This window comes from Abyssibius alkaniclasticus (assembly GCF_020447305.1).
Lineage (GTDB): Bacteria > Pseudomonadota > Alphaproteobacteria > Rhodobacterales > Rhodobacteraceae > Abyssibius > Abyssibius alkaniclasticus.
Genome location: NZ_CP095732.1, coordinates 1589070 through 1645978, shown reverse-complemented (window position 1 = coordinate 1645978; position 56909 = coordinate 1589070). Strand labels below are relative to the sequence as shown.

52 protein-coding genes, 2 tRNA genes and 1 pseudogene (2 of these 55 cut by a window edge) are annotated in these 56909 nt (G+C 60.3%); 20 read left to right on the top strand and 35 right to left on the bottom strand.

Features of this window, described 5'->3' with window-relative positions:
- Window positions 1–192: the 5' portion of a urate hydroxylase PuuD gene (locus LGT41_RS08215; protein WP_274126380.1), read on the bottom strand. The gene continues 1038 nt to the left of window position 1, outside the view; the window shows 192 of its 1230 coding nt (coding positions 1–192); the start codon lies at window positions 190–192; its stop codon lies beyond the left edge, outside the window.
- A 159-nt stretch (window positions 193–351) separates the two neighbouring features.
- Between LGT41_RS08215 and puuE the strand changes: the two genes are divergently transcribed.
- From puuE to tdh, 4 genes are all read left to right on the top strand, one after another.
- On the top strand, window positions 352–1767 hold the full coding sequence (gene puuE / locus LGT41_RS08210) for an allantoinase PuuE (protein ID WP_274126378.1): 1416 nt from the start codon (window positions 352–354) through the stop codon (window positions 1765–1767).
- Complete coding sequence (locus LGT41_RS08205; RefSeq protein ID WP_274126376.1) at window positions 1764–2579, top strand: bifunctional allantoicase/(S)-ureidoglycine aminohydrolase; 816 nt, start codon at window positions 1764–1766, stop codon at window positions 2577–2579. Before puuE ends, LGT41_RS08205 begins: the two co-directional genes overlap by 4 nt.
- Window positions 2580–2736: 157 nt before the next feature.
- Window positions 2737–3951, top strand: a complete 1215-nt coding sequence (locus tag LGT41_RS08200; protein WP_274129693.1) for a glycine C-acetyltransferase — start codon at window positions 2737–2739, stop codon at window positions 3949–3951.
- Window positions 3948–4991 carry an L-threonine 3-dehydrogenase gene (tdh, locus tag LGT41_RS08195; protein WP_274126374.1) on the top strand — a complete coding sequence of 348 codons (1044 nt, stop codon included), beginning with the start codon at window positions 3948–3950 and terminating at the stop codon, window positions 4989–4991. Before LGT41_RS08200 ends, tdh begins: the two co-directional genes overlap by 4 nt.
- A gap of 60 nt (window positions 4992–5051) precedes the next feature.
- Here the strand turns inward: tdh and LGT41_RS08190 are convergent, their stop codons facing one another.
- The 9 genes from LGT41_RS08190 to LGT41_RS08150 all read right to left on the bottom strand — a co-directional run bounded on the left by LGT41_RS08190 (window position 5052) and on the right by LGT41_RS08150 (window position 15271).
- Window positions 5052–5561 (bottom strand): helix-turn-helix transcriptional regulator, encoded by a 510-nt coding sequence (locus LGT41_RS08190; RefSeq protein WP_274126372.1) that lies wholly within the window; start codon window positions 5559–5561, stop codon window positions 5052–5054.
- A gap of 56 nt (window positions 5562–5617) precedes the next feature.
- Window positions 5618–6739 (bottom strand): Gfo/Idh/MocA family protein, encoded by a 1122-nt coding sequence (locus LGT41_RS08185; protein WP_274126370.1) that lies wholly within the window; start codon window positions 6737–6739, stop codon window positions 5618–5620.
- Window positions 6740–6749: 10 nt separating this feature from the next.
- On the bottom strand, window positions 6750–7505 hold the full coding sequence (locus tag LGT41_RS08180; protein ID WP_274126369.1) for a sugar phosphate isomerase/epimerase family protein: 756 nt from the start codon (window positions 7503–7505) through the stop codon (window positions 6750–6752).
- A gap of 22 nt (window positions 7506–7527) precedes the next feature.
- Window positions 7528–8214, bottom strand: a complete 687-nt coding sequence (locus LGT41_RS08175; protein ID WP_274126368.1) for a D-lyxose/D-mannose family sugar isomerase — start codon at window positions 8212–8214, stop codon at window positions 7528–7530.
- Complete coding sequence (locus LGT41_RS08170; RefSeq protein WP_274126367.1) at window positions 8204–10603, bottom strand: beta-mannosidase; 2400 nt, start codon at window positions 10601–10603, stop codon at window positions 8204–8206. Before LGT41_RS08170 ends, LGT41_RS08175 begins: the two co-directional genes overlap by 11 nt.
- 9 nt (window positions 10604–10612) lie before the next feature.
- Window positions 10613–11686 carry an ABC transporter ATP-binding protein gene (locus tag LGT41_RS08165; protein WP_274126366.1) on the bottom strand — a complete coding sequence of 358 codons (1074 nt, stop codon included), beginning with the start codon at window positions 11684–11686 and terminating at the stop codon, window positions 10613–10615.
- Window positions 11687–11690: 4 nt separating this feature from the next.
- Window positions 11691–12593 carry a carbohydrate ABC transporter permease gene (locus LGT41_RS08160; RefSeq protein ID WP_274126364.1) on the bottom strand — a complete coding sequence of 301 codons (903 nt, stop codon included), beginning with the start codon at window positions 12591–12593 and terminating at the stop codon, window positions 11691–11693.
- Window positions 12586–13416 (bottom strand): carbohydrate ABC transporter permease, encoded by an 831-nt coding sequence (locus LGT41_RS08155; RefSeq protein ID WP_274129692.1) that lies wholly within the window; start codon window positions 13414–13416, stop codon window positions 12586–12588. Before LGT41_RS08155 ends, LGT41_RS08160 begins: the two co-directional genes overlap by 8 nt.
- Window positions 13417–14044: 628 nt before the next feature.
- Window positions 14045–15271 (bottom strand): ABC transporter substrate-binding protein, encoded by a 1227-nt coding sequence (locus tag LGT41_RS08150; protein WP_274126363.1) that lies wholly within the window; start codon window positions 15269–15271, stop codon window positions 14045–14047.
- 305 nt (window positions 15272–15576) lie between these two features.
- On the opposite strand from LGT41_RS08150, the gene LGT41_RS08145 reads away from it, so the two are divergent.
- Window positions 15577–16620 (top strand): LacI family transcriptional regulator, encoded by a 1044-nt coding sequence (locus tag LGT41_RS08145; protein WP_274126362.1) that lies wholly within the window; start codon window positions 15577–15579, stop codon window positions 16618–16620.
- On the opposite strand, the gene LGT41_RS08140 is transcribed toward LGT41_RS08145, so the two are convergent.
- Window positions 16617–16973, bottom strand: a complete 357-nt coding sequence (locus LGT41_RS08140) for a hypothetical protein (protein ID WP_274126360.1) — start codon at window positions 16971–16973, stop codon at window positions 16617–16619. The genes LGT41_RS08145 and LGT41_RS08140 overlap by 4 nt on opposite strands.
- 103 nt (window positions 16974–17076) lie before the next feature.
- On the opposite strand from LGT41_RS08140, the gene LGT41_RS08135 reads away from it, so the two are divergent.
- Both LGT41_RS08135 and yghU read left to right on the top strand, forming a co-directional pair.
- Window positions 17077–17153 (top strand) — tRNA-Arg (locus LGT41_RS08135).
- Window positions 17154–17276: 123 nt separating this feature from the next.
- A complete protein-coding gene (yghU, locus tag LGT41_RS08130) occupies window positions 17277–18152 on the top strand; it encodes a glutathione-dependent disulfide-bond oxidoreductase (protein WP_274126359.1) in 876 nt (291 codons plus the stop codon).
- Window positions 18153–18191: 39 nt separating this feature from the next.
- Here the strand turns inward: yghU and LGT41_RS08125 are convergent, their stop codons facing one another.
- From LGT41_RS08125 to LGT41_RS08070, 12 genes are all read right to left on the bottom strand, one after another.
- Window positions 18192–18545: an arsenate reductase family protein gene (locus LGT41_RS08125; RefSeq protein WP_274126358.1), complete on the bottom strand. Its 354-nt coding sequence runs from the start codon at window positions 18543–18545 to the stop codon at window positions 18192–18194.
- Window positions 18542–19606: an ACR3 family arsenite efflux transporter gene (arsB, locus tag LGT41_RS08120; RefSeq protein ID WP_274129691.1), complete on the bottom strand. Its 1065-nt coding sequence runs from the start codon at window positions 19604–19606 to the stop codon at window positions 18542–18544. Before arsB ends, LGT41_RS08125 begins: the two co-directional genes overlap by 4 nt.
- Before the next feature lie 28 nt (window positions 19607–19634).
- Window positions 19635–19967, bottom strand: coding sequence for an ArsR/SmtB family transcription factor (locus LGT41_RS08115; protein ID WP_274126357.1), 333 nt, complete (start codon window positions 19965–19967; stop codon window positions 19635–19637).
- Between the two features lie 327 nt (window positions 19968–20294).
- Window positions 20295–21374 carry a DUF917 domain-containing protein gene (locus LGT41_RS08110; protein WP_274126356.1) on the bottom strand — a complete coding sequence of 360 codons (1080 nt, stop codon included), beginning with the start codon at window positions 21372–21374 and terminating at the stop codon, window positions 20295–20297.
- 12 nt (window positions 21375–21386) lie between these two features.
- A complete protein-coding gene (locus LGT41_RS08105; RefSeq protein ID WP_274126355.1) occupies window positions 21387–22493 on the bottom strand; it encodes a DUF917 domain-containing protein in 1107 nt (368 codons plus the stop codon).
- Window positions 22483–24030 carry a hydantoinase/oxoprolinase family protein gene (locus LGT41_RS08100; protein ID WP_274126353.1) on the bottom strand — a complete coding sequence of 516 codons (1548 nt, stop codon included), beginning with the start codon at window positions 24028–24030 and terminating at the stop codon, window positions 22483–22485. The genes LGT41_RS08105 and LGT41_RS08100 overlap by 11 nt, the downstream gene beginning before the upstream one ends.
- A complete protein-coding gene (locus LGT41_RS08095; RefSeq protein WP_274126351.1) occupies window positions 24027–24911 on the bottom strand; it encodes an ATP-binding cassette domain-containing protein in 885 nt (294 codons plus the stop codon). Before LGT41_RS08095 ends, LGT41_RS08100 begins: the two co-directional genes overlap by 4 nt.
- A complete protein-coding gene (locus tag LGT41_RS08090) occupies window positions 24908–25726 on the bottom strand; it encodes an ABC transporter ATP-binding protein (protein WP_274126348.1) in 819 nt (272 codons plus the stop codon). The genes LGT41_RS08095 and LGT41_RS08090 overlap by 4 nt, the downstream gene beginning before the upstream one ends.
- Entirely contained in the window at window positions 25723–26589 is an 867-nt protein-coding gene (locus LGT41_RS08085; protein ID WP_274126346.1) for an ABC transporter permease, read from the bottom strand. The genes LGT41_RS08090 and LGT41_RS08085 overlap by 4 nt, the downstream gene beginning before the upstream one ends.
- Window positions 26586–27590 carry an ABC transporter permease gene (locus tag LGT41_RS08080; protein WP_274126345.1) on the bottom strand — a complete coding sequence of 335 codons (1005 nt, stop codon included), beginning with the start codon at window positions 27588–27590 and terminating at the stop codon, window positions 26586–26588. Before LGT41_RS08080 ends, LGT41_RS08085 begins: the two co-directional genes overlap by 4 nt.
- Window positions 27591–27684: 94 nt before the next feature.
- Window positions 27685–29244 (bottom strand): ABC transporter substrate-binding protein, encoded by a 1560-nt coding sequence (locus LGT41_RS08075; protein WP_274126344.1) that lies wholly within the window; start codon window positions 29242–29244, stop codon window positions 27685–27687.
- Between the two features lie 133 nt (window positions 29245–29377).
- A complete protein-coding gene (locus LGT41_RS08070; protein ID WP_274126343.1) occupies window positions 29378–31768 on the bottom strand; it encodes a helix-turn-helix transcriptional regulator in 2391 nt (796 codons plus the stop codon).
- A 299-nt stretch (window positions 31769–32067) separates the two neighbouring features.
- Between LGT41_RS08070 and LGT41_RS08065 the strand changes: the two genes are divergently transcribed.
- A complete protein-coding gene (locus tag LGT41_RS08065) occupies window positions 32068–32331 on the top strand; it encodes a DNA adenine methylase (RefSeq protein ID WP_274126342.1) in 264 nt (87 codons plus the stop codon).
- A 44-nt stretch (window positions 32332–32375) separates the two neighbouring features.
- Window positions 32376–32538: pseudogene (locus tag LGT41_RS08060) on the top strand (transposase); the annotation flags it as partial.
- A gap of 80 nt (window positions 32539–32618) precedes the next feature.
- On the opposite strand, the gene LGT41_RS08055 reads toward LGT41_RS08060, so the two are convergent.
- A tRNA-Arg gene (locus tag LGT41_RS08055) sits at window positions 32619–32695 on the bottom strand.
- Window positions 32696–32847: 152 nt separating this feature from the next.
- Window positions 32848–33156 carry an NADH dehydrogenase ubiquinone Fe-S protein 4 gene (locus tag LGT41_RS08050; protein WP_274126341.1) on the bottom strand — a complete coding sequence of 103 codons (309 nt, stop codon included), beginning with the start codon at window positions 33154–33156 and terminating at the stop codon, window positions 32848–32850.
- 316 nt (window positions 33157–33472) lie between these two features.
- On the opposite strand from LGT41_RS08050, the gene uvrB reads away from it, so the two are divergent.
- Window positions 33473–35647 (top strand): excinuclease ABC subunit UvrB, encoded by a 2175-nt coding sequence (gene uvrB, locus LGT41_RS08045; RefSeq protein ID WP_274126340.1) that lies wholly within the window; start codon window positions 33473–33475, stop codon window positions 35645–35647.
- Between the two features lie 36 nt (window positions 35648–35683).
- Here uvrB and LGT41_RS08040 read toward each other — a convergent pair whose 3' ends face one another.
- On the bottom strand, window positions 35684–37978 hold the full coding sequence (locus tag LGT41_RS08040; protein ID WP_274126339.1) for a glycosyl hydrolase family 28-related protein: 2295 nt from the start codon (window positions 37976–37978) through the stop codon (window positions 35684–35686).
- A 289-nt stretch (window positions 37979–38267) separates the two neighbouring features.
- Here LGT41_RS08040 and LGT41_RS08035 point away from each other — a divergent pair, with 289 nt between their 5' ends.
- Both LGT41_RS08035 and LGT41_RS08030 read left to right on the top strand, forming a co-directional pair.
- Window positions 38268–38681 carry a YeeE/YedE family protein gene (locus tag LGT41_RS08035; protein WP_274126338.1) on the top strand — a complete coding sequence of 138 codons (414 nt, stop codon included), beginning with the start codon at window positions 38268–38270 and terminating at the stop codon, window positions 38679–38681.
- A gap of 10 nt (window positions 38682–38691) precedes the next feature.
- Window positions 38692–39120, top strand: coding sequence for a DUF6691 family protein (locus LGT41_RS08030; protein ID WP_274126337.1), 429 nt, complete (start codon window positions 38692–38694; stop codon window positions 39118–39120).
- 24 nt (window positions 39121–39144) lie between these two features.
- On the opposite strand, the gene LGT41_RS08025 is transcribed toward LGT41_RS08030, so the two are convergent.
- Window positions 39145–40731, bottom strand: coding sequence for a lysine--tRNA ligase (locus tag LGT41_RS08025; protein ID WP_274126336.1), 1587 nt, complete (start codon window positions 40729–40731; stop codon window positions 39145–39147).
- Between the two features lie 92 nt (window positions 40732–40823).
- Between LGT41_RS08025 and LGT41_RS08020 the strand changes: the two genes are divergently transcribed.
- Window positions 40824–41264 carry a tellurite resistance TerB family protein gene (locus tag LGT41_RS08020; protein WP_274126335.1) on the top strand — a complete coding sequence of 147 codons (441 nt, stop codon included), beginning with the start codon at window positions 40824–40826 and terminating at the stop codon, window positions 41262–41264.
- Window positions 41265–41268: 4 nt separating this feature from the next.
- Here LGT41_RS08020 and dacB read toward each other — a convergent pair whose 3' ends face one another.
- On the bottom strand, window positions 41269–42726 hold the full coding sequence (gene dacB, locus LGT41_RS08015) for a D-alanyl-D-alanine carboxypeptidase/D-alanyl-D-alanine endopeptidase (RefSeq protein WP_274129611.1): 1458 nt from the start codon (window positions 42724–42726) through the stop codon (window positions 41269–41271).
- A gap of 25 nt (window positions 42727–42751) precedes the next feature.
- Entirely contained in the window at window positions 42752–43351 is a 600-nt protein-coding gene (locus LGT41_RS08010) for a nicotinate-nucleotide adenylyltransferase (RefSeq protein WP_274129610.1), read from the bottom strand.
- 377 nt (window positions 43352–43728) lie between these two features.
- On the opposite strand from LGT41_RS08010, the gene LGT41_RS08005 reads away from it, so the two are divergent.
- The 4 genes from LGT41_RS08005 (at window position 43729) to LGT41_RS07990 (ending at window position 49992) form a co-directional block, all read left to right on the top strand.
- A complete protein-coding gene (locus LGT41_RS08005; RefSeq protein ID WP_274129609.1) occupies window positions 43729–44703 on the top strand; it encodes a carbon-nitrogen hydrolase family protein in 975 nt (324 codons plus the stop codon).
- A 69-nt stretch (window positions 44704–44772) separates the two neighbouring features.
- The gene (locus tag LGT41_RS08000) at window positions 44773–47526 is read left to right on the top strand and encodes an aminotransferase class I/II-fold pyridoxal phosphate-dependent enzyme (RefSeq protein ID WP_274129608.1); all 2754 of its coding nucleotides are present in this window, start codon (window positions 44773–44775) and stop codon (window positions 47524–47526) included.
- A gap of 3 nt (window positions 47527–47529) precedes the next feature.
- Window positions 47530–48987, top strand: coding sequence for a biotin carboxylase (locus tag LGT41_RS07995; protein ID WP_274129607.1), 1458 nt, complete (start codon window positions 47530–47532; stop codon window positions 48985–48987).
- Window positions 48988–48996: 9 nt separating this feature from the next.
- Window positions 48997–49992 (top strand): C45 family autoproteolytic acyltransferase/hydrolase, encoded by a 996-nt coding sequence (locus tag LGT41_RS07990; protein WP_274129606.1) that lies wholly within the window; start codon window positions 48997–48999, stop codon window positions 49990–49992.
- Here the strand turns inward: LGT41_RS07990 and LGT41_RS07985 are convergent.
- From LGT41_RS07985 to LGT41_RS07965, 5 genes are read right to left on the bottom strand one after another with little or no spacing between them, the layout of a single operon-like run.
- Window positions 49989–50387, bottom strand: coding sequence for a DUF2177 family protein (locus tag LGT41_RS07985; RefSeq protein WP_274129605.1), 399 nt, complete (start codon window positions 50385–50387; stop codon window positions 49989–49991). The genes LGT41_RS07990 and LGT41_RS07985 overlap by 4 nt on opposite strands.
- The gene (locus LGT41_RS07980; RefSeq protein WP_274129604.1) at window positions 50384–51154 is read right to left on the bottom strand and encodes an SDR family NAD(P)-dependent oxidoreductase; all 771 of its coding nucleotides are present in this window, start codon (window positions 51152–51154) and stop codon (window positions 50384–50386) included. The genes LGT41_RS07985 and LGT41_RS07980 overlap by 4 nt, the downstream gene beginning before the upstream one ends.
- The gene (locus LGT41_RS07975) at window positions 51147–52304 is read right to left on the bottom strand and encodes an SAM-dependent methyltransferase (RefSeq protein WP_274129603.1); all 1158 of its coding nucleotides are present in this window, start codon (window positions 52302–52304) and stop codon (window positions 51147–51149) included. The genes LGT41_RS07980 and LGT41_RS07975 overlap by 8 nt, the downstream gene beginning before the upstream one ends.
- Window positions 52304–53059, bottom strand: coding sequence for a DUF1365 domain-containing protein (locus tag LGT41_RS07970; RefSeq protein WP_274129602.1), 756 nt, complete (start codon window positions 53057–53059; stop codon window positions 52304–52306). Before LGT41_RS07970 ends, LGT41_RS07975 begins: the two co-directional genes overlap by 1 nt.
- Window positions 53056–54336, bottom strand: a complete 1281-nt coding sequence (locus LGT41_RS07965; RefSeq protein ID WP_274129601.1) for an NAD(P)/FAD-dependent oxidoreductase — start codon at window positions 54334–54336, stop codon at window positions 53056–53058. The genes LGT41_RS07970 and LGT41_RS07965 overlap by 4 nt, the downstream gene beginning before the upstream one ends.
- A gap of 157 nt (window positions 54337–54493) precedes the next feature.
- Between LGT41_RS07965 and LGT41_RS07960 the strand changes: the two genes are divergently transcribed.
- From LGT41_RS07960 to LGT41_RS07950, 3 genes are read left to right on the top strand one after another with little or no spacing between them, the layout of a single operon-like run.
- Entirely contained in the window at window positions 54494–55081 is a 588-nt protein-coding gene (locus LGT41_RS07960; RefSeq protein WP_420720206.1) for a sigma-70 family RNA polymerase sigma factor, read from the top strand.
- A 1-nt stretch (window position 55082) separates the two neighbouring features.
- Window positions 55083–55718, top strand: coding sequence for a ChrR family anti-sigma-E factor (locus tag LGT41_RS07955; protein ID WP_274129600.1), 636 nt, complete (start codon window positions 55083–55085; stop codon window positions 55716–55718).
- Between the two features lie 2 nt (window positions 55719–55720).
- Entirely contained in the window at window positions 55721–56227 is a 507-nt protein-coding gene (locus LGT41_RS07950) for a hypothetical protein (RefSeq protein WP_274129598.1), read from the top strand.
- A 27-nt stretch (window positions 56228–56254) separates the two neighbouring features.
- On the opposite strand, the gene LGT41_RS07945 is transcribed toward LGT41_RS07950, so the two are convergent.
- Window positions 56255–56909, bottom strand: the 3' end of a protein-coding gene (locus LGT41_RS07945; RefSeq protein ID WP_274129597.1) for a TRAP transporter large permease. It continues 656 nt past the right edge of the window; only the last 655 of its 1311 coding nucleotides appear in the window; the start codon falls outside the window, past its right edge — the gene reads right to left on this strand; the stop codon is at window positions 56255–56257.

Here is a 56909-nt window from a genome sequence, read left to right as displayed (position 1 = left end):
ATGGTAGAAGCCACCGCCATGCACCTGCCATTCCTCGCCATGCGCCCCTTCGGGCAAATCCGGCGCCTTGCGCAGCCCCAGATCGAGCGCGATGAAGTAAAACGAGCTGCCTATCCAGGCGATTGCGGTGATGACATGCAGCCAGCGGATGGCAAACGCCCCCCATTCCCACATGATCGCATAGTCATACATCGCGCTCTCCCTCGCTTGTTCGGCGCCACTTTGTCAGGCTTTCGTTTCAAACAAAATCAACGAATTCAACTTTTTCTTTCAATGCAATCTTGATAATCAATCCTCTTTCGTAATGCTATCACAAGGTGAAGGCCGATACTGGCCCAAAAGGAGACAGGCATGAACCGCTACCCCCGCGATATGCGCGGCCACGGGCCGAACCCGCCCAGGGCAAATTGGCCCAATGATGCAAGAATCGCCGTGCAGATTGTGCTGAATTATGAAGAGGGCGGCGAGAATTGCATCCTCCACGGCGATGCGGCGTCTGAGGCGTTCCTGTCGGATATTCCGGGGGCGGCGCAATGGGCGGGCCAGCGGCACTGGAACATGGAATCGATTTACGAATATGGCGCGCGCGCCGGGTTCTGGCGGCTGCACCGGCTGTTCACCGGGCGCGACATTCCCATTACCATTTACGGGGTGGCCACGGCCCTTGCCCGCAGCCCCGAACAGGTGGCGGCAATGAAGGCGGCGGATTGGGAAATTGCCAGCCACGGGCTGAAATGGGTTGAACACAAAGACATGCCCGAGGCCGAGGAGCGCGCCGCGATTGCCGAGGCCATTCGCCTGCATACCGAGGTTGTCGGCACCCCGCCGCGCGGCTGGTATACCGGGCGCTGTTCGGCCAATACCGTGCGGCTGGTGGCTGAGAGCGGCGCGATGGACTATATCTCGGACACTTATGACGATGATCTGCCCTATTGGGCGGAGATCGGCGCGCGCGATCAGCTCATCATCCCCTATACGCTGGAAGCCAATGACATGCGCTTTGCCACCGCGCCGGGCTATAGTACCGGCGAGCAGTTTTACCAGTATCTGCGCGATGCTTTCGATGTGCTTTATGCCGAAGGCGCGGCGGGCGCACCGAAAATGCTGTCCATCGGGCTGCATTGCCGCCTGATCGGGCGGCCAGGCAAGATTGCCGGGCTGATGCGGTTCTTGGACCATGCACAGGCGCATGAGGGCGTGTGGTTTGCGCGCCGCGCCGATATTGCCGCGCATTGGGCAAAGGCGCACCCGCCCGCCCGCCGCGAGCGCCCCAGCCAGATGGATGCGGCGCGTTTTGTGGCGAAATTCGGCAGTATTTTCGAGCATTCGCCCTGGGTGGCCGAACGCGCCCATGCGCTGGACCTTGGGCCGGCGCATGATTGCGCCGCCGGGGTGCATAACGCTCTGTGCCGCGCTTTTCGCAGCGCCAGCGATGCTGAACGGCTGGCTGTGCTGCAAGCCCATCCCGACCTTGCGGGCAAGCTGGCCGCCGCCAAGGCGCTGACGGCTGAATCAACCAATGAGCAGGCCAGCGCCGGGCTTGATGCGCTGACCGAGGCCGAGCGCAGCGCCTTCCAGTCGCTCAACGCCGCTTATATGGCCAAGCACGGCTTTCCCTTCATCATTGCCGTGCGCGATTATACCAAGCCGGAAATTCTGGCCGCATTTGAAGCCCGCATCGCCAATGACACAGACCAGGAGCTTGCCACCGCGTGCAGGCAGGTCGAGCGCATTGCCGAATTTCGCCTGAAGGATATTTTACCATGAGCGATTACTTTGCCCCGCCGGGCGGCCTGCCGCCGCAAACCGCGCTGATGACCGGGCGCGCGGTGTTTACCGACGCCTATGCCTTCATTCCGCGCGGGGTGTTTTCCGATATCGTCACCAGCTACCTGCCCGGCTGGGCGGGCACAAAGGCGTGGATCATCGCGCGCCCGATGTCGGGGTTTTCGGAGAGTTTCAGCCAGTATGTGATGGAGGTTGCACCGGGTGGCGGGTCGGACAGGCCAGAACCGGAGGCAGGCGTGCAGGGCGTGCTGTTCGTGACCAGGGGCGAGCTTGCGCTTACGCTTGAGGGTCAGGCGCATGTGCTTGCGGCGGGTGGTTACGCCTATATTCCGGCGGGTGCTACATGGGCCGCGCATAACCGCGGCGCCCTGCCCGCCAGCTTTCACTGGCTGCGCAAACGCTACGAGGCGGCGCCGGGGGTGGAAGCCCCGCCGGCTTTCGTAACCTCGGACAGTGCCATCGCCCCTTCCCCCATGCCCGACACAAACGGCGTTTGGGCCACAACGCGGTTTGTGGAACCCGACGATCTGCGCCACGATATGCATGTGAACATTGTCACCTTCCAGCCCGGCGGGGTCATTCCCTTCGAGGAAACCCATGTCATGGAACACGGGCTTTACGTGCTGGAGGGCAAGGCCGTTTACAAGCTCAACCAGGATTGGGTGGAGGTCGAGGCCGGCGATTTCATGTGGCTGCGCGCCTTCTGCCCGCAGGCCTGCTATGCCGCCGGCCCCGGCCCGTTCCGGTATTTGCTGTATAAAGACGTGAACCGCCACGCGCGTCTGGCTTAGCGCAACATCTGCGGGCGGCGCGGGCGCAACGGGGCAACCCGCGCAGCCTTGCCGCGCCGCCACCGATGGTTTTGCCGCAATTTACATGGCGCGGCTTGCGGCATAGGCTGGCGCAAACCCTGACAATGCAACAGGAGCGCCCCCCGTGCCCAACCCCGTGCCCAACCCCGCGCCCAGCCCATTCCTGAACCACATCACCCAAACCCTTGCGCAGATTGATGCCGACGGGCTGATGAAGAGCGAGCGGATGATCACCTCAGCGCAGGCCGGGCGGATTTCGGTAAACCATGAAGGCGTTACGCATGAGCGCGTGGTCAACCTTTGCGCCAATAACTACCTTGGCCTTGCCGACCATCCGGCGCTGATTGCCGCCGCCAAGGGCGCGATGGATGATCTGGGTTACGGCATGGCCTCGGTGCGCTTCATCTGCGGCACGCAGGATCTGCACCGCCAGTTGGAGGCGCGGCTCGCACGCTTCCTCGGCCATGACGATTCCATCCTGTTCGCCGCCTGTTTCGATGCCAATGGCGGGCTGTTCGAACCGCTGCTGGGGACCGAGGATGCGGTGATTTCCGACAGTCTCAACCATGCCTCGATCATCGACGGGATCCGGCTGTGCAAGGCCAGGCGCTACCGCTTTGCCAATTCCGATATGGCGGATTTGCGCACCCAGTTGGAGGCGGCCAGGGCCGACGGTGCGCGGTTCATCATGATCGCCACCGACGGGGTGTTCTCGATGGATGGCTACCTTGCCAGACTGCCCGAGATTCGCGCGCTGGCCGATGAATTCGGCGCGCTCTTGATGGTGGATGATTGCCATGCCACCGGCTTCATGGGCCCGCAGGGGCGCGGCACGCCCGCCCATTTCGGCGTTCAGGCCGATGTGATGACCGGCACCTTGGGCAAGGCGCTTGGCGGCGCGCTTGGCGGCTATATCGCCGGGCCACAACCCCTGATCGACCTTTTGCGCCAGCGCGCGCGGCCCTATCTGTTTTCCAACGCGCTGCCGCCCGCGATTGTCGCCGCCGGGCTAGCGGCGCTCGATCTGGTGGAAGCGGGCGACGATCTGCGCGCGCAACTGTTTGAAAACGCCGCCTATTGGCGCGCCGGGCTGGCCGATGCCGGCTTCGGTTTGCTGGACGGCGCGCATCCGATCATCCCCGTCATGCTGGGCGATGCGAAACTTGCGCAGGCAATGGCGGCCGATCTGTTCCAGCGCGGGGTCTATGTGGCGGGCTTCTTCTTTCCGGTTGTCCCAAAAGGTGCCGCGCGCATTCGCACGCAGATGAATGCCAAGCTCACGCGCGATGATCTGAACTTCGCGCTTGATGCGTTCAAAGCGGCGGGCAAAGCCACAGGAGTGCTGAAATGAGCAATGAAATGAAGGCGCTGGCCAAGACCAAACCCGAGGTCGGGCTATGGATGAAAACCGCGCCCGTGCCGGAAATCGGCCCCGATGATGTGCTGATCAAGATCAACAAGACCGGCATTTGCGGCACCGATATCCATATCTGGAACTGGGATGAATGGGCGGCGGGCACCGTGCCTGTGGGGCTGATCACGGGCCATGAATTTGCCGGTGAGATCGTCGAGCTTGGCCGCAATGTGACCGAGCTTTCGCTCGGCCAGCGCTGTTCCGGCGAGGGGCATCTGATTGGCAAGAAGTCGCGCCAAAGCCGGGCGGGCAAGTTCCATCTGGACCCGGCCACACGCGGCATCGGGGTGAACGAGCAGGGCGCATTCGCGCAATTTCTGCGCCTGCCCGCCTTCAACACCGTCCCCCTGCCCGATGAAATTGACGATGAGATCGGTGCTATCTTGGACCCGCTCGGCAATGCCGTGCATACGGCCCTCAGCTTTGATCTGATCGGCGAGGATGTGCTTGTGACCGGCGCCGGCCCCATCGGCATTATGGCCGCCGCCGTGGCGCGCCATGCCGGGGCGCGCAATGTGGTGATTACCGATATCAACCAGGCGCGGCTCGATCTGGCCGGCAAGGTGGCCGATGTGCTGCCGGTGAATGTGGCCACCGACGAGCTTGCCGCCGTCATCCCGCGCCTGAAAATGACGCAAGGCTTCGATGTGGGTTTGGAAATGTCGGGCAACCAGCGCGCGCTCGACCAGATGGTTGACACGATGACAATGGGCGGGCGCATTGCCATGCTCGGCATACCCCCCGGCAAATCGCCGGTGGATTGGAGCCGGATCGTTTTCAAGGCCATCACCATCAAGGGTGTTTACGGCCGCGAGATCTTTGAAACCTGGTATAAGATGATCGCCATGCTGCAAAACGGGCTGGATGTGCGCAAGGTCATCACGCACCGTTTTGCGGTGGACGACTTCCAGACCGGGTTTGAAACGATGCGCGAAGGCTCCAGCGGCAAGGTCGTGCTGGATTGGACCCAGGCCTGATAGCGGCGCGGGTGCCAGGTTGCCACAGGCGCAACCTTGCCGCGCCGCCACCGACATGGGTTATTGCGCGTCATTCACGAGTGACGCCGCAAACACCGCGCGGTTTTGCAGATTGAACCGTTCTCCGGTTGATCGGGCCGCAAGCATCCGGTCACATCGGAAGGTTCTGGGGCATTGGCGCAGATGGTCATAGGCCACAACATACCAGACCGGATCGTGCAGATAGAGGTAATGCGGCTCGATCTGCCGCTCGGATGTTGCGCCATCTTCGCGCCTATAACGTATCTGCAACACGTCCTGGGCAAGAAACGCCTGATGCAGCGCCTGCACAACCCGCCTTGGCGGTGCAACCGCGCCCGCCTGCACATGGGTTGACGAGGTCACGCCTATCACAATGCGCGATTTCAGCCGCTCCACCTTGCGCCACTTTTCCGGCGAGAAGGACGCGACCAACTGCCGCCGCACCGCGCCAAGCCCGGCCAGAAACAGCGGCGAGTTCATCTGCTCGGCCACAGCGATGCTGATCAGCAGGTCGACCGCCTCGCCATAGGCAAGGTTCAGGCGGCCCACGCCCCGGTGCCTGTCGAGCCGCAAGCCGCCACTGCAAACTAGGGGCGGCGCAACGCTTAGCGCAGAAGTGCCGCCGCTGCGTCTGCGTCAAGGGCTTCGGGGCGGGTGCAGCTTGTGGACAGCGTTACAAACTGCCCGGTTTCGCCCGATTTCAGGATTGACACCATCGCATCGACCCCGTGCAGCGCGCGCGCCATTGCACAGCGCGCATCGCGGCCCTCGTGGATGGCCATTGCCATATCGGCCAGCCCCGCCGTGCGGTAATTGGCGCGGCCCTGGTCCTGGTTGGGAATGCCGAATGGATGTGCCCAGGCGGTGACGGGGTTGATCTTGCCATCCTTGCCCGCCAGCTTGATGTCGCCGCCAAAGAAGTTCGGGTCGGGCACGAAGAGCGAGCCTTCGGTGCCGTAGATCTCGATATTGGAATGCTGATGGGCATGAACATCCCAGCTTGCCGAAAGCGTGATATTCGCCCCGCTTTCAAATTCCAGCAGCGCGTTGATCGTGGTGGGGGTTTTGACCGGAATCTTCTCGCCCGCGCGGGGCTGGCTGGTAATGGTCCGCTCGGCCTGTGCGGATGATGTGAGTGCGCCCACGCGCCTGATCGGGCCGATCAGATTTATCAGCGCGGCGATGTAATAGGGGCCAAGATCGAGGATCGGGCCGCCGCCGGGCAGGAAGAAAAAGTCGGGGTTCGGGTGCCACATTTCCATGCCGGGCGACATGACGTGGCAACTGCCCGAGGTGACGCGCCCGATGGCGCCATCATCGACCAATTGCCGCACCTGCTGATGCGCGCCGCCAAGGAAAGTATCGGGCGCACAACCCACCTGCACGCCCTTGGATTTCGCCAAGGCCTCAAGCTCCTTGCCTTCATCCACCGTTAGCACCAGTGGCTTTTCGGAATAGGCGTGTTTGCCCGCCGAAACGATGGATTTTGTTACCGCAAAATGCGCATCCGGAATGGTGAGGTTGACGATGATGTCGATATCATCCGCCGCCAACAGCCCTGCAACCGTTTCCGCCCGCAGGCCATATTCCTTGGCGCGGGCCGTGGCCGCATCCATGTTCAGATCGGCCACGGCGCGCATTTCGATCCCCTTGAACAGCGGGGCAAGCCGCAGATACGAGGTTGAAATATTGCCGCAGCCGATAATGCCTATGCCGAGATCGCTCATGATTTTTCCTTCAGAATGTCTGTGCTGCGCTCAGCGAGGCGGCGGCAAAGCGCGCATCATCGCTGGGATTGTCGTGTTCCATAACCCATAGGCTGGCCTTGGTCGCCTGCAACGCCTTGGCCAAGGCGGGCCAATCCATCACGCCGGTGCCGACATCGGCCCAGCCGTCTTCATCGGCCTTCTCGCCCGCCGGGGCGATGTCTTTGATATGGGCGGCGGTAATGCGGTCGGCGTATTTTGCAATCCACGCCAGCGGGTCGGCCCCGGCGCGCACCACCCAGGCCACGTCAAGCTCCAACGACAAGCTCGGGCCGCCGGCCAGAAGATGTTCGATGGGCATACTGCCATCGGGCAAGGCTTTGAATTCAAAGTCATGGTTATGCCAGCCAAAACCGATGCCGGCGGCACGAATGGGCGCGCCTGCCGCTTCCAGCCGCGCCCCAAAGGCGTGCCAGCCAGCGGCATCGGCCGGGCGTTCATCGGGCATGATATGCGGGCAGTAGACGGTTTTGATGCCAAGTTCCTTGGCGATGGCGGCAATGGCGGCGCCATCAGCCTCCAACTCCGCAAGGCCCATATGCGCGCTTGGCATGGAAAGCCCGTGGGCGCGCAACCCCTGGCCAAGCAAGGCGCGGGTGCTGTCATCGGCCAGAAGCGAGCCATAGGCCTCGACATTGGCATAGCCAAGGCTGCCCAGCATTTCGAGCGTCTGGGCCAGCGGGCCGAATTTGCGGGAGGAATAAAGCTGGTAGGATAGCTGTGCCATTGGTGGGCCTTTCATATCGGGTTCAAAGATAACTGTCATAATCGGCAACAAGCAGATGCACGGGGGCGGTATCCTCATCCACATCCGCAAAGCGGCCGATCTTGTCGCGGAAGATATTGTCGTTCAGATCGTCGTTCACATTGGAGACTTCGCCGATCAGCACATCGCCCCCCTCGCCCCAGAAGGCGTGCCAATGATGCGGCAGAAGGGTGACGCTTTCGCCGGGGGCAAGCGCCAGAATGCCACCGGGCGCGACGGTGCGCAGGCGACCATCGCACAGCACCCGCACCTCGGCTTCATCATCTATACTGCCATCCGCACTGGCGGCGAAAAGCTCGATGGCCAGCGTCGCCCCGCCACGGTTGATAATGTCTTCGGTCTTATCATTATGCCGGTGCATGGGCGAGATCTGGTTTTGCCGGCTGATCATGATCTTTTCGGCGTAAAGCACACCCCTGCCCGCCGCCACATTGCTGGCGGAACCGTTGCGCAGCGTGAACAGGAACAGGCCAAGATCGGGGAAATTGCCCTGCCCGTAATCGGTAATATCCCAGCCCATGCGCATATCGCGGATGCGCGCGGAATCGCTGGCGATGCGGGATTTCATCTCATCGGGTGACCAATAGGCGAAGGGCGGCAGCACGAAGCCGAAGCTGCGGATGAACCTGTCGCTTTCCAGCAATATGGTGTTGATTTCACTACGCTTCATGCGAACTGGCCCATAGGTTGCGGCTGGTTATCTGGCGCGCGGCGGTGGCGGCATCGCCATTTTCAGGGGTGAAGGTGATGGTGGCCGGATGGCCGGGGAAAAGCGCAAAGCCGTTCTGGCTGAAGCGGCCCGGTGCCGGGCATTCGAGCGTGACGAAAAGCGCGAGTGCGGCGGCGGTCAGGGTGATTTCGACCATGTCGCCCCTGGCCGTGAAGGCAAGGCCTAGCTGCGGGTTTTGCAGCGCGAGCCGTTTGAACGGGACGGGGCTGAAAATATCGCCGCCCGTCTGGCCATTTGCTTTCCAGGTAAAGGCGAGGATGGCGCCTGTGGGGATTTGCGCCAAGGGAATTTCCAGCATCACGCCGGTTTGGCCCGCCGCAATAACCGCAGATTGCTGGCCTTTGGGGCGGGTTGCACCGGCCATATCGGCGGTAAAACCCTGAACCTCCAGCGCCATATCGGCGGCGGTGTCGTTCACAGCGATCAGTTGAATGACCACGCCCTTTGGCACGGCATGAACAGCAACCGGGGCATAAAACAGCTTGGCAAAATAATGCAGCAGCTTCCACGCGCCGCCGTAGTTGAGGCTGGACCAGCTCACACAGGGCCAGACATCGTTGAGCTGCCAGAACAGCGTGCCCATGCAATGCGGCATCTGGCAGCGCCAGTATTCAACAGCGGTCTTGATGGCCAGCGCCTGCTGGAGTTGCGACAGATAAACGAAGTTTTCAAACCCCGCCGGGTAGCGGAAATAGCGCAGCATGGTTTCGGCAATGCGGGTATTGCCGCCTGCGTTTTTCTGATGGCTTTCCATCACGGGCGTGTTGACATTCATGTCATCGCCCAGCGCGAACTGGCGGATGACTTCAAGGCTGGGGAAGGCCTGAAAGCCGAACTCGGACGCAAAGCGCGGGCGGACGGTGCGGTAATGCTCGAAATCCTTGCCCTCGTGCCAGACCGACCAGAAATGCATATCGCCCGCGCCGTCATCATGCCAGCCATCGGAAAAGTCCATAACCCCTGCCGAGGGGCTGGAGGGCCACCAGGCCGCGCTTGGCAGGGTCTCGCGCAAAGCGGTTTCAATCGTGCGGTTCAGCCGGTCATAGGCGACGAGGTAGCGGTCGCGGTTTTTACGCGCCTCCTCATACCAGGTGAGCGCGCCGATCACCTCGTTATCGCCGCACCAGAGCGCCAGGCAGGCATGGTGGGAAATGCGGGCAACCACGTCGCGCACCTCGGCGTCGATCCCGGCCAGAAAGGCGGGGTCGGCGGGGTAAAGGTGGCAGGCGAACATGAAATCCTGCCAGACCATGAGGCCAAGCTCGTCGCACAGGTCGTAAAACCAGTCACGCTCATACCGGCCACCGCCCCAGACGCGGATCATGTTCATATTGGCATCGCGCGCCGATTGCAGCTGCGCGCGCACGGCGGCTGGCTCGATGCGGCTGGGCAGCGCATCGGCGGGAATCCAGTTGGCGCCCTTGGCAAAAATATCACGCCCGTTGATGTTGAACTTGAAGCCGGTGCCAGCAGCGTCGGCTTTTGTGATCAGGCGCAGATCGCGAAGGCCGATCCGGCGGCTGGCCGTGGTGTCACCGACCTGAATGTCAAGCGCGTGCAGCACCGCATTGCCGGCACCGGCAGGCCACCAGAGCGTGGGGTTTTCAATGGTGATTTGCAACTCGGCCCGGCCATTTTGCGCGCTCGCCTGCGCCGCCTGCCCGCAGATGCTGGCGCTACAGGCCACATTGCTGGCGGGCTGGTTGAGCAGCAGCGAAATTTCAAGCACAACGCGGCCCGCGCTATGGTGCTGCACGACAAGCACATCGCGCAGCGCCACCTGCTCAAGCGGCACAAGGCGGATGTCGCCGTAAACGCCGAAGGGCGCGAGCGCGATGCCCCAATCCCAGCCAAAATCGCAATGGACCTTGCGCAGCATATTGCCATGCGCAATGGGGTTATTGTCTTTGGAAAAGGGCACCGGCCAGGGCTGGGCGGCGGCCCGTTCCGCTGCCACCCGCGCGTTTGAAGCAAAGCGGATTTCGATATGGTTCTCGCCCGCAACAAGTGCTGCCGACACATCGGCCCGATAGCGGCGGTGCTGGTTATCGGCGGCCAGAACCTGCCGGCCGTTCAGCCAGATCTCGGCCACGCAATCCAGCTCGGAGATTTCCAGCGCGGATGCACTGCCATCATGGGTAAAGCTGCGCGACAGCACCCAATCGCTTTCACCCACCCAACGGCAGTCATACTCGTTCAGGCCTGCATAGGGGTCGGGCAGGTGGCCTGCATCCATCAGCGCCGAAATGGCATCGCCCGGCAGGCGCATGGGGGCCGCGACCGTGCCGCCCGCTTGCTGCAAGGCCCATTGTCCTGAAAGCTCCAGCATGTTTTTGCTCTACATCCGCTTCTCGGAAGCAATATCAAAGACCGAGGCGCGCGACGCGTCAAAGCTTAGATAAACCTCTGATCCGATTGCATAATTCTCTTCCGCACCGGCGCGCACCGAAACCGTTTGCCCCTCACAGGACAGCCAGATCAGGCTGTCGGAGCCCATCGGCTCGTCGATATCGACCGTGGCCCTGAGCCGGCCTTCGCCCGCCTCGGCGTGAATTTTGGTATGCTCGGGGCGCACGCCCAGAATGGCCTTGCCATCGCGCAGGCCCTCATTGGCGTTATAGCCAGCCAGCGAGACGGTTTGCGCGCCGAATTTGAAGCTTTCGCCCGAAAGCACGCCATTCAGCATGTTCATGGCGGGGCTGCCGATGAACCCGGCCACAAACAGGTTGGCGGGCTTGTTGAAAATGGTGTGCGGGCTGTCGAGCTGCTGGATGATGCCGCCGCGCATGACGGCAATGCGGTCGGCCAGGGTCAGCGCCTCGATCTGGTCATGGGTGACATAGACCATCGTGTTTTTCAGGCGGTTATGCAGGCGTTTCAGTTCCACCCGCAGCTCGGAACGCAGCTTGGCGTCGAGGTTTGACAGCGGCTCGTCGAACAGGAACACATCGACATCGCGCACAAGGGCGCGGCCAATGGCAACGCGCTGGCGCTGACCCCCGGACAGGGCGGCCGGTTTGCGGTTGAGCAAGGGTTCGATCTGCAGAATTTCCGCCGCGCGCGCCACGCGCTGATCAATCTCCGCCTTGGGCATTTTCTGGTTTTTAAGCCCGAAGCTGAGATTGCCGCGCACCGACATTTGCGGATAGAGCGCGTAAGACTGGAACACCATGCCGATGCCACGGTCCTTGGGTTCGGCCCATGTGACGTTCTGATCGTTGATCCAGATCTGCCCCGCCGTGGCATCGAGCAGCCCGGCAATGCAGTTCAGCAGGGTCGACTTGCCGCAACCCGACGGGCCAAGCAGCACCAGAAACTCGCCCTTGCCCACCGCAAGGTCCATCTTTTTCAGAACCTCGGTCGCCCCGAAGGACAGCGACAGTTCCTTGATATCAATGCTTACATCACTCATGCTTTTAGCCTTTCACCGCGCCAGCGGCGATGCCGCGCACGAACAGTTTTCCCGATACGAAATAGACAACCAATGGCACCAATCCTGTAAGGATCGTCGCGGCCATGTTGACGTTATATTCCTTCACCCCCTGCACCGAGTTCACGATGTTATTGAGCTGCACCGTCATGGGGTAGTTATCGGGTTTGGTATAGATCACGCCGAAGAGGAAGTCGTTCCAGATGCCTGTCACCTGAAGGATGATCGCCACCACGAAAATCGGCAGGCTCATCGGCATCATGATTTTGAAGAAAATGCCCCAGAACCCCGCCCCGTCGACACGCGCGGCCTTGAACAGCTCTTCGGGCAGCGAGGTGAAGTAGTTGCGGAACAGCAGCGTCAGGATGGGCATACCGAAGATGGAATGCACGATCACAAGGCCACCCAGCTTGGTGTAAAGCCCCATTTCGCGCAGCATGATCACCAGCGGATAGATCATCACCTGATAGGGGATGAAGGCGCCGAAAATCAGGATGGTGAAGAAGATGTTCGCCCCCTTGAAGCGCCAGTTGGCCAGCGCATAGCCATTGACCGAGGCAATGGCGATAGACAGCACCACCGAGGGCACCATGATCTGCACCGAGTTCCAGAAACCGCGGCTGAGCCCGTCGCAGTTCAGCCCGGTGCAAGCCTCCGACCAGGCCTTGACCCAGGGTTCGAAGGTGATCTCCACCGGGGGTGAGAAGATATTGCCAAGCCGGATTTCGGGCATACCCTTGAGCGATGTGACCACCATCACGTAAAGCGGCAGCAGGTAGTAGACCGCGATGAGGATGAGCGTGCCGTAAAGGATGATATTGCGGCGTGACAGGGCGCGGCGCGGCTTGGTGCCGCTTGGCCCCTCGAATGCTGTGCTTGCATCAACCATGAGTCTTCTTCCCCTTGAATTCGAGATAGGCCCACGGGATGATGACGATCAGCACCGAAAGCAGCATCATGGTCGAGCCCGCAAAACCCTGGGCGAGGTTCTGGCCGCCGAACATGTAGTCGTAAACGTATTTCGCCGGCACTTCCGAGGCGAGCCCCGGCCCGCCGGAGGTTTGCGCCACGACAAGGTCATAAACCTTGACGATGCCGGCAGCGATGATCACGAGTGTGGTTATGAAGACCGGGCGCATCATCGGGATGATGATGAAGATATAGGTTTTCCAGGCGGGGATACCGTCGACCCGTGCGGCTTTCCAGATCTCCTCGTCAATCCCGCGCAGGCCGGCCAGCATCAGGCACATGATCAGCCCGGTGCCCTGCCAGAGCCCGGCGATGAGAATGCCATAGATGACGATATCGGCGTCATAAAGCGGATCGAAGGTGAAGCTTTCAAACCCCAAACTGCGCACAATCGCCTGCACACCGAATTCGGGGGTCAGAATCCATTGCCAGACAAGGCCGGTCACAATGAAGCTGAGCGCGAAGGGAAACAGGAAGATCGAGCGGAAGGTGTTTTCAAAGCGGATTTTCTGGTCGAGCAGCACAGCCAGCATGAAGCCGATCACCAGCGAGAAAATCAGCGAACAGACGCCATAAATGACAAGGTTTTCGATTGAGATGAGCCAGCGTGAACTGCTCCACAGCCGTTCATACTGGTCAAAGCCGATCAGGTCGGATTTTGGCAGAAGCTTGGAATTGGTGAAGGAGTGATAGACCGTCCACAGCGTGGCACCAACAAACACGCCAAGGGCTGTCAGCATCATCGGCAAGGCGGCGACCTTGGCTGACAGGTTTCCCCCAAGCAGCCGTTCGGCCGGGCCGGGAATGCGGCTGCGATCATCAATCGAGCCGGTGACCAGCAGCAAAATCGCGCCCAAGAACAGCATGACCCCAAGCGGTGCGCTGAACGGGTAAAGCGTGTTCAGGATGGTGCGAAATGCCTTGTAATCATTCGACAGGCGGCCAAAGACGCCCATGCCGTATAGCCAGATCAAGGCGCAAACCACGCTGAATATCAGATAGCCGATAATCTGGCGTTTGCGTGAATTTCCCTTCAGCACAAGCTGCGGCTTCAACCCGCTCCAAGTGCGAAACACCGCATAGGCGGCCACGGCAAGCGCGACCCAGGGCAGGGCGTTGGCAATGAACCCCCCCGCATTTCCGACAACCGCCTCAAACGCCGCACCCAGACCAAGCCGAGTGGCCAGCACAAGAATAGCGGTTGCGGCGAGCGCGCGGACAAAAAGCTTTTGCGCAGTTCGCGTCATCTGTCATCCAGTCCTTTTGGCTGTGGAAATGGTGAAACTATGGCCGCAAGGCCAAGTAAATGCACAAACATTTCCCAAGAAACGCGGCCGCCAGCGCGGGGCTGGCGGCCGGTTTGGCGCCTGCCTAGTCGGCAGATGCGATGATGGCTGCATAGTCAGCCTGCACCTGATCAACCGTGATCGACAGGTCATTCCAGAAGGCTGTCATCAGGTCGTTGAGCTGGGTGTTGGTATCTTCCGAGAAGTTCTGGGCACCACCGGGCAGGATGTTGCCGGAAGCCAGAATTTCAAGGCCTTTCTGCATACAGGCGTTTGCAGCCGAAAGGTCGATATCGCCACGCACGGGCAGCGAGCCCTTTTTCAGGTTGAAGGCAACCTGCACATCCTTGGAGATCAGCAGGCTGGCCAGACGAAGCTGGGCGGCTGTGATTTCCGGATCGTCATTGACCGGGAAGTAGAAGGCGTCACCACCGGTATCGAGAACGTCGTTGAAGCCAAGACCCGGCAGACAGGTGTAATCTTCACCCGCAACCTGGCCGGCAACCTGGAATTCGCCCTGCGCCCAGTCGCCGTGGATCTGTGCGGCGGCGGTGCCGGTAATCACCATATTGGTGGCCTGGTTCCAGTCTTGCACATTCGAGCCAACGGCCAGACGGCGCGCATCGTCGAACGCTTCAAACACGCGGCGATATTCCGCGCCTGCCGCCACTTCGGCGTTCTTTTCGGTGTTCACGGCTGCCCATGTGTCATAGTCGAGCAGCGCAATGGCCAGCGCACCAAAGGCGAGCTGTGTCTGCCAGCTTTGCTGACCCATCGCCAAGGGCACGATGCCGGCTGCTTCCAGCGCGGGGCCGGCGGCTACAAATTCGTCCCAATTGGTGGGCACGGGCAGGCCAACCTTTTCAAATGCGGCATTGTTCAGCCACATCCACTGCGCCGAGTGGATGTTGACGGGCACGCAGTAAATGCGGCCATCAAGCGTGCAACTGTCCAGAAGCGAGGACGGGTTGACAAAATCGCGCCAGCCTTCGGCTTCGGCCAGATCGGTAATATCGAGCATCAGACCGGCTTCGATCAGCTCTTCGGCCTGGCGGCCGTGGTTCAACTGGGTGGCGCCCATCGGCTGGCCGCCCAGAATGCGCGAAATGATGATGGGGCGCGCTGTGCCGCCCGAGCCGGCAATCGCGCCGTCAACCCATGTATCGCCGCCAGCATTGAATGCTTTTGCGAATTCAGCCACCGCGGCAGCTTCGCCGCCCGATGTCCACCAATGGGTTACTTCCAGTTCTGTGGCCGTGGCGGGTAGCGCCAAGGTTGCCGCCAGTGCGACGGCGAGTGATGTCTTTTTCAATGTTTCTCTCCCTGCAACTGTATCGTTACAGATAAGAGGCTAAATCGTTTCCGTAAAATTTTCAAGCTGGCAATTTTGCTTTTTTTGCGCCCATACTGGCGGCAAGAGTATTGTATATACTGGCCAACTGAGCAGATGCAGCATAAGCAAATCCCTCACCAGATTTTCTATTGGTTTTCGCGAAAATCAGCGGAAACCACCCCGGCGCGGGTTCCCCTTCGGCTTGGGTTTGCGATAGGGCTGTTCGCAGTTGCACCACAAATTGCCGATGCGAATCGGCCCGTATTTTTGAGCGGAGTTGCTTGATGAGTCGCCCAGTTGATTCGCCCGCGCGCCGGTCGCAGCCGACGCTGAAAACCATCGCCCAGATGACCGGGCTGGCGGTAACCACGGTCAGCCGTGCATTGAATGACGCGCCCGACATTGGCCAGGCGACCAAGGAAAAGGTGCGCGGCGTGGCCAAATCCATCGGCTATCGGCCCAACCGCGCGGGCGTGCGCCTGCGCACGGGCAAGACCAATGTCATCGCGCTGGTCCTGTCGAGCCAGCAGGATGTGATCGGCCATGCCGCGCAGCTGGTCTATGCGATTTCCGACGAGTTGAAGGGCACGCCCTATCATCTGGTTGTCATGCCCTATGCGCCCGATACCGACCCGCTGATCCCTGTGCGCTATGTGATAGAAACCCATTCCGCCGACGGCATTATCTTCAACCAGACCATGCTGAATGACGAACGCGTGCGCCTGCTCACCCAGGAAAACTTCCCGTTTTCCTCGCATGGGCGCACCGAGATGGGGATTTCCCACAGCTATGTCGATTATGACAATGGCGCCTATGCCGACCTGATCGTGCGCGAGCTTGTGCGCCGTGGCCGCAAAAACCTTGTGCTTGTGCCGCCACCGCTGATCCAGTCCTATGCGCATCATATGGCCGAGGCCTTCAGGCAAACCTGCGCGGCGCTGGGAATAAAGGGCGCGATCCTGTCTGAGTTTTCGGCGGATCATGACATTGATGACATTCGCGCCGGCACCTTTGCCGCGCTGCAGGCCGACAGCAGTATTGACGGGATCATTTCGGCCACCACGGCGGCAACCATCGCATCGGTCGATGCCGCAGAATCGAGCGGGCGGCGGCTTGGGCATGATATTGATATCGGCTCCAAAGAGGTGAGCAACCTGTTGCGGGTCTTCCGCCGCCAGCTTGTGCTGGTGCGCGAAGACACAACCGAGGCCGGGCGGCATCTGGCGCGCGCGCTTTTGCAGCAGATCAACGAGCCGGACGCGCCGCTGGTGTGCAACCTGTCTGTGCCGACCGCGGCCGATATTCTGCCCGGCACGCCAAATGGTTAGCCGCCCGGCTCGTCCTTCAGGGCGGCGCGCAGGGCGGCACGCAACGGGCTTGCGGGGTTTTTCAGGGCTTTGAGCAGAATTTCAAGCACGCGCGCTTCAAGTGCTGCATCTGACTGTGCAACCTTTCTGCGCAGGGTCGCCCCGGAAGATGCGATGGTTTCGCCAAGCCCGTCATCTATGCGCGCCTCGGGCTGAAGCACCAGCATTTCATGCTGCATTCGCGCGGAATCGCGTGCATAGCGGGCACCGGTTTCAGCCGTCACCCGCTGGCGGATGGCCGACAGGATGCTATCGACCGAAAATTCGGCCGGGTCCGGCTTGGCTGGGGTATTTTCGTTATCTTCCGTCATCATGTATAACTGTATCCCAAGCCTTGCCGCTGCGAAAGAGATCGCAAGAGGCTGCGCGCATTCCCCGATTGCAACCGCGAAAGCAGTATCTTATAGAACCCTCAACGCACCCGTAGCTCAGCTGGATAGAGCGCCGCCCTCCGAAGGCGGAGGTCACAGGTTCGAATCCTGTCGGGTGCGCCAGCCAATCCGCTGCCGGCCTCTGGTTTTTTGGCGCAATGCTGCCTATCTAAAGCACAAAGCCGTTTGTCGCAGCCCGCATGTGGATGCGCCATAGGGCATTATTGTTTGAAGGACGCATATGCTATGACAACTGCAAAAACCTATTCCCCGCCGAAAACTTGGACATGGGATGCCGAAAACGGCGGCAACTGGTCCAAGATCAACCGCCCGATTGCCGGCGCAACCCACGAGGCGGAGCTGCCGCGCGGTAAGCACGCCTTGCAGCTCTATTCGCTCGCCACGCCAAACGGCCAGAAGATCACGATCATGCTTGAAGAGCTGCTGGCCAAAGGGATTGCGGCCGCAGAATACGATGCCTATCTGATCGATATCAACAAGGGTGATCAGTTTTCCTCGGGGTTTGTGGCTGTCAATCCGAACTCCAAAATTCCTGCGCTGTTTGATGCGGAAACCGGTAGCCGGGTGTTTGAATCGGGCGCAATCCTGCTGTATCTGGCCGAAAAATTCGGGGCGTTCCTGCCCAAAGATCCGGCGCATAGAACCGAGGTGATGAACTGGTTGTTCTGGCTCCAGGGCTCGGCCCCCTATCTGGGGGGCGGCTTTGGGCATTTCTATGCCTATGCGCCCGAAAAATTCGAATATCCGATCAACCGCTACACGATGGAAACCAAGCGCCAGATGGATGTGCTGGACCGTGAGCTTGCCAATAACCGCTATCTGGGCGGTGATGACTACACCATCGCCGATATGGCGACCTGGCCCTGGTATGGCAACCTGGTCACGGGCGATGCCTATAACGCCAGCGAATTCCTCGATGTTGAATCCTACAAGAACCTGCGCCGCTGGGCTCTGGAGATTCGCAAGCGCCCCGCCGTGGAGCGCGGCCGTATGGTCAACCGCACATGGGGCCCGCTTGAGGGGCAGTTGCACGAGCGCCACGATGCTTCGGATTTCAAGCTGCGCACCCAAGACAAGCTGGCGGCCGAGCCTGCCGAATAGGGGTTTGCCCCGGCGCGGCGCGTCGGGGCAGCCAGCGGCCTAATCGCCCAGCAGGGTTTGCACCAGCTCGGCCGGGCGACACAGGCGCACACCTTTGGGCGAACACACGATCGGGCGGTTGACCAGCACCGGATGCTGAACCATCGCATCCAGCAGGGCGGCATCGCTGACAGCCGGGTCAAGCAGGCCAAGGTCTTCGGCGGGGGAATGGGTTGTGCGCAGCGCGGCACGTGGCGTGATATCGGCCGCGGCGAACAGGCCCAGAAGCTGCGCACGAGTCCAGCCGCTTTCCAGATAATTGATGACAACCGGCTTTTCGCCCGCCGCCTCGATCATGCCCAGAACGCGGCGTGAGGTGCCGCACCCTTCATTGTGGTGGATGACGATGGTCATACGGTCTCTCCTTGGGCAAACCAGTGGCGGGTGCGGTTGGCAAATGCCACAAGCGACAGCATGACCGGCACTTCGACCAGCACCCCGACAACCGTGGCCAGCGCCGCGCCCGAACCAAGGCCAAACAGGCTGATCGCCACGGCAACCGCAAGTTCAAAGAAATTCGACGTGCCGATCAGCGCACAGGGCGCGGCCACGTCAAACGGAATCCGCCAGGCCCGCGCCGCAAAATAGGCCAGGAAAAATATGCCATAAGATTGTATCAGCAACGGCACCGCGATCATCGCAATCACCATTGGCTGCGCAACAATCACCCCACCCTGAAAGCCGAAGAGCAGAACCACCGTCACCAGCAGCCCGGCCACGGATAGCGGCTGGATGCGGGATTTGAACCGGTCCACCGCCGCCACGCCCCCTGCCCGCACAAGCCGCATTCGCGTCAGCAAGCCCGCAACCAGCGGCAGCAGCACGTAAAGCAATACCGAAAGCAGCAAGGTGTTCCACGGCACGATGATGTCGGTCATGCCCAACAGCAGGGCCACGATGGGGGCGAAGGCAAAGACCATGACGATATCATTCACGCTCACCTGCACCAGCGTATAGGTCGCATTGCCGCGCGTCAGGTTCGACCAGACAAACACCATTGCCGTGCAGGGCGCCGCCCCCAGCAGGATGACCCCGGCCAGATAGGCCTGTGCATTCTCAGGCGAGATCCAGGGTGCGAAAACATAGTCGAAAAACAGCACACCAAGGGCGGCCATCGTAAAGGGCTTGACCAGCCAGTTGATGACCAGCGTCAGCACAATCCCCTTCGGGCGCTGGCCGATCTGGCGCAGCGCACCAAAGTCGACCCCGACCATCATCGGGTAAACCATTGCCCAGATCAGCACGGCAACCGGCAGATTGACGGAGGCAATTTCAAGCGCCGCCAATGCGCCAAACGCGCCGGGAAGCAGGTTGCCCAGCACCAGCCCGGCCCCGATGGCCAGCGCCACCCAAAGCGAAAGCCAGCGTGCGAAAATCCCAAGCCCGGCGGGTGGGTGTGCGGTTGTATCGGCCATCATCTGTCCTGTGTTAAGGGGGGTAAATCTAGTCGGCGCAAGCCAGCGCATTGATGATGGGCTGGCATTGCGCGGGGCTGCCACCGCAGCAATCCTCCATCAGGAATTCGAGCAAGCCGCGCAGCCCGTCGAGATTGGCGAAATAGCGAATGCCGCGCCCCTGCCGCGCGCTGCGCACAAGCCCGGCCCGCGCCAGAACCGACAGGTTGGCCGACATGGTATTTTGCCGCACATCCAGCGCGGCCCCGATTTCACCCGCCAGCATTCCCGCCTTGCCCGCCTGCATCAACAGACGAAACACATCAAGCCGGGTCGACTGGCCAAGGGCGGCGAAAGCTGAAAGCGCGTCTAACTTATCCATAATTCATGATTTATGGATATTTATTTGCACAGTCAACCGATTTCAGACCTCAAGCACCGGATCGGCGCAATGCGGATGATGAATTCGAGTTCTGGCGCCCCCGGCCGGGTCCTGGCCCACACATTGTTGCAGCGGAACCGACGCGTCCACAAAGAGATATGTGAAGGCCGCGTAGTGATGATCGGCCCGGGCGCTTGCCCAGGCGCAAATCCCAAACTTTGATCAGGCTTCTTCACCTGTTGGCCAGCCTGCCACGCCAAGGCCAGCCGCAAGGCGCAGCCTTGAATATTCGCGGATTTTCTGCGCAATCGGCGCCTTTACGCCCGCCTAGCGCGCCAGCGGCACATAATCGTGGTCATATTTGAAATAACGCGGGCCGACCAGCCTGATACCTTCCGGGGTTGCCCAAAGCGGGTTGCAGGGCCAGGCCAATGCCATCAGGCGCTGTCCATATTTGAGCGAATCCGCAGTCACCGGAGCCCCGCTGTCAGCCTCGAGCAGGGTGATCAGGTCGGGCGTGGTCGCTAGCACCTGCCCATCTTTTTCGGCAATCAGAAATTCATTCTGAAAGTCGAGCGTCATGGTTTCATTCAGGTGGTTCTCGACACCCGCAATGATGGCGCGGCCACGGGCAAAGCCGCCAACCGTGCGGCGTTCGATATCGGTTATCCGCCCGTGAAACAGGTTCTGGGCGCCCAAAAGCCTTGCCAGCGCCGCCACAGGGTCGGCATGTGCGGCGCGCGCTTTGCGCAGGGTTTCACCACATTTGGCGCAAAGCGACAGGGTGCCACGCACTACGGCTTCTTTGGCGGTCTTGCCCGACATCGGGTAAAAGGCCAGCAAAGCCGATCCGCCCATTTCAATGGTTGCCGCGCGCGCCAGCCGCTCGGTCCAGTCATTTGAGACGGTTTCAAGCACAATGGAATTGCCCTTGTCATCGCACAGCACCATCGGGGTTGCCGATACGCCCGCAAGTGTGAAAGTGACCATCTGCAATTCCGGAAATGCCCGGCCCATGCCATCGCCATCAACCAGAGGCAAGCCGGTGGCGGCCGCCACGACAAAGGGTGTTGTCGAATTCACGCCACCCGCCTCGCCGCATAGAATGGCATCAATTTTGCGGCCCATGACCCTTTCAAGCGCATTGAACGCATTGATCAGTTCGTCACCCTGGGGCAGTTTCTCGGTCATGACGGTGGGCGCGCCCATCATGCAGACCGGCACGACAAGTGCGTCGTCATCCAATCCTTCAACATCTATAAGTGTAACCGGCCCATATTTGCGAATGGCCTGCTGGGCCATGAGCTTGCCAACATATGGATCGCCCCCGCCCCCCGTGCCCAGAACCGCGCCGCCAATGGCGATGTCTTCGAGATCGTCCACTTCAATCTTGCGAATAACTGTCATGTTTCTGTCCTTTCAGGCGCGCATGGGGCCAAGGGTAAGGGGGGTGAATTTCAGGTCCGGATAACCAAAAGCCTGCGGCCCCACGACCTTCATCGCCTCGGGGGTTTTCATCATGTCATGCACGGGAAGCCCGATCACCGCCAAACGCTGGCCATAGCGCAACACTTCGGTGGTGAGCGGCTCGCCGGTTTCCAGATCGAGATTGATGATCAGATCGGGCACCATGATCACGGGTTTGCCGTCGACCCAAAGCACAAGGTTTTCGTTCTGGATGGCGATGCGCCCATCAGAGCCGGCCCAGTCACCCGAACCTTCGATAAATGCCTCACCGCGGGCAAAACCGCCCTCGGTTCGGCGTTGGATGTCGGTTATCTTGCCGGTGAAAAACAGCGTGGCGCCGGTGGTTGCAATCACACGGTCCACAACATCCTGGCGCTTTGCGCGGGCATCCAGCACCGTGCGGCCGATCTGCAGCGCCTGTGTCATGGTGCGCGGCACGGCGGTGCGGCGCACGAAATCCATGCGCATTGGCGCAATGGCAAGCCCGGCCGCCGCGCCCATTGCAACAGAGGTGTCGCGTGCGAAACGCTCCAGCCAATACATGTCCTGGACATGCCGGAAAACAACGACATTGCCCTTGTCATCGGCAATTGCGGCCGGGGCGGCATCGGCACCATAGATGAAGAAGGTGGTCATCTGCACTTCGGGAAAGGCGCGGCCCATCCCGTCACCATCAAGCACGGGCAGGCCGGCCTGCATGGCGGTGAGCAGCGGTTCCATTGAATTTGCCCCGCCGATCTCTGCGCAGATCAAGGCCGACATGCGCTTACCCGAAGCCTCTTCAACGGCGCGCATGGCACGCAGACATTCTTCACCCTGCTCAAACTTTTCCACGCCCACAACGGGTGCGCCAATACCACCGACCTCGCCAATCCAGGCATCATCCGGCAGGGCGTCGAGCGGCAGAATGTCAACCGTCGCGCCCTTTCGCAGCAATTCACGGCATCGCAGCATTCCGATATAGGGGTTGCCGCCGCCGCCAGTGCCCAGCAACGCGGCCCCGATGGACATTGGCAAAAGATCGGATTCTTGCAGCGGGAAGCGAGCGTCATTCAACATGAAGCTCTCCCACGGCTTTAACGCGCACGCGCGTCGCATTTCCCGGCAGATAGGCCAGTGGCACATCTTCCACATCGACGATTTCGATTGTCCCTTCGCGCGCGCCTGCGGCAACCGCGGCAGCGGTCGCGCGCGCTTTGGCATCGGCAAGGGCTTCGCTGCGGCCAATTTCGGCAAGCGCATAAACCCGGTCAACCTCGCCCGAAACCTGGGCAATGGCGGCACCCACGGCATTGGCCACGGCAAAATGGTTCGGCATGATAAGGTCAAGCCCGGCAATTTTGCCTTCGACGATGATCGAGCCGCCACCGACGACGATTACCGGCAGCGGTTCGGCAGAAACCCGCGCCCGCTCGACACAATCTTCAAGCATGAAGGCGATGCGGTCGCGCGCAGCGCGGATCAAGGCCGCATCCAGATGCGCAACCCTGGATTTGTCACCCAGATCGGCCCCGCCATCGGCCACCACAATATCCGAAGCCGTTAGCGTGCTACCCCCGAAAATCAATGCCTCGGTCGCAATGCGATAGCCAACCGATTGCGGGCCGACGGTTACACCCTCGCCCGAGCCTTGCACAAGCGAGCCGCCACCAAGGCCGATGGAGAACACATCGGGCATTCGGAAATTGGTGCGCACGCCGCCCACCTCGATTGCCACCGCCGCTTGCCGTGGAAACCCTTTTTGCAAGCACCCCACATCGGCAGTTGTGCCGCCGATATCAACGACAATGGCGTCCTGCACACCCGAAAGGAAGGCCGCGCCGCGCATTGAATTGGTGGGGCCGGAGGCAAAGGTCAGCACCGGAAATTTCTCGGCAAAAGCTGCATCCATAAGCGTGCCGTCATTCTGGGTCAGATAGAAGCGGCCACGAAAGCCGACATCGGCCAGCGCGCCGCGAAACGCGGCGATAACGTCGCGCGACAGATCGCGCAAACAGGCATTCATGATTGCGGCATTCTCACGTTCAAGCAATCCCACGCGGCCAATTTCGGCCGAAAGCGTAATATGTGCATCGGGCAGCGCGCGGGCCAGAATTTCGCCGGCCTGCTTTTCGAACGCGTTGGAAACAGGCGAGAATACGGCCGAAACTGCGACCGATTTTATACCCTTGGCGCGGATATCATCGGCAATGCCCAGCAATTCGGCCTCATCCAGTTGCGAGATGATGCGGCCATCAAATTCATTGCCCCCATGCGCCAGATACCAGTGATGACCGATTTCATCGCGCAAATCTGTGGGCCAATCAACCATCGGCGGCAGGCTGGCAGTTGCGGGCAGACAGAGCCGCACACAGGCGGTTTGCGCAAGATCGCGGCGCTGCACAACGGCATTGGTAAAATGGGTGGTGCCGATCATGACAACATCGACCTTGTCGGCTGAAATATCCGCTTCGGCCAACACCTTTTTCAGCGCGTCCACAACGCCTGTCATAACGTCGCCGGATGTGGGCGCCTTAACGCCGGCAAGCACCTTGGTGCCGTCCATCACAACAGCATCCGTATTGGTGCCGCCTACATCAATGCCTATGCGGATCATTTGAGTGTTTCCTTTGGTTGTGTGCCTTCACGAAGCGCCAGCAGGGCTTCGGCGGTTGGGATTTCGCCGTTGATCAGCGGAATATGGGGGCGCAGCGCCTCTTCCTCGGCCGAGATAACAGGGACCGAGGCGATGAGGAGCCGCGTATAGTCGTGCTGGGGGTTCGCGAAAACGGGCCCGACCGGCCCGGTCTCCACGATCTCACCCAGATAGAGTATGCCCACCGTCTGGGCGAAATTCCGCATCAGCGACAGGTCGTGGCTGATGAACAGGAAGGTCAGGCCAAGTTCGGCGACCAGCCCTTCGAGCAAGTCGATCACCTTTGCCTGAACCGAAACATCAAGCGCCGAAGTCGGCTCATCCAGAACCAGCAAGCTGGGATTGACCGCCAGCGCGCGGGCAATCGCAACGCGCTGTTTCTGCCCGCCCGAAAGCTCGTGCGGGTAACGGTCGGCAAAATGCGCGGGCAGTTGCACCATTTCCAGCAACGCGCCAACGCGCGCCGCGCGATTGCCCGCGTAATGATGCGCAACCAGCGGAACGGCAATGGACTGCCCGACCGTCCGGCGCGGGTTCAACGAAGCGCCGGGGTTTTGAAACACCATCTGCACCTTCTGGCGATGCTCAAGGCTGGCAGCGCGTCCAAGAATGGAGGTGCCGTTGATCAGAATATCGCCCGAAGTGGGCCCGGTAAGCCCCATGATCATCCGCGCAATGGTCGATTTGCCAGAGCCGCTTTCGCCGGCCAGCCCGTAAATCTGCCCCTTTTCTATGACAAGCGACACTTTGTTGACGGCCCGCACCTCGGCCCCCTTGCGCCCGAATGCGCGCTTTGTGGCAAAGGTTTTGGTCAGGTTGCGAAGCTCAAGAACCGGGCTCATGCGTCTCTCCCTGTCAGGCGCGGAACAGCGGCGATGAGGTCTTGCGTATAGGGCTGTCGCGGTGCCGCGAAGATACCTGCCGTCGGGCCATGCTCGACGATTTCACCCTTGTTCATCACATAGGTATAGGCGCTGGTTTCACGCACAACGCCCAGGTTATGGGTGATCATCAGCAGGGCCAGCCCGTTTTCGGTGACCAGGTCTTTCAGCAGCTTGAGGATCTGGGCCTGGGTCGTGACATCGAGCGCCGTGCCCGGCTCATCTGCGATCAGCAGGCGCGGCTCTGACAATAGCGCCATTGCGATCAGCACGCGCTGGCGCATCCCCCCAGACAGCATGATGGGGAAAGATGCGGCCACGCGCTCGGGGTCGCGCATTCGCACCTGCGACAGCACCTCGTGAATCCGCGCAAGCCTTTGGCGGGCATTGCGCGTGCGCCCCAACCGCCGGTCGGCATATTTGAGAATGGTGCCAAGCTGGTCCTTGATGGTAAAAACCGGGTTGAGCGATGACATCGGATCCTGAAACACCATGCTCATCGCCGTGCCGCGCAAGCGAAGCCGGTCGCGCTCGGGCATGGTCAGCAGGTCGCGCCCGTCAAACAGGATGGTGCCACTGTCAATGCGCGCGGGCGGTATGGGCAGAATACCCATGATTGTTTTCATGGTAACCGATTTGCCGGACCCGCTTTCACCCACAAGTGCGATCTGCGCACCTTCGGGCACATCAAGGCTGACAGATTTGAGAACCTGCACAGTGCGGCCATAGGTCGTAAAGCTGACGCTGAGATCCTGAACCGACAGAAGGGCGCTCATCGCACATCCTCCACATCGAACAGGTCGCGCAGCCCATCGCCCAGCAGGTTGAAACCAAGTGCAACAAACAGGATTGCACAGCCCGGCAAGACGCTTTCCCACCAGTAATCCGGCAGGAAGGATGCGCCGGAGGCAACCATTGTGCCAAGGTCGGGCGTGGGCGGCTGGATGCCAAGCCCAAGGAAGCTGAGCGCCGCACCGATGAGAATGACAAAGCCTGCATCAAGCGAGGTTTTGACCGCGATGGCTGAAACGCAATTCGGCAGGATTTCACGAAACAGGATATGCGCCTTGGATGCGCCCAAAGTTTCGGCGGCCTCGACAAATTCCTGGCTGCGCAGCTGGCGGGTAAGCGAATAGATCAGCCGTGTGTGCCATGTCCACCATAACAGCGCGATGGCCAGCATCGAATTGGTCAGCGACGGTGTCAGCACAGCCGCAACGGCCAGCGCCATAACCAGTGGCGGAATGGCCAGCGCGATATCGGTGATGCGCATGATCACGATTTCGACCCAGCCGCCAAAATAGCCCGCGAGCAGCCCTAAAGTCACACCCACGGGAATGGCAATTCCCAGCACCACAACGGCCAGCATCAGCGACACACGCAGCCCGAAAATCACGCGGGTGAAAATATCGCGCCCCACATTGTCGGTGCCAAACCAGTTCAGAGCCGATGGCGGCTGATGGCGGTTACGAAAATCGACAAAGGCGCCGACATGTTCGGGATATGGGGTGATGAGCGGGGCAAAAATTGCCAGCGTCACCGACGTGATCACGATGATCATGCCGATCACGGCTGTAGGGTTGCGCGAAAACCGCCACCAGTTCTGCCATGCGTTTGAAAGCGCCTTTTGCTCGCTCATGTGCGGCTCCCCCGGATCCGGACGCGCGGGTCAACCACGCCGACAAGCACGTCAATCAACAGGTTTACCAGCACGAAGAAGGCACCCGACACCATGACAACGCCCATAATCGCGTTCAGATCTTTCTGGACAATCGCGCGGATGCCGTAGCTGGCCATGCCGGGCCACGAGAAGATAAGCTCGACCACAAAGGCATTGCCTATCAGCGAGGCGAATTCGAGTCCCGTAATTGTCAGTGGCGGCACGAAGGCGGGGCGCAGCATGTATTTGAACATGCGCAGCCGGGCTGGAACGCCGAAGGCGCGCGCGGCTTCGATATAGTCCTGCCGCGAGACATCAATCATCGAGGCACGGGTAATTCTGGCGATCTGCCCCATCGTTGCCATGCCCAGCGCAAGCGTCGGTAGCAGCAGGTGCCGTGCGCCTTCGCTGAACACATCGAAACGGCCTTGCAGCAGGCTATCAAGCAGGATCAGGCCGGTTATGTTTGCATCATAACTCATCGAGGCAGGCAGGCGGCCCGTTGTGGGCAGAATGTTGAACACATAACCGGCGAGGATTTGCAGCAATAGCGCCAGAAAGAAAGAAGGCACCACCGCCGAGCTTATGGCAAGCGCGCGGACAAGATTGTCGGGCCAGCGGTCCTTCCAGCGCGCGGCGGCCACACCAAGCGGTATGCCAAAGACAAAGGCGAACAGAATGGTAAAGATCACAAGCTCAAGCGTTGCGGGGAATGTTTTGCGGATATCGGCATTCACCGGCTGTTCCGTCAGAAGCGAACGCCCCAGGTCGCCCCGCGCAAGCCCCGACAGGAACTGGCCATATTGCTCGACCATCGGTTTGTTTAGGCCGAGGGATTCTTGCAAATCGGCAACCTGTTCGGCGCTAGCCGAGGGGCCAAGCGCCATGCGCGCCGGGTCGCCCGGCACCACCCGCGCGATCGCAAAGATCAGGACGGACAGGCCAAACAGCACCAATAGCGACCAGAGCAGCCGCCGCATAAGGAAGCCTAAGAATTCCATGACGGGCTTTCGGTTAAGTCAGGCTGCCCGACCCTGAGGCCGCTGTGGCGCACGGGTCGGGCGTTGGACGCGCTCAGCAGGTCCAGCTATAGCGGGCGAAGTCATAGTCGAATGACTGCATCGGCACAGGGTCAAAGCCTGTCAGGCACGTGTCAATCGCGTGCTGCACGGTTTGCGCCAGAAGAGGCACCGTGACCATCTGCTCGGCCAGATACCGCTGGATGTCTTTGTAAATCGCCGCCTGTTCGGCAACATCGCCGGTGGCGCGCGCCGCGTCAATCATCGCGTCAACCTCGGGGTCTTGTAGCCAATCCATGCTGGCCCAGGTTCCGGACGCGGCGGAATGGAACTGCGTGTAGAACATCGAATCCGGGCTGGGATAGGTCGGGCCATAAAAGATCTGGTTTGCATTCGGCGTTGAGTCCGGGCTGCCCGCAATTTCTGTAACCCGGTTCCAGGGTTCAGGCTGCTGGGTTATGACAAAGCCAAGCGATTCCAGATTTGCCTGCATCAACAGGCTGATTTCCTCTTCAAACAGCGTTCCGGCCACATAGCCAAGCGTGATGGGAATTGGCTGGCCGGCATAGGAAGATTGCGCGATTTCTGCGGCCGCACGTTCCAGGTTGTAGCTCGGGCCTTCGACATCATCGGCAAAAAAGGATTCAAACCCTGCCGGCAGAACCGTAGTCATGGCTTCGCCCGGGAAAATGACCTCGCGGATGGTTTCATAATCAACCGCATAGGCAATGGCGCGGCGGATGCGCACATCATCGGTTGGCGCCCGGCGATTGTTGAGCTTCAGGTAGAAGGCGGTCGTTGTTGGCCGACTTTCCAGCGTGAATCGCCCCATTTCCACAAGTGCCGCATAAGTCTCGGGAGATTGAAACTGTGAAGACATGGTCAATTCACCCGAGGCTGCCAGCGCGCGCACAGTCGCCTCGTCATTCGTTACAATCCAGCGGACTTCATCAATCGGGTTGTCGGGCATTTCGCCGTAATAATTCGGATCACGCCGCACGATCATGCGGCTGCCGCGATCCCAGCTTTGAAGCAGGTAGGCGCCAGAGCCGGCCACATTGGCGGCCAAATAGGTTTGTGCGTCATCATCGCCCGCATTCGCCGCGACAAGCTCTTCATTGACGATCATCAGTGCAGGCACGGTGGACATGAAGGGCGCAAAGGTTTTCGAGAGCGTGAATTTGACCGTCCGCGCATCGAGCGCAACCACATTGCCGCTTTCAATAACACCCGCAAACAGGTTTGCCGGACCTTGGTTGATGCGCAGCAGACGTTCGAATGAATAGACCACATCAGAGGCTTCAACCGGGCTTCCATCGCTGAATCTGGCATCGGCGCGCAACGTGAATGTCACTTCAGAAGCATCGTCCGACACGGCCCAGCTTTCGGCGAGCTGCGGCACGAGGTTGCCGCCGCTGTCAACGGTTGCAAGGCTGTCATACAGGTTCACAGCAGCCATATAGTCGGTGTAATCGCTGATCTTGGCCGGGTCTATCGTGCCAAAAATCTGAACCGTGTTCATGGTCACCACAGTTTGCGCCGTGGCAGCATTCGGCGCTGCAAGACCAAGCGCCAGCGCGGCGGCGGTCGTCGTCATCAATAAGCTTCTGGTCATTGAATTCCTCCTTTGGGTTGCGTGGGCGCCAAGCGTGCGGCCTCTATTATCCACCAAGGATCAGCAAAAGCCCCCGCTTCAGCAACGGGGCTAGTGGCTAGGTTTTTGAAAAATATGGCTAGGTTATTGCACGTTAACCGAGCAATCGACGCGCGCGGGCCGCTTCCACCGCGTCACGCCGAGTCGCGCAGCCCAGTTTCTGATAGAGATTGGAAAGATGGAATTTGACAGTCGCCTCGCTCACCCCCATCAGCCGCGCAATCGCCTTGTTGGTGCCACCTTCAGACAGCGCATGAAGTATCCGATGCTCCTGGCGCGTCAGCCCGCTTTCAATGGCGCGACGCGCGCGGCCGGGCCCGGTTTCTTTCACCTGCCGCAAGATGCGGCGCACGGCATCCGACCGGCCCAACACTTCGGATTGCCGCTTCAATCGGGTCATGTCTGCCAGAAAGATCCGCTCTTCGCTCAAAGACGCCACCGCGTTCTGGCTGGCGGCCTGTTCGGCAGTGCGGCGCAACTGCGACTCGGATTCCTGCGTGCGGCGCTGACGGCGCAGCACAAAGGCAAGCCAGATTTCCGCCGCCTGCCTTTGGCGCCCGGTCAGGTGCGCATTGTCGAGCAGCGCAGATATCTGGTCTGCCAGGCCGGCCCGTGTCGGGCTGGTCTGCGCAAGGTGCCTTAGCCAGACCAAGGCCATTGCCACATCATCCCTGTCGCTCAAATGCGCAAGTCCGTTGCCTGACCGTGTCACGAATTCAAGCGTTACATGCGTTTCCATCGCATTTGCACGGTCATGCGCCTCTTGCCAGCGGTTGCCGTTTTGCAACGCCACCACCTCGCGAATATCGATCAGCCCCCCGAATTGCGCCGCACGGTTTTGTGTCACGCGCCAACGGTCCAGAAAATTGCGCGCCGCCGCTGCCGAAAAATGTTCGCCAAGCGCCTGGCTGCCATAGGTAAGTGCCAGTTCCAGCAATGCGGGCCAGATTTCGCCATCGGCCAGCGCGTCCACATCGCCCGACAGAAACCGCAAAAGCGGCTCGGCAACGCCGGTTTCATAGGCGATGCACGCATTCAAAAGTTGCAAAAGCCGCGCATCGCCAGGGCTTTCAAACCGAATTTTCGCAAGCTGCGCGCCCGCCCGGTTGCTGTGCTGGCGCGCCCCCGCCGTATCACCCCGCATGAGCTGGATAATGCTGCGATGCAGATCAATGTAAAACGACAGTATCGGCACATCCACCCTGTCGTAGTGGATCGCTGCACGAATTGCGACATGTTCGGCCTCGGCAAACCGACGGCTACGAATATAGAGTTCCAGCATGGCGTTGTAGAACGAGCCGCGGCGCAAATCATCGCCCGCGGGCAGTTCGGCCAGCAATTTATAGCAATCTTCGATCAGACTTTCGTCGATATCTATATCTTCCCATGCCAACATGAGCATTCGGAAGAAACGCACCGACAGGCTGTATGTGTCGCGCGCAGCCATGACCTTTCGCGTATCCCGGGCGTTGGGGCCGAAACGGTCGACCAGAATACGGTAGGCAAGAGTCATTTCACCGCGTTTGATTGCCTGAATTGCGCGCGCAAGCACCAGCGGTTCGGCGTGATGGGCGATTTCGGGCGGAAATCCGGCAATCATGTCATGCAACGCATCGCTGCCAAAACGGTGAATGAAGAACACACCCCCCGATTGACGCACCGCCTCCAACGCGGCCTGCCAGACGCCGATAGACTGAAATAGCGCAATCGCCGCTGGAAACTGCCCATAGGTGGCGCGCGCATTGGCCATTGCCCTGACATTCACCGGATCGGCGGCGCGCAAGGCAAGTGTGCGGTTCAGTGCAGTGCAAAGCGCGCCGCGGCAGGCGGCAATCGGGCCGGGCAATGGCCCCGACGCCGCGCTGCGTCCATCCATGAACGGCACAGATTTTAGGGCGCCGCGCCCAAGTTTCTGGCCCGGTTCGTTCAGCGCAACATCGAGCGAGACAAGCCGCACAGTTGGCACTTTTGCCAAAATCTCCGCCTGTAAAAATTCGACCAACACCTCTTCCGAGCGGGTTGAACCTGCCGCCAGCAGACAGGCCCAGCCGCCGGTTCGGGCAAGCAGATCGGTGGCCTTGCTTCGGGGATAAACGGTTGTCAGATCGTCCAGCGAGAAGAGCAGCGATTCGGCGGGAATGCGGCTGACCTTCCCATAGACATCGGCACGCGCCAGTCCGGGAATTGCGGTATCCGGGCGCTTGGCGATGATGAGCCTGCATGTAGAGGGAAGATCGGTTGGCAGCGGCCCCGACTGGCCACAATCCGGCACATCCCACAGGCAGACCGGCCCGTTGGGGCAATGCAATTCGCAGCTCACAGCAAGGCCAAGCCTGCGCGACAGATCCTCCATCAACCAGGATTTACCCGTGCCCGCCGGCGCCTCGATAACCACAATCGGGGTTTCGCAACCGAGAATCCGCGACACAAGCGCAAACCTGCCTATCCGAACATGCGCATTCTCCACCCCCGGCACAGACCGCATTGCCTCCTCCTGCCACCCAAAGTCGTCCGAATCTAAACCCTATGGCCTGCATTGCGCCATTGAAAGCACCAACGCAGACAAGGGCCTGGCACCTGCAAGTTGCCGATCTGCTTGCCATGCTGCTTTTGGCAGACGCCTCTGGTAAGCCTAGGCACCACGGCCGCGCACTGGAAGGTGTTCCCTGTGCCACCTCAGCACCTTAACCGCACCGCATCCTGCTGCCGCAAGACCGAGCATGGCACGACCGCCCGGCCACAGATGTGCTGGAAACAATCCGCGAACAAAGGTAGGAGAGAAAAATGACAGGATTGCCACACCCGATTCCCTACCAAGGTAGCAAGCGCAAGCTCGCCCCAATGATTGACAACTTCCTGCCCAAGAGCATCAAGACCTTCTATGAACCGTTCTGTGGCTCTGCCGCCATGACGATCTATGCCGCCCACCACAGGCGGGCAGAGCGGTTTGTGCTGACCGACAGCCTTGAGCCAATGGTAACGCTCTTGCGCTCCATCGTGGAAACACCCGACCGAACGGCGGCGCGCTATAGACCTGTCGCGGTTTGATGCCGTTTCTTTGGTAGCATTTACTGCAACAAAGTAGACGAACTATGGTCACGGGAAGAACGGATGAGTTCCGCAAGGATGCAGTGCGAATTGCGCTGACCAGCGGGCTGACACGGCGGCAGGTTGCGGATGATTTGGGCGTTGGGTTTTCGACACTGAAAATTGGTGACAGCGCACCGCGACACGAATGTGGTACCGCCCGAGGATCGCGAGGATGCGGGGGTCAATGTCTTCTCTTGCCATGCGGCCAGTTCTGGCAGACAAACCCTTGGCTTGGAAGGGAGAAATGGCGATCCCGGGAGGGCTCGAACCCCCAACATCCTGATTAGAAGTCAGGTGCTCTATCCAGTTGAGCTACGGGACCGTGGCTCTTCGATAATGGTCATGAAATCGGTTCGCAAGCTGCTTGCGTGTTTCCAGACCTTTGTATTCGCATCCTCCTGCGGCGCCAGCCCCAGATCTAAAGTCAATCGCTCTATCCGGTTGAGCTACGGGGCCGGGGCCGGGGGTGGGGGGCTAGTGGGTCCAGGCGCCGCGGCGGTTGGTGGCGAAGTTTTCGCCATAGCCGCCCTTGCGCAGATTATGGGCGCGGGGTTTGGGCTCGACCAGTTGATAGGCGATCCCGTTGGCGGCGGCATAGGCGATGGCCGCCTCCTTGCTTTCAAATCTCAGCTTCACCTGCGCTTGCGTATCGGCCGCGCTGGTCCAGCCCATCAGCGGGTCAATCGCGCGGGCAGATGCGGGGCTATGCTCCAGCAGCCATTCGGTTTTGGACTGGCCGGATTGCATGGCATTGCGGGCGGGCTGGTAGATTCGTGCGGTCATAGCGAGCCTTTGGGTTGCTTGCCGTGTTTATCGCGAATGCGCCGCCCCGATGCAAGAGGCGGCGCATCCCAACTCGAAGGGAAATTGAAGACAGCAGACCACCAACAGGGCACGGGGAGCGAGTGTGGGGTGGGTGCGCCCTGATGGCAGACTGTCTGCTTGCCCTCAAACCCTAGCCGTGACGAAGCGAAATGCACAAGCGGTTTCTTCGCCTGGGGTTGATGTTTTTATGTAAAACTCAACCTATAATATTAGGCTTTTATTAATCTTGAATTTGGCGCGCAAAGCGGCGACATATAGAGAACAAAATAGGAATATGCCCGTGGACTTTCCGCACGACCCGAATCCTGAAATCCGCCACCGCCCCAAGCTTGACGGCGGCAAGCGGCTTGTGCTGAAGGCCGAGTTCGAGCCGGCGGGCGACCAGCCCACCGCCATTGCCGAGCTGGTTGAGGGCCTGCAATCGGGCGAGCGCAACCAGGTTTTATTGGGGGCAACCGGCACCGGCAAAACCTTTACAATGGCCAAGATCATCGAGGCAACCCAGCGCCCCGCGATCATTCTGGCCCCCAACAAAACCCTGGCCGCCCAGCTTTATGGCGAGTTCAAGGCCTTCTTTCCGGACAATGCGGTCGAGTATTTCGTATCGTTCTACGATTATTACCAGCCCGAAGCCTATGTGCCGCGCACCGATACTTTCATCGAAAAAGAAAGCCAGATCAACGACCAGATCGACCGGATGCGCCATTCGGCCACCCGCGCCCTGCTGGAGCGCGACGATGTGATCATCGTCGCCTCGGTCAGCTGCATTTATGGCATCGGCTCGGTCGAAACCTATGGCGCGATGACGCAAGACCTGATCGTCGGGCAGGACTATGACCAGCGCAAATTCATGGCCGAGCTTGTTGCCCAGCAATACAAGCGCAACGACAATGCCTTCCAGCGAGGCACCTTCCGCGTGCGCGGCGATTCGCTCGAAGTCTGGCCCGCGCATCTGGATGACCGCGCCTGGCGCTTTTCGTTTTTTGGCGAGGAGCTGGAGGCGATTCACGAGTTCGACCCGCTTTTGGGCGACCGCACCGACACGCTTGAAAAGGTGCGCATCTACGCCAACAGCCACTATGTCACCCCGCGCCCGACGCTGCAGCAGGCCATCAAATCCATCAAGATCGAACAGAAACAGCGGCTGGAACAGCTTGTGGGCGAAGGCAAATTGCTCGAAGCCCAGCGGCTGGAACAGCGCGTGAATTTCGACCTCGAAATGCTGGAGGCTTCGGGCTTTTGCGCGGGCATCGAGAATTATTCGCGCTACCTTACGGGCCGCGCCCCGGGCGAGCCACCCCCGACCTTGTTCGAATATATCCCCGACAATGCGATCGTATTCGCCGATGAAAGCCATGTCTCCGTGCCCCAGATCGGCGGCATGTTCAAGGGCGATTACCGCCGCAAGTTCACCCTGGCCGAGCATGGGTTCCGCCTGCCAAGCTGCATGGATAGCCGCCCGCTGAAATTCGAGGAATGGGATGCGATGCGCCCGCAATCGGTGTTCGTCTCCGCCACCCCGCAAAACTGGGAGCTGGAGCAATCGGGCGGCGTGTTTGCCGAACAAATTATCCGCCCCACCGGCCTGCTCGACCCGCAAATCGAAATCCGCCCGGTCGATACCCAGGTCGATGATTTGCTCGACGAGGTAAAGCGTGTCGCCGCCAAGAATATGCGTGTTCTCTGCACCACGCTCACCAAACGCATGGCCGAGGATCTTACGGAATACCTGCACGAACAAGGCGTGCGCGTGCGCTACATGCATTCCGATATCGACACGCTGGAACGCATCGAAATTTTGCGCGATTTGCGGCTTGGTGCCTTTGATGTGCTGGTCGGCATCAACCTGCTGCGCGAGGGGCTCGACATTCCGGAATGCGGGCTCGTGGCGATTCTCGATGCCGATAAAGAGGGGTTTTTGCGCTCTGAAACCTCGCTCGTGCAAACCATCGGCCGCGCGGCGCGCAATGCCGATGGCCGGGTCATCATGTATGCCGATCGCATCACCGGCTCGATGGAGCGTGCGATTGCCGAAACAGACCGCCGCCGCGACAAGCAGATCGCCTATAACAAGGCGCATGGCATCACGCCGCTGACGGTCAAGAAAAACGTGCAAGACGTGATGGACGGGCTGTTCAAGGGCGATACCGACCAATCGCGCGTTACCGCCAGGGTCGATAAAAAGGGCAATGTCGGTGACAATCTGCGCAGCCATCTGGATGCCTTGCGCAAGGATATGTTGAAGGCCGCCGAGAATCTGGAATTTGAAACCGCCGCGCGGCTGCGCGATGAAATCAAACGGTTGGAAGCGGTGGAGCTGACCATTGCCGATGACCCGCTGGCGCGGCAAACAGCGGTTGCGGCTGCGGTGGAAAGCGCCACCAAAAGCAGCGGGCGCAGCACGCTTGGCCGGGCCGGAATGCGTGGTGGTCGCCCGCGCCGCCGCTAGGTGCCACCCACCGGGGCAGGTGGCACCCAAGTCTGGCTATATCGTGCGGTCGCTGCGCAGCTGCAATGCCACCCTGCCCTTGACCGCCGTCGCCCAGTTGATCGCCACCGCCTGCCCGGCCGCCCCCTGGTTGACACTCACATAAGGCGCGCCGAACTGTGCCACATTGGCCGCGTTCTGAATGGGGCCAAGCGCGGTTATGCTGCTGGCCGAAAGCACCCGCCCGCCAAATGGCACGATCTGGGCATGATCATAGGGCCAGGCCGCCAATGCCGTAGGCTGGGCCACTTCCACAAAGGCCGGGTTCTGCGTGCGCCGGGTCACGCCGTTGAAGACATTATATTCAAAAACAATGTCTTCACTGGCCGAATGGTCAATGCTGCCATTGGACAGGTTGAGCGATTCCACCCTGTCGATCTGCGAGCCATCGAACACATTGAACGTGTTATGCGTCATGTTGATCCCGCTCAGCCGGTGGTTGGTGCCATAGGGCATGATGCGCAGAAAGGTAAACCAGTTGGGCACATCGGCGGCCACGAACATGTTCCCGGTCATTATCAGATCGCCGAAAGTCGGGCTGTTGGCATCGCCGTTCTGAAGCGGCGAATGCTCGTTCGTCACCTCGATATAGCAATTGTCGATATAGTTTGACACCAGCGTCGAGTTCGATCGCCGGTCGGTAAACACAATCCCGGCGGTCGGGTTGCGCGATGCCGTATTGTCGCCCTGCCAGAAATGGTTGCCCGAAATGATGCACAGCGCGCTCGACAGAAATGCGAAATGCCTGAACCGGATGGCATGGTTGTTGCGAATGCGCACATCATTGCTGTTCAGCGAAATTGCAATGGTTTTGCGCTCTTGCGCCAGCGTGTCGTATTCGGTCGAAATAAACTGGCAATGATCGATGTTGATTGCAAAGCAGCCCGCATCGAACGAGGCAATGCCCCGGTCTTTCGGTTTGGTAAACCAGCAATCGCGGATATGCCAGCTTGCGCCATATTTCGGCAGCAGAATCCCGCTGGCATTGTAAAAGCACAGGAACTCGATATCGTCGACCTGAAAGCGCGACAGGTCCGAAAAGCCCGAGCAATCCAGAATATACTGGAACCGCTGGAAGGTGTAGCTTTGGGTCGAGCTGGGGTTGATCAGCTTTTGCGACAGGGTCAGCGTGCCGGCCACCTCGTTCTTGGCCTTTACATACACTTCGCGCCCCATGCCGTTGCCGCTTACCAGCGCGCCAATGGCGATGTTTTCGATATTGGCCACATTGGTCAGCTCATCGGGCGTTGTCACCGACCAGTTGGCCGTCGAAACCGTTGTGACCGTATCCCAGGCGGGCGATGCCTCTGCCTCAAGCTGGCCGTTTCGAATGGCCCGGCGGTTGGCATAGCCGGTTTTTCCGGCAATCGCCGCCAGGTCCAGCGGTGCGGTCAGTTGCACGCGCCGCCCCTTCATATCAAGCGATTCATGGCCCGAGAAGTTGAACAGCGCGGCAAGCGCGCGCTTCAGCCCTTCGACCTCGTCGCCAAAGGCATCGATGTAGATCGGCAAATCGAAGCGGTTGGTCAGTTGAAGCCGTCTGTTGCTTGGCATCACCACACGGCCTTCAAAGCGGCAGCGCGAGCTTATCGTTACGGTCTGGCCCAGAAAGTAAACACCGGGTGACACCACCAGCTCGCGCCCATTCGCATCGGCATCGGCGGCCTCAAAGGCCAGCGTGTCATCGGTCACGCCATCGCCCACGGCGCCGTAATCGCGCACATCGACCCAGCCCATCAGGTTGCGATGAAAGACCGAGGTGACATCTTCAATCTCGATGGATTCAACCCGCACAATCCCGCCATTGCTGCCCAAAAGGTCAATGCCGAAATGCCCGTAAACCGCCGAACCGCCCCATTGCATATCAACGCCCGTGCGGTTGCCGGTGCCGACAATCGCGCTGACCTCGTAAATGCGGCCATAGGTTGCGGGCAAAATTTCGGGCCCGGTCTCATCCAGTCCGGTGACATGCGCACCAACCGCCGAGCCCGCCCAGCCCGCGACCCGGATCGAGGGGAACAGCCCGCTCATCACCTTGATACGCGCCCGCACGCGCAGATAGACGCCCGGCAGGATCGGCACTTCGCCCATATAGCGCAGGCGCTGCACGCTTTCGGTTTTTTGCAGCTCAAGGCAGGGGCCGAAATCCGGATCGCTGGCCACAAGGGCGGCATCGGCGGCGCCCACATAGGTGTTGGTGCCGGGGGTTCCGTCCTCGCGCGACCAATCGTCAAGCCCGTCAATAAAGGCGGGCGGCATGAAATCAATACCATCGGTAATTGCTTTATTCATTCATAACCCTTTCGTGCAAAGCTTCGCCCGCCTGGCCATGCACAAGGCTGTGCATGGCTGGGCATGATAGGGCTGTGTGGGGGGGGTGTCTCGGGGATGTGGCGCCAGTTTCTGGCACGCAGGCTGTCTAGCAGATAAGCCTTAACAGCGGCTTAACCATGCCAAAAATACTTGGTTTCACGCGGCCAATCGCCCGGGCGCGCACAGAATGTTGAGTATTTGGCAACAAAACCCTGTTGCATTCACAAATATGAATGTTATCTCTGCGCTTCAAACAAGGGGAACGTAGATGAATCCGGATTGGGTAAATGCCACCTTGGGTGGGCTGATGATTGGGGCCTCGGCAGCCCTATTGTTGCTGGGCAACGGCCGCATTGCGGGCATAAGCGGCCTGTTGGGCAATGCGCTCAACCTCACACGCTCGCCCGCCCAGACCGAGCGTTACATGTTCCTGATCGGCCTTCTTGCGGCGCCGTTGCTGTATTGGCCCTTCGCCCCCCTGCCCGCACTCGGCATGACAACCAGCATTCCACTTATCCTTGTGGCGGGTTTGCTGGTTGGCTTTGGTGTGCGCATGGGGTCGGGTTGCACATCGGGCCACGGGGTTTGCGGCACGGCGCGGCTGTCGCGCCGTTCCATCGCTGCAATGATCACCTTCATGGCAACCGGTATCGGCACCGTTGCACTTATGAACCTGTTTTAGGGGCCTGACCATGCGTAACCTCACCTCACTGGCTTCGGGCCTGCTGTTCGGTCTCGGCCTCATCCTGTCCGATATGGTCAACCCCGACCGCGTGCGCGCCTTTCTCGATATTTTCGGCGCATGGGATCCAACGCTTGCCTTTGTCATGGGTGGGGCGATTGTGGTGTCGGCGGCTGGCTGGATCATTGCACGACGCCGTTCTGCCGCACTCTTCGGCGGTGCCATGCCCCCGCCCCCCAGCCCGACGATCGATCGTGAACTGATCGGCGGCTCGGCGCTGTTCGGCATCGGTTGGGGAATGATCGGCCTGTGCCCCGGCCCGGTGGTTGCCGCGCTGGCCTTCGCGCCCTGGCAGGTGCCGCTTTTCATGCTGGCCATGCTGCTTGGCATGTGGCTTTACAACCAGCGCCAAAGCCTCATGATGCGCGCCCAAGCCTAGCCAGGGGCGCGCATCGCCCAAGCCCTAGGGCTTGGGCAAAAACGCACCGTTTAGTGCATCCTCGATCAGCTTTATCGTCGCCTCAACACCATAAAGCGCGATGAAACCGCCAAAGCGCGGGCCTTGCTCGGCACCCAGAAGCACCTCGTAAATCGCCTTGAACCACAGGCGCAGCGGGTCGAATGCATTGTCGCGGCCCACGGCAAAGACAAGGCTTTGCAGGTCTTCGGCATTGGCCCCATGCGCCCAGCTTTTCAGCCGCGCGGCCAAATCCTGCAAGGCCACCCGCTCCTGCTCATCCGGCGCGCGATAGACCTTGGCGGGTTTCACGAAATCCTTGAAGTAGCGCACCGCATAGCCCGCCGCCGCATCCAGCCCCGGATGGGTTTCGGCACTCGCCTCTGGCGCATATTTCCGGATGAACCCCCACAGCGTTTCCTTGTCTTCGGCATTGGCGACCGAGGCGAGGTTCAGCAGCATCGCGTAAGACACGACCATGTCATTCTTGGGCGCCTGCCCGCCATGAATATGCCATGCCGGATTGTTCGCCGTCGCCGCCTCATCCTGCCCAGCAAGGCTTTCCAGATGGTGGTGGTATTCATCAACCGATTTCGGGATCACGTCAAAATACATCCGCTTGGCGGTTTTGGGCTTTTGATACATGAAATACGACAGGCTTTCCGGGCTGGCATAGGTCAGCCATTCATCAATCGTCAGCCCGTTGCCCTTGGATTTGCTGATTTTCTCGCCATTCTGGTCGAGGAACAACTCATAGGTGAAATGCTCCGGCTTGCGCCCGCCCAGAATCTCGCAAATCTTGTCATAAATCGGCGTGTTGGTGGAATGGTCCTTGCCATACATCTCGAAATCGACATCCAAAGCCGCCCAGCGCGCGCCAAAATCGGGCTTCCACTGCAATTTCACATTGCCGCCGGTCACCGGCAGCGTGGTCTCAGTGCCATCCTCGTCGTTAAAGGTAATCGTGCCATCCTTGGCATTCACATCCAGCAGCGGCACATACAAAACGCGGCCCGATTGTGGCGAAATCGGCAAAAAGATCGAATAGGTCTGCTGGCGTTCCTCGCGCAGGCTGGCCAGCATGACCTTCATCAGATCGTCATAGCGTTCGGTGGCGCGCAACAGCACCTCGTCGAACCTGCCATCCTTGTAAAAATCGGTCGCGCTGATGAACTCATACTGAAAGCCGAACGTATCCAGAAACCGGCGCAGCATGGCGTTGTTGTGGTGGCCGAAGCTTTCAAACTTGCCGAACGGGTCGGGCACCACGGTCAGCGGGCGCTGCAAATGCGCGCGCAGCATTTCGGGCTGGGGCACATTGTCGGGGATCTTGCGCATCCCGTCCATATCGTCCGAAAAACAGATCAGCCGCGTGGGAATGTCCGAAATCACCTCGAAGGCCCGGCGGATCATCGTGGTGCGCGCCACTTCGCCAAACGTGCCGATATGCGGCAGGCCGGAGGGGCCGTAGCCGGTTTCAAACAGCACATAGCCCTTTTCGGGCGGCTTGGTCTCGTAACGCTTCACCAGCCGGCGCGCCTCTTCAAAGGGCCAGGCTTTGCTGTTCAGGGCGGCGTCACGAAATGCGGGCATGATAATCCTCGGGCATGGTTTCACCGCTTCCTATTGAAGCTGCTGCTTACGGTCAATAAGATGCGCCCGAACCATAGCAAATAGGTGCCGAAATGTCCGAAATACCATCAGAAAACGCGCTCATCTCGCCCCAGGACGCGCTTGTCGCGGTTATGGTTGCGGTTTCTTTGTCCGATGAAACGATCTCGACATCGGAACTGCTCTCGATCAGCCGCATTGTCGACCATCTGCCGATTTTTGGTGACTATGACGCCAGCCGCATCAAGATGATCAGCCAGACGGTGTTCGAACTGTTCTCCGAGGAAGAGGGCCTTGATGCGCTGTTCGGCATTGTGCGCGATGCCTTGCCCGATGATCTGAACGAAACCGCCTATGCAATGGCCTGCGATGTCGCCGCCTCCGATGGCCAGATCCGGCCCGGCGAAATGCGCTTGCTTGAGGAAATCCGCCACGAGCTGCGTATCGACCGGCTGCACGGCGCGGCCATCGAGCGTGGCGCGCGGGCCCGGCATATGCGCTGGCCGCACGCCTGAAGCCCTAGCAATACAGCATAGCCCAACGGCGCAGCAATGCCTGCTCCTGTTCGCGCGCGCGGCCAAGCCATGCGCGCGCGCCGCGCGGGCGTTCTTCCTCGCTCGGGGCATTGGCGCGCGCTACCATGTCGGCGGCAAATATCGCATAGGCCAGCCGCTGCTGCCCGTCGCGTTCAATAAATCCCGAAAGCCCATGCGCAAAGTTCAGCGTGCCGGTCTTGCCAAAAACCTGCCGCCCCGGCACCGGCGCGCCATTGCCTTTGTCATCGACCAGCTCGGTTTCGCGCAGAATGCTGCGCAATCCTGTCCGCGCCTCGTTGCTTTGCATGATCCGCACAAGATCTTGCGCCGAGGCGCGCGAATTTCCCGAAAGGCCGGAATGGTTTTCATAAGACCCGACCGGCGCACCCGCCACGCTTTCAGCCCAGCGCCCCATTGCCGCCGCAGACTGGCTTAGCTGCGCCGCCGCCCGCCCCGCGGCCGCGCTGGCCCGCAGCCCCAGCACCTCGGCCGTGATATTGGTGGAATAATGCAGCATGTCGTCCAGAATATTGGTCAGCATCGGGCTGAAGCTTTCGCCCAGGCTGCGCGCACCGGGCGGCACACCGCCGCGCTGCGGGGCGGGCAGCGCAATGCCATAAGTGGCGGCAAGGGCGGCAAAAACATCCGCAGTATACAGCGCCGGGTCACGCACCGGCAGCCAGCGCCCGCCGGCATTGCCAAGCGCCTGGCGCGCAACCGTCCACAATTCGCGCCCATTGGCCTGCCGATAGGTATAGATCGGCGTCTGGCGGCTCACCACCTCCATCCGCGCCATATCCACCAAGGGTTTGAACCTGTTGGAACGCGCATCCATGCTGACCGCATAGCCATTGTCGGCGCGGCGCCACTCGAAATAGACGCGGTTGAAATTCAGGTTCAACCCTGAAATGCCCGGATTGTAACCCGCCTGCGGTGGCTGGTCGGGGTCAATATTCTGTAAATGTGGCAGGGCATTTTCCACCAGAATGAACCGCCCGGAAATGCGCCGGATGCCTGCATTTGCCACCTCGGCGACCAGTGCGGCCAAACGGTTGGTATCCAGCAGCGGATCGCCCGAGCCTTGCAGAACAAGGTCGCCCTGCAAGGTATTCCCGCTCAGCGCGCCGGTGGCCAGCACGCGGGTGTCAAACCGAAACCCCGCGCCCAGATAACGCTGCGCATAAAGCGCGGTCAGCGCCTTGGTCACCGAGGCCGGTGGCAGCGCCAGATTTGGCTGATGTGCCTCGCGCACCTGCCCGGTGGCCAGGTCGACCACCAGATAGCTGGTCACCGCACCAAGGCCCGAAGCATTGAGAATCGTGCCCGGCTCCAGCGGTGCAATCCGTCGTCCGGCGCGCGGGATGGGGCGGGGCATACCCTGCCCAAAGGCGGCAATTGGAAGGGTTGCAGCCAGGCCGCCCAGAAAATCGCGCCGTTTCACATTGGCTCCATTTCAAAATCCGCCGCTATGTCCACTGCCCTTCTGCCCTTAGCCGGGTTGATGACTGGTCCACCATCGGACCCCCCAACAATATCCAAGCCGGCGGCGCGCGCAAGGCCAGCGCACCGGCCTGCGCCGAAGGCATTCGGTAGCGCGCAAAGCGTTGCGCCATAGGCGAAAGCCCGGCGCGCAGTTTTTGGCCGGGGCGCGCCAGCACCGCAATCGGCACGCGCTGCGCTATTTCCTCCCATTGGTCCCACAGATGAAACTGCACAAGGTTGTCTGCCCCCATCAGCCACACAAAGCGCACAGCGGGGTAAAGCGCCACCAGATGCGCCAGCGTTTGGGCCGTATAGCGTGTGCCAAGCCGCGCCTCGATATCGGTGATTTTCACGCGCGGGTGCTGCATGATCGCGCGGCTCGCCGCCAAGCGCCGCGCCATTGGTTGTGGCCCCTTGGGTTTAAGCGGATTGCCGGGCGAAACCAGCCACCAGACCTGCGAAAGCCCCAGCCGGCGCAGCGCCTGTCTGGTAATATGCACATGCCCGCTATGGGGCGGGTCAAAAGACCCGCCCAGCAGGCCAATCGTCATGCCCGCGCGCGCAGTGGGAAAACCGAATTTCATGCATCTTGCCTAATGGAAGCGCACCGGAAGCGTTAGCTGAAAATGCGTGTGTTTGGTCATTTTTCCCAATTATTGCGCAATTTGCCGCGCAATCCGGCTGTTTGGTGGCTCCTGCCGCCTATTTGTCGACTCTGCCCTATGCAGCCGCGCAAATCCATGCAAAGCTGCTTTGACCATGAAGCAGAAGCAACGCAAAAACGGCCCGCCCTTTTCCAAGCATTCCGGCATCAAAAGCCCGGCTTTTGTGGGCATTTCACCCCGGCAGGCCCGTGCATTTCTGCTATTTCCCCTCCCGGCAATAGGGCGTAGAAGATGCGCCTGACAGAGACCGATGGCATTTGCATTCGCCCGCTCTGCAAGCTTGGAGAGCTGGAAAAATGACCCCATTCGCAATTGCTGGCGTTCAGATGTATGTGAACGCGCTTCAACCCAATGTCGACGGTATGATGCAACGGCTCGACGTGCTGATGGCGCGTTTCCCGTGGACACAGATGGTGCTGTTCAGCGAGTTGGCGCCCTTCGGCCCGCTGGAACGCTTCAAGCTCGCACCGGAAAATGATACCATCAACCGGTTCTGCGAAGCGGCGCGCCGCCACAAGATATGGCTTATCCCCGGCTCGATGTTCCTGACATCGCCCGAAGATGGCCGGGTTTACAACACCTCGCTGGTGATCGACCCCGATGGCAATATCATCCGCCGCTACGCCAAGATGTTCCCCTTCCTGCCTTACGAGGCGGGTATCGCCGCGGGAACCGATTTTTGTGTGTTCGACGTGCCGGATGTAGGCCGTTTCGGCCTGTCGATCTGCTATGACATGTGGTTCCCCGAAACCACGCGCCAGCTCACCAGCCAAGGCGTTGAAGTGCTGCTGCACCCCGTGCTGACCGGCACGACCGACCGCGACGCCGAACTGGCCATTGCCCGCGCCACCGCCGCGCAATTCCAGTGCTATGTGATCGATGTCAACGGTTTGGGCGCGGGCGGGGTTGGCAAATCCTGCATCGTCGACCCGACATCGCTGGTGCTGCACCAATCGGCCGGGCAGGAAGATATGTTTCCGATCGAGGTGGATCTGTCGATGGTCCGCCGCCAGCGCGAAACCGGCCTGAAAGGGCTTGGTCAGGTGCTGAAAAGCTTCCGCGACCGTTCGACCGATTTTTCGGTCTATGATCGCAGCAGTGGCACCGATGCCTATCTGCAATCGCTTGGCCCGCTCGAAGTGCCAACGCAAGGCAGCCGCGCGGGTCTGCATGTTGATGTGCCCGCCACAGCCGAGGCCGAGGCGCTGAACCGTCGCCCCGTGCAGGGGTTTGGAATATCGCCCTATATGGGCAAGGCAACGACCGGCTAGCACCGGGCATCTGGCGCCCTCGCGGCAGATAATCCTGGTGTTCAGCCCAATAAAAATGGGAGAACGGCTATGGTATCTGTAAGCGATTATTACTCGGCCACGCAGCTTCGCGCCGACAGGTGGAGCAGCCTGCGCGAAGCCTCGAGCGCGCTGACGCGTGAAACGCAAGCGCGCAAGATCACCGGCATCAAGGCCCGCATTGCCGAGCTTTTTGACTCGCTCAGTGTGGTCGAGGCCTATTGGGCCTTTCCCGGCATGGCCGCCTTCAACCATATGCGCCGCCAGTTCGAACATGGCAATTTTGAAGAATTGGCCTTCGCCGTGGCCCGTGTCAAACGCGCGCTGACCACGGGCGCCTATCGTCGGCGCGAAATACCGCTGGAACGCGACTCTGTGGACGAGGAAGAGCATAACGACGAGGCGATGCTTTCGCCCGAAGCCCGCGCCATGAGCCGCCCCTATTTCGAGATTCTGATCGTTGACAGTGTGAACGAGCAGCAGGAACGCTGGCTCAAGAACAATGTCGCGCGAATGCGCCGCCCCGAAGACCCGTTCACCTATGAGGCGGTCGTGGTGCCAAGCCTTGAAGATGCGCTGATCGCGGTTTTGTTCAACCACAATATCCAGGCCATTGTCGTGCGCCCCGGCCTGACGCTGAAATCCAGGAACGCCAATGAAATTCTGAACAAATATCTGAGCGGGATGCGCGATACCGACGGGATTGACGATGTCATCCCCGAAAATTATGGCCCCGAACTGTGCCGCCTTGTGGCCCGCGTGCGCCCCGAGCTTGATGCCTATCTGGTCACCGAACGCTCGGTTGAGGACATTGCCGGCATGGATCTGGGCATTTGCCGGCGGGTTTTCTACAATCAGGAAGACTTCATGGAGCTGCACCTGAACATCCTTCGCGGTGTAGCGGCGCGCAACAAAACCCCGTTCTTCACCGCGCTTGTTAACTATTCCAAACAGCCCACCGGCGTGTTCCATGCCATGCCCATCAGCCGTGGCAAATCGATCACCCGCAGCCACTGGATTCAGGATATGGGCGCGTTTTATGGCCCGAATATCTTTCTGGCCGAAACCTCGGCCACATCCGGCGGGCTTGACAGTTTGCTGGAACCGCACGGCCCCATCAAAGAGGCGCAAGAGCTTGCCAGCCGGGCCTTTGGCTCCAAGCAAACCTTCTTTGCGACCAACGGCACCTCGACCTGCAACAAGATTGTCGTGCAGGCGCTGGTGCGGCCCGGCGATATTGTGCTGGTCGACCGCGATTGCCACAAATCGCACCATTACGGCATGGTGCTTGCGGGGGCCGAGGTGGTCTACCTCGACAGCTATCCGCTGAATGAATATTCGATGTATGGCGCCGTGCCGCTCAGGGAAATCAAGCACCAGCTACTGGCCCTGAAGGCGGCGGGCAAGCTTGACCGTGTGCGCATGTTGCTGCTGACCAACTGCACATTCGATGGGCTGGTTTATAATGTCGAACGGGTTATGGAAGAATGTCTTGCCATCAAGCCCGACCTGATTTTCTTGTGGGACGAGGCGTGGTTTGCCTTTGCGCGCTTCTCGCCCACCTATCGCCAGCGCACGGCGATGCGCACGGCCAATGATCTGCGCAAACGCCTGCGCACAGAAGACCATGCGCGCGCCTACAAGGCCCAGCAAAAAGAGCTTGAGACAGCAAGCGATGAAGACTGGCTTGACGCGCGCCTTATCGCGCCGCCCGCAGCGCGGGTGCGGGTTTATGCCACGCAATCCACCCACAAAACCCTGACCAGCCTGCGGCAAGGCTCGATGATTCATGTGAATGATCAGGATTTCAAGGGCGAGGTCGAGCAAAGCTTCCACGAGGCTTACATGACCCATACCTCCACCTCGCCAAACTACCAGATCATCGCCAGCCTCGATGTGGGTCGGCGGCAGGTCGAGCTTGAAGGATTTGAATTCGTTCAGCGCCAGATCGAAGCCGCAATGTCGATGCGCCGCGCCATTGCCAGCCATCCGCTGTTGAAGAAATATTTCAAGGTGCTTGCCGCCGGCGACATGATCCCCGAACACCACCGCCAAAGCGGCGTTTCCAGCTATTTCGATGTCGAACAGGGCTGGACCGACATGTTCGAATGCTGGGAGCAGGATGATTTCGTGCTGGACCCGACGCGCGTAACCCTTGCGGTTGGCGGCACCGGCTGGGATGGCGATACGTTCAAGAACGATGTGCTGATGGACAAATACGGCATCCAGATCAACAAGACCTCGCGCAATACCGTGCTGTTCATGACCAATATCGGCACAACGCGCAGCTCGGTCGCCTATCTCATCGAAGTGCTGGTCGAAATTGCCAACGAATTGGATGAGCTGCTCGACGATGCCTCGAAAATGGAACGGCTGTCATTCGACCGTCGGGTGAAAAACCTCACCGAAAACTTTCCGCCCCTGCCGGATTTCAGCCGCTTTCACGATGCGTTCCGCCCCGATGATATAACCCCCGAGGGCGATATCCGCACCGCCTATTACCTGAGTTATGACGAGAAGAATTGCGACTATCTGGAGCTGGACGGCGCGCTTCATGACCTGCTTGAGGCGGGCGAAGAGGTGGTTTCGGCCAGCTTCATCATCCCCTACCCGCCGGGCTTTCCCATTCTTGTGCCCGGTCAGGTGATCAGCCGCGAGATTCTGGCCTTCATGCGCGCGCTCGATGTGAACGAAATTCATGGCTACCGCGCCGATCTGGGCCTGCGCGTATTCACTGCCGAGGCGCTCGCCTCACTGCCCAGACCCGCAAAACCCAAACCCGCAGCCGCACTGAAAAAGGATTAGACAATGGCCAAAGAGCTAAAAAACATCTCCGAAATCCGGCGCTTTTTCCACCGGAATGAAGACCCGATCTACTTCATCTCGGCCACGAATTTCAACCTTCTGGGGCTGGATGAATGGGTGAAGAACTTCAAGTATATCTGCTATATCGACTGTTACGGTGGCAAGCACCCCAACGTGTTCTGCCCCTCCGAGCAGCCCCATGCCGAGTTTCAGTCGATCGAAGACATCAACAACTATCTGCTCCAGCATAAAGAGGTGATTGACTTCATCAAACGCCGGGGCGGCAAGCCGAAATTCGTGTTCCTGATGTTCGATGCGGAAACCGAGCGGCTATCCAAGGAGTTGGGCGCCGATGTCTGGTTCCCCAAGGCCAAGCTGCGCCAAAGCATGGACAACAAGATCGAGACGGTGCGCATTGGCAACAAGGCCGGCGTGCCCTCGGTGCCGAACGTGCTGGCCGAGGTGAAGAATTACGAAGACCTGAAGAAAACCTGCGAAAAGGCAGGAATTGGCCACGACCTTGTGTTGCAATCGGCCTTTGGCGATTCCGGCCACACGACGTTCTTCATCAAATCCGAAGCCGATTTCCGCCGCCATGAAAGCGAGATTGTCGGCGAGGGCGAGATCAAGATCATGAAGCGGATCGATTGCCGTGGCTCCGCCATTGAAGCCTGCGCCACCAAGGAAGGCACAATCGTTGGCCCCTTGATGACCGAGCTTGTCGGCTTCAAGGAGCTTACCCCCTATCGCGGTGGCTGGTGCGGCAACGAGATTCTGTCCACCGCCTTCCCGCCGAAAGTGCGCCAGAAAGCCCGCGACCTGACCTTCAAATTCGGCGAGCAGTTGCGCAAAGAGGGCTATCGCGGCTATTTCGAGCTGGATTTCCTGATCGACAAGAAAACCGGCGATCTGTGGCTGGGCGAGTTGAACCCGCGCATTACCGGCGCAAGCTCGATGACCAACCATGCCGCCTTTGCCCATGCCGATGCACCCCTGTTCCTGTTCCACCTGCTCGAATTTTCCAAACGGAAATTCGAGCTGGATGTCGATGAGTTGAACAGCCGCTGGGCCAACCCCGATATGATCGACAGCTGGTCGCAGATGGTCATCAAACACACCGATGACAGTGTCGATATCTGCACGCAATCGCCCGAAACCGGCATCTACAAAATGCTGGAGGATGGCCGCGTGGTGTTTGACCGCTTCGACTATCACCGCCGCGCGGTTGAAAGCGAGAACGAGGCGTTTTTCCTGCGCATCCTGCGCCCCGGCGATTACCGTTACGAGGGGGCCGATATTGGCATTCTGGTCACACGCGGCCGCTCGATGACCAAAAGCTTCCGGCTGAATGAACGCGCCAAGAAGTGGATTCACGGGATCAAACAATCGGTTGCAGGCCAGCCCCTGCCTGTGGCAAATGCGGGGCCCGCGCTGTCTGATCCGGCGTTCAAGATATTGTAAGGAGACGCCATGCTTTGGCGTGCCATCTCAGAAGATCAGCCCGGCCCGAAATGGGCCGGGCTTTTCGCCGAATACTGGCCCGACTACCATAAATGGTGGCTGAAAGAGGGTGACAGCGCCCGCCCCACCTATCTGGAGGGGCGCCGGGCGCTGAAAGCGCATATGCCCGAGATCGTGCCGCTTTACGACGATCTGTGCGAACTGGCCGGCGGTGGCGACCATGCGGCGCGGTTCCTGAGCTTTTATTGCCCGCCGCCCTATCTTTCGGGCTGCTCGCAAGCCATCTGGACGGGGCGCGAGCCTGTGATGGTGCGCAACTACGACTATCATGCCAGCGCGTTCGATTGCCTGATCACCCATACCGGCTGGCAGGGCCGCAAGGTTATGGGTGTGTCCGACGGGCTGTGGGGCATGGTTGACGGGATGAACGATGCCGGCCTGTCCATTTCGCTTACCTTTGGCGGGCGGCGCGTGGTGGGCGAAGGCTTCGGCGTGCCGCTGATCTTGCGCTATGTGCTGCAAACCTGCGAAACGGTCGAGCAGGCTGGCGCGGCGCTGGCGCGCATTCCCACGCATATGAGTTACAATGTCACCGTGCTGGACCGCAAGCGCAACTATGTCACGGCCATGATGTCACCCGACCGGCCCACGATATTGTCACATACCGCCGTCGCGACCAACCATCAGGAGAATGTGGAATGGATCAGCCATGCGCGGTTTACCGCCACGGTCGAGCGTGAACGCTTCTTGCTGAACCGCATCGCGTTGCACCGCGACCCTGAAGACAAGTTCATCAACGCCTTTTTGCGCCCGCCGCTGTATTCCACCGCCTTTGCCGCCGGTTTTGGCACGCTTTACACCGCCGTTTACCGCCCGCGCCGCCAGAATATGGAAATTCGCTGGCCCGGCACGACATGGGCGCTGGATTTGAAGGATTTTGTCGAGGCCGCGCGCCAGGTGCATATTCCCGGCGCGGCTGAACCGGCTGCGCTGCCCCAGGTTTAACCCCAGGCGCGCATGACAGTAACCCCCAGCCAGGCCGAAAACCCGGTCAGAACGCCCCCCCAGAGCGTATCCACCGCCACCTGGTGCAGTGTCCAGTCGCGCAGTGTCGCATAATTGGTAAACTCATAGGTGCCATAGGCCATCAGCCCCAATAGAAAGCCGCCAAGCAGCGCGGCCATCGGGTCTCCCGCTTTCAGTGCGGGCAGCGAGACAAACCACAAGATCCCGGCAACATAGCCAAGGTAGAACAGCCCGGCGGGCACATAGCGCAGAGGTTCGGCATATAAATGCGCGATATACTGGTCAAATACCGGCTTGACCAGAAAGCGCAGCCCAATCGCATCGGCGAGCAGAAAACTCACAACGGTAATGGCGTAAAGTGCAAGGATGCTCATGAAATCGTCTCCGTGTTCTTGGTGGATTGCGCGCGCATGAAGCGGCGCAGCAGCGGCAATGCGGCCCAGTAAGGCAGGGCGCTGAGCAGTTTGAGGCCGAGTGTCAGCCGCTTGGGAAAATGCACCTCGAAGCGGCGCGTGTTCAGCCCGCGCGCGATTGCGCCGGCGGCCGCTTCGGGGGTGATGATGGCGGGCATCGCAAAGTCATTCTGCCGGGTCAGGCGGGTGTCGACAAAGCCGGGGCAGATCAGCCGCACATCCACCGCGCCCGCCAGTTCCAGCCGCAGCGATTCCGTCAGGTTAATCACCGCTGCCTTGCTGGCCGAATAAATCTGCCCCTTGGGCAGGCCGATATAGCCCGCAACCGAGCCACACAGCGCCAATTGTCCGCCTTGGCGTAGCAGGCTTGGGGCAATCTGGGCGATATGAAAGCTGCCCATCAGGTTGGTGGTGACCAGTTGCGCGGCCTTGTCGGCATCCAGATCGCGCACATGGCCGGGGTCATACATCGCCGCCAGATGCACCACACGGGCCAGCGGGCCAAGGGGTGCAATGGTTCTGGCGGCGGCCTCAACGCTGGCGCGGTCGCTCACATCCAGTGGCACAGCGATATGCTTGCCATCAAGCTCGGCCAGCATGGCGTTCAGCTTGTCTTCGGAACGCGCCGAAAGCACCAGCCGCGCGCCCGCCGCCGCATAGTGGTGGGCCAATGCCGCGCCAATGCCCTCGCTGGCACCAATGATCCAGATGAGTTCACCTTCAGGCATGGGCCAGCTCCACCTGCACAACATCGGTCTGGCCCACGGCAAAGCAGGCGGCGCTTGATTCAAGGTAAAACTGCCAGTTGCGTTTGAACCGCAGATCATGCCCAAGCCTTGTCAGACGCGCGGACTGTTCGGCCAGCCGCGCCGCCCATTGGCGGCATGTGCGGGCATAGTCGCGGCCAAATGCGTGGCTTTCCACCACCTTGAGCCCGGCCTTGCGCGCCTGATCGGCGATCACCGCATCTGAAAGCAGCATCCCGCCGGGAAAGGTGTAATGGCGGATATAATCCGACGTGCGGCGGTAAATGTCGAAATGCGAATCCGGCACGGTAATGGCCTGCAACATGGCCGTGCCACCCTCGGCCAGCCGCGCCTTGAGCGTGGCAAAATAGATGGGCCAATAGCGCCGCCCCACCGCCTCGACCATTTCGATGGACACGATCGAGTCGAACCTGCCCGTGCTTTGCCGGTAATCCTGCAAACGGATATCGGCGCGGCCATCGAGCAGCGCATCGGCATAGCCCTTCTGGCTGGGCGAAATCGTCAGCCCCGTCACATGCTGGCCCGCGCGCGCCGCGCGTTCGGCAAAACCGCCCCAGCCGCAGCCGATTTCCAGTATCCGCTCGCTTTGTGGCAGGCGGTTCAGGATCCGGTCATATTTGCGGGCCTGGGCGCGGCCAAGATCATCATCGCCGGCCGCATAAAGCCCCGAAGAATAGGTCATGCTGTCATCCAGCCAAAGCTGGTAGAACTCGTTGCCAACATCGTAATGCGCACGGATATTGCGGGCCGCGCCACGGCGCGAGTTGGCGCGCATCAGCCCGTTGACCAGGCGGAATTTCAGGCTGTTCCAGAACCCCGCATAGGCATAGCCGCGAAAATGATCTAGGTTCAGCAGCCCGACCCGCACCAGTGCTTCCACCGAAGGCGTGTCCCACATTCCGGCGACATAGGTTTCACCCAGCCCGATACTGCCGCGCCCGGCTATGGCGGTAATCGCGGCCCAATCGTGAATTTCAAGCGCGGCTTCCGGCGCGCCCTGGCCAAAGTCATGCACCGCGCCATCGGGTGTGCGCAGGCGCAGGCTGCCCTGGCGGATGGTGGCACAGGTTTCCAGAAACCCGCGTTTGATGCTGGAGTCAAAAAGGCCCATCAAGAAATCTCCGATTTGGGTGGGGTTGGGCGCGTGCGATACCGCGCCCCTTTCAGCCGAAGGCGCAGGGCCTGCCAGTAGATCAGCGTAATCGTGCGCAAGGCGCCAAAGGGGCGGCGGAAACTTGCCCAAAGCAGACCCAGGCTTGTGGCGGGGGCGCGCGGCCCGCTCAACGTGGCGACAACGCCATTTTCCCCATGCGTAAACACAATGGAAATGGCGATTTGCGAAGGTGTTATCTCAAAGCCAAAGGCATAATGCCCCGCCACATCCTGAAAGGGCGAGACATGCAGCGCCTTTTGGGTGCCGAGTCTGGTCTGCGGTGTGATCGGCGCAAAACCCTCGGCATGGCAAAAATAAGAGTGACGGTCGCCAAACGGGGTGGAAACCTCGGCGATCACGGCGATCAGCGCATCATTCTCGCTGACCAGCCAAAAGCTGACCGGGTTGAACACATAGCCCAGAAAGCGCGGCTGTGTGAGCAGGCCAAGGGCAAGTTTGCGCCCGCCCAGCCCCTGTTCGGCCAAAAAGCGCCGCAGCCAGACCGCGCCCTGCCCGGCGCCAATCGCGCCGCCGTGGTCACGGTCATGCACGGCCATCAGGTTGAAGCGGTTGCGTGAAAACAGGCGCGGCTTGGGTTGGTCGGCCTCGGGGTCGATCAGCACATAATCGACCCCGTAGCGAAACCCGTGATGCAGCTCGCCGCGCCGCTTGTGCATGGTCGTGCCGGCAATATGTTCAACACCGTGGCTCATACGGCGGCCATGTCCATCTGGCGCTGGATACGCGCGGCACTGGCAAATCCGTCTTCATGAAAGCCGTGGCGCAGCCATGCGCCCGCAAACCATGTATTGTTCTGCCCCTGCATTGCCGCCAGTTGCTTTTGGGCGGCGAGCGCACCCATATCAAACACCGGATGGCGAAAGGTGGTCTGGTCATAAATCAGTTCATCGCGCACCGGGCGCGCCGGATTGAGCGAGACGAAAAGCGGGTCGGTCTGCGGGATGTTTTGCAGCCGGTTCATCCAGTAGGTCACGCCTATTGCAGTATTGGCGCCGTTGCTGTCGGCCTTATACACCCAGCTTGACCAGACATTACGGCGCTTTGGCATTTGCGCCGTGTCGCGGTGCAGCACCATTTCGTTGTTCTGGAACTTCACGGCGCCCAGCGCGGCCTGCTCTGCCCCTGTCGGGCTGGCCAGCAGGCGCAAGGCCTGATCGGCATGGCAGGCGAAAATCACCTGATCGAACGGCTCAAACGCCGCGCCTTTGGCAGTGATCACGCTTTTGCCGCCGGCGCGCTGCACATGCTCCACCGGGGTTGCCGGAAGAATTTCAACACCCGATGCCGCAAGATGCGCGCCAAGGCGCTTTACATATTCAACGCTGCCGCCCTCCACCGTCCACCACTGGTGCTGGTCGGCAGCGCCAAGCAGCGCGTGGTTGCGGAAGAACCGCAGAATGGCGCGGGCGGGAAATTTGCGGATTTCGCTGGGCGGGGTTGACCAGATGGCACCGCAAAACGGCATCAGATAGTAATTCTGGAACCACGGGCCAAGCTGCATGTCATCCATCAATTCGCCCAGCGTCGTGCTGTCATCACGCGCCAGCGCCTCGGCTTGGGCGTTGAAGCGCATGATGTCGCGCAGCATCCGTGCAAAACCGGGGCGCAGCATGTTGCGTTTTTGCGCGACCAGCGCGCGTATATTGCGCAAGGCATATTCGAGTCGGCCGTCATCGACCGAAATGCCAAAGCTCATATCGCTTTTGACCACCGGCACATCGAGCGCCTGAAACATGCGGGTAAGATGCGGGTAATTGGCATAGTTGAAGACAATGAAGCCGGTATCGACCGGCTGATCGCCCTTCAGACCCGCCACAATCGTGCGCGCATGGCCGCCAAGGCGCGGGGCCGCCTCGAACAGGCTTACCGCATGATGCGGCGCCAGAAGATAGGCTGCGGCCATTCCCGAAATACCGCCGCCGATAATGGCAACGCGTTGGGGGCGGATGGGAAAGGCATTGAATGACATCGTTAATCCACTTGCTGCATTTACAAGGGTTACGCAGCAGCAACTGGTTTGGATCAAAAATGATCCAGATGGCGGATATGCGCGTAACAGCTATATGTTTGCACAGAGCGCCCAAATAAACGATACATTCAGCTACGGCGTTCCGGCGCTGCAGACCATGCGTATGCGAAGGGGCAAGGTTAAGGTGCCACCACCCAAACAGGCCGAAATCTCACCCCAGACTGCATGGATGCTGGCCGTGCGCGATGCGCGTGACCGTGGCGCATTTGCGCAGCTTTACGACCATTTCGCGCCCCGCCTGAAGGGGTTTTTCATGCGCGGTGGCGTGCCCGCCGCCCAGGCCGAAGACATTGTGCAAGAAGTGATGCTGACCGCCTGGCACAAGGCCGCGCAGTTCGATGCGCAGCGCGCCCAGGTGTCGGCATGGATCTACCAGATCGCCCGCAACCGGCATGTGGACCTGCTGCGCCGCGAAAGCCGCCCTTTGCCCGATGATCTGGACAATGACCCGGCACAAGAGCCAGATGCCAGCCAGATTCTGGCGGTCGAGCAGGAAGGCGAACAGCTTGCCCGCGCCCTGGCCGCGCTCAGCCCCGAGCAGCGCGAGATTGTCGAAAAAGCCTATCTGGGCGAGATGACCCATCAGGCCCTGAGCCACCAAACCGGCCTGCCGCTTGGCACGATCAAGTCGCGCATCCGCCTCGGGCTTGAAAAGCTGCGCCACGAATTGAAGGGATTGCGCTGATATGAGTGCCATTTCCCACCACGCCCCCGACGCCCTGCTCGCCGCCTATGCCAGCGGCAACCTTGGCCACCCCTATGCGCTGGCGGTTGCCGCGCATATTTCGCTGTGTCTGGACTGCCGCGCGGCTTACGAGGCGCATCAGGCCGCGGGCGGTGCCGTGCTTGAAGGCGGTGGGCCAGCGGCGATGAGTGCAGGCAGGCGCGAAGCCTTGCTCGCCATGCTCGACGCCCCGCGCAAGCCCGAGCCCGCCTTCCGCCCCTCGGGCATTTTCCCCGGCCCGATCATGCAGGCGCTGAACGGCCAGCCGCCGCGCTGGCGCTCGCTGGGCATGGGCAACCGGCAGTGCATTCTTTCGGCCAACCGCCAGGGCTCGTCGCGGCTGCTTTATATCGCCCCCGGCCAGGCCGTGCCCGAACACAGCCATAACGGGCTGGAACTGACGCTGGTGCTGCAAGGCAGCTTCAGCGATTCCACCGGCCGCTTTGGTGTGGGCGATCTGGAGGTGGCCAATGACGACCTTGACCATCAGCCGATTGCCGATGAGGGCGCGCCCTGCATCTGCCTTGCCGCCACCGATGCGCCCTTGCGGTTTTCATCGCTCATCCCGCGCCTGTTGCAGCCGATCTTCCGCATCTAGCCATGCACAAGCTCAGCGAAACCCGCGTGAATGACAAAATGCAAAGCGACTATCGCTATCTGCGCGTCGCCCCGATGGGTGCCGGTTTTGACGCGGGCTTCACCCCCCGTTACACGCCGCAGCAAATGCTGGAAATGGGCGTGTTCGAGGGGCGCTACATGAATGATTGCCGCGCCGAATTTCCGCCCGAATGGTTCGAACGCGCCAGACTCAGCGAAAAACCCGATGCCACGCTCAACTATTTCGGCGTCAAGAGCCGCCAGCCCTTGCAGGTTTGGCGGCAAAAGGGCTGGATTTACGGCCCCGACCCGCGCGGCTGGTTCCAATGGTATTGCCGCTATTATGCCGGCCGGCGCATCGCCGATATCGACAAGATCCAGATCGCCCGCTGGCGCGGCTTTGCCCGCCATGCAGGCCAGATCCGCGCCAATTGCTTTCCCGGCGACATTTTCTGCCGCCCCCGCCAGCGACAGGCGCTTTTGCAATGGGCCCATGATGCGTTGATCTAGGGCCGGGGACACAGCGCCATTTGCCGCCTAGCGGAATGTGGTTGGCATCAGCATTTTGGGCAGCCAAAGCGCCAGTTCCGGGAACAGGATGATCAAAAACAGGATAAGCAGCATGGGGATCAGGATGATCACCACATCGCGCATCACCTGCACGACATTCATGCCGCCTATTGACGCCGATATCAGCAAACAAAGCCCGTAGGGTGGCGTGACCAGCCCGAAGGCCAGCGAAACGATACCGATGATTGCAAAGACCACCGGATGAATATCAGCCGCCGTCGCCACCGGCAAAAGCACCGTGCCAAGGATGATGATTGTCGGGATCGCGTCGATGAACAGACCGAAGAACAGAAACAGCGCCGCGATCACGATGGCCGTGCCGAAGGTGCCAAACTCCATTGATGTCATGAAATCGACGATCAGCCGCGGGACGTTGAAAAAGGCCAGCATCCAGCCAAAGGCCGAGGCGGTGCCAATCGCAAAAAGCGAGATCGAGGCGAAGCGCCCGGTATCGTAAAAGACATGCCCAAGATCGCGCAGCGACACCGTGCGATAGACAAACATGCCCAGGATCAGCGCATAGAAGGCCGCGATGATGGCGCTTTCGGTTGGCGTGACGATACCGCCGACGATACCGCCAATCACCAGAACCGGCGTAAGCAGCGCAAGAATCGAACCGCGC

What these genes read in the sequence shown, in the direction of transcription:
- puuE (WP_274126378.1), top strand. Translation starts at nt 352, where the DNA reads ATGAACCGCTACCCCCGCGATATGCGCGGCCACGGGCCGAACCCGCCC.
- LGT41_RS08205 (WP_274126376.1), top strand. Translation starts at nt 1,764, where the DNA reads ATGAGCGATTACTTTGCCCCGCCGGGCGGCCTGCCGCCGCAAACCGCG.
- tdh (WP_274126374.1), top strand. Translation starts at nt 3,948, where the DNA reads ATGAGCAATGAAATGAAGGCGCTGGCCAAGACCAAACCCGAGGTCGGG.
- LGT41_RS08185 (WP_274126370.1), bottom strand. Translation starts at nt 6,739, where the DNA reads ATGAGCGATCTCGGCATAGGCATTATCGGCTGCGGCAATATTTCAACC.
- LGT41_RS08180 (WP_274126369.1), bottom strand. Translation starts at nt 7,505, where the DNA reads ATGGCACAGCTATCCTACCAGCTTTATTCCTCCCGCAAATTCGGCCCG.
- LGT41_RS08175 (WP_274126368.1), bottom strand. Translation starts at nt 8,214, where the DNA reads ATGAAGCGTAGTGAAATCAACACCATATTGCTGGAAAGCGACAGGTTC.
- LGT41_RS08170 (WP_274126367.1), bottom strand. Translation starts at nt 10,603, where the DNA reads ATGCTGGAGCTTTCAGGACAATGGGCCTTGCAGCAAGCGGGCGGCACG.
- LGT41_RS08165 (WP_274126366.1), bottom strand. Translation starts at nt 11,686, where the DNA reads ATGAGTGATGTAAGCATTGATATCAAGGAACTGTCGCTGTCCTTCGGG.
- LGT41_RS08160 (WP_274126364.1), bottom strand. Translation starts at nt 12,593, where the DNA reads ATGGTTGATGCAAGCACAGCATTCGAGGGGCCAAGCGGCACCAAGCCG.
- LGT41_RS08155 (WP_274129692.1), bottom strand. Translation starts at nt 13,416, where the DNA reads ATGATGCTGACAGCCCTTGGCGTGTTTGTTGGTGCCACGCTGTGGACG.
- LGT41_RS08145 (WP_274126362.1), top strand. Translation starts at nt 15,577, where the DNA reads ATGAGTCGCCCAGTTGATTCGCCCGCGCGCCGGTCGCAGCCGACGCTG.
- LGT41_RS08140 (WP_274126360.1), bottom strand. Translation starts at nt 16,973, where the DNA reads ATGATGACGGAAGATAACGAAAATACCCCAGCCAAGCCGGACCCGGCC.
- yghU (WP_274126359.1), top strand. Translation starts at nt 17,277, where the DNA reads ATGACAACTGCAAAAACCTATTCCCCGCCGAAAACTTGGACATGGGAT.
- LGT41_RS08125 (WP_274126358.1), bottom strand. Translation starts at nt 18,545, where the DNA reads ATGACCATCGTCATCCACCACAATGAAGGGTGCGGCACCTCACGCCGC.
- arsB (WP_274129691.1), bottom strand. Translation starts at nt 19,606, where the DNA reads ATGGCCGATACAACCGCACACCCACCCGCCGGGCTTGGGATTTTCGCA.
- LGT41_RS08115 (WP_274126357.1), bottom strand. Translation starts at nt 19,967, where the DNA reads ATGGATAAGTTAGACGCGCTTTCAGCTTTCGCCGCCCTTGGCCAGTCG.
- LGT41_RS08110 (WP_274126356.1), bottom strand. Translation starts at nt 21,374, where the DNA reads ATGACAGTTATTCGCAAGATTGAAGTGGACGATCTCGAAGACATCGCC.
- LGT41_RS08105 (WP_274126355.1), bottom strand. Translation starts at nt 22,493, where the DNA reads ATGTTGAATGACGCTCGCTTCCCGCTGCAAGAATCCGATCTTTTGCCA.
- LGT41_RS08100 (WP_274126353.1), bottom strand. Translation starts at nt 24,030, where the DNA reads ATGATCCGCATAGGCATTGATGTAGGCGGCACCAATACGGATGCTGTT.
- LGT41_RS08095 (WP_274126351.1), bottom strand. Translation starts at nt 24,911, where the DNA reads ATGAGCCCGGTTCTTGAGCTTCGCAACCTGACCAAAACCTTTGCCACA.
- LGT41_RS08090 (WP_274126348.1), bottom strand. Translation starts at nt 25,726, where the DNA reads ATGAGCGCCCTTCTGTCGGTTCAGGATCTCAGCGTCAGCTTTACGACC.
- LGT41_RS08085 (WP_274126346.1), bottom strand. Translation starts at nt 26,589, where the DNA reads ATGAGCGAGCAAAAGGCGCTTTCAAACGCATGGCAGAACTGGTGGCGG.
- LGT41_RS08080 (WP_274126345.1), bottom strand. Translation starts at nt 27,590, where the DNA reads ATGCGGCGGCTGCTCTGGTCGCTATTGGTGCTGTTTGGCCTGTCCGTC.
- LGT41_RS08075 (WP_274126344.1), bottom strand. Translation starts at nt 29,244, where the DNA reads ATGACCAGAAGCTTATTGATGACGACGACCGCCGCCGCGCTGGCGCTT.
- LGT41_RS08070 (WP_274126343.1), bottom strand. Translation starts at nt 31,768, where the DNA reads ATGCGGTCTGTGCCGGGGGTGGAGAATGCGCATGTTCGGATAGGCAGG.
- LGT41_RS08065 (WP_274126342.1), top strand. Translation starts at nt 32,068, where the DNA reads ATGACAGGATTGCCACACCCGATTCCCTACCAAGGTAGCAAGCGCAAG.
- LGT41_RS08050 (WP_274126341.1), bottom strand. Translation starts at nt 33,156, where the DNA reads ATGACCGCACGAATCTACCAGCCCGCCCGCAATGCCATGCAATCCGGC.
- uvrB (WP_274126340.1), top strand. Translation starts at nt 33,473, where the DNA reads ATGCCCGTGGACTTTCCGCACGACCCGAATCCTGAAATCCGCCACCGC.
- LGT41_RS08040 (WP_274126339.1), bottom strand. Translation starts at nt 37,978, where the DNA reads ATGAATAAAGCAATTACCGATGGTATTGATTTCATGCCGCCCGCCTTT.
- LGT41_RS08035 (WP_274126338.1), top strand. Translation starts at nt 38,268, where the DNA reads ATGAATCCGGATTGGGTAAATGCCACCTTGGGTGGGCTGATGATTGGG.
- LGT41_RS08030 (WP_274126337.1), top strand. Translation starts at nt 38,692, where the DNA reads ATGCGTAACCTCACCTCACTGGCTTCGGGCCTGCTGTTCGGTCTCGGC.
- LGT41_RS08025 (WP_274126336.1), bottom strand. Translation starts at nt 40,731, where the DNA reads ATGCCCGCATTTCGTGACGCCGCCCTGAACAGCAAAGCCTGGCCCTTT.
- LGT41_RS08020 (WP_274126335.1), top strand. Translation starts at nt 40,824, where the DNA reads ATGTCCGAAATACCATCAGAAAACGCGCTCATCTCGCCCCAGGACGCG.
- LGT41_RS08010 (WP_274129610.1), bottom strand. Translation starts at nt 43,351, where the DNA reads ATGAAATTCGGTTTTCCCACTGCGCGCGCGGGCATGACGATTGGCCTG.
- LGT41_RS08005 (WP_274129609.1), top strand. Translation starts at nt 43,729, where the DNA reads ATGACCCCATTCGCAATTGCTGGCGTTCAGATGTATGTGAACGCGCTT.
- LGT41_RS08000 (WP_274129608.1), top strand. Translation starts at nt 44,773, where the DNA reads ATGGTATCTGTAAGCGATTATTACTCGGCCACGCAGCTTCGCGCCGAC.
- LGT41_RS07995 (WP_274129607.1), top strand. Translation starts at nt 47,530, where the DNA reads ATGGCCAAAGAGCTAAAAAACATCTCCGAAATCCGGCGCTTTTTCCAC.
- LGT41_RS07990 (WP_274129606.1), top strand. Translation starts at nt 48,997, where the DNA reads ATGCTTTGGCGTGCCATCTCAGAAGATCAGCCCGGCCCGAAATGGGCC.
- LGT41_RS07985 (WP_274129605.1), bottom strand. Translation starts at nt 50,387, where the DNA reads ATGAGCATCCTTGCACTTTACGCCATTACCGTTGTGAGTTTTCTGCTC.
- LGT41_RS07980 (WP_274129604.1), bottom strand. Translation starts at nt 51,154, where the DNA reads ATGCCTGAAGGTGAACTCATCTGGATCATTGGTGCCAGCGAGGGCATT.
- LGT41_RS07975 (WP_274129603.1), bottom strand. Translation starts at nt 52,304, where the DNA reads ATGGGCCTTTTTGACTCCAGCATCAAACGCGGGTTTCTGGAAACCTGT.
- LGT41_RS07970 (WP_274129602.1), bottom strand. Translation starts at nt 53,059, where the DNA reads ATGAGCCACGGTGTTGAACATATTGCCGGCACGACCATGCACAAGCGG.
- LGT41_RS07965 (WP_274129601.1), bottom strand. Translation starts at nt 54,336, where the DNA reads ATGTCATTCAATGCCTTTCCCATCCGCCCCCAACGCGTTGCCATTATC.
- LGT41_RS07960 (WP_420720206.1), top strand. Translation starts at nt 54,494, where the DNA reads ATGCGTATGCGAAGGGGCAAGGTTAAGGTGCCACCACCCAAACAGGCC.
- LGT41_RS07955 (WP_274129600.1), top strand. Translation starts at nt 55,083, where the DNA reads ATGAGTGCCATTTCCCACCACGCCCCCGACGCCCTGCTCGCCGCCTAT.
- LGT41_RS07950 (WP_274129598.1), top strand. Translation starts at nt 55,721, where the DNA reads ATGCACAAGCTCAGCGAAACCCGCGTGAATGACAAAATGCAAAGCGAC.